General features: G+C 68.4%; 57 protein-coding genes, 1 tRNA gene and 1 riboswitch (1 of these 59 only partly in view). Of the genes, 26 read left to right on the forward strand and 32 right to left on the reverse strand.

Annotation, left to right across the window (positions count from 1 at the left end):
• Positions 1-275: 275 nt before the first annotated feature.
• Positions 276-1,160 (reverse strand): uracil-DNA glycosylase, encoded by an 885-nt coding sequence (locus KHC28_RS26250; RefSeq protein ID WP_214011317.1) that lies wholly within the window; start codon positions 1,158-1,160, stop codon positions 276-278.
• 89 nt (positions 1,161-1,249) lie between these two features.
• On the opposite strand from KHC28_RS26250, the gene KHC28_RS26255 reads away from it, so the two are divergent.
• Positions 1,250-2,911 (forward strand): electron transfer flavoprotein-ubiquinone oxidoreductase, encoded by a 1,662-nt coding sequence (locus tag KHC28_RS26255; RefSeq protein WP_214011318.1) that lies wholly within the window; start codon positions 1,250-1,252, stop codon positions 2,909-2,911.
• Between the two features lie 10 nt (positions 2,912-2,921).
• Entirely contained in the window at positions 2,922-4,001 is a 1,080-nt protein-coding gene (locus KHC28_RS27625) for a hypothetical protein (protein WP_246565193.1), read from the forward strand.
• A 5-nt stretch (positions 4,002-4,006) separates the two neighbouring features.
• Here KHC28_RS27625 and KHC28_RS26265 read toward each other — a convergent pair whose 3' ends face one another.
• On the reverse strand, positions 4,007-4,471 hold the full coding sequence (locus KHC28_RS26265; RefSeq protein WP_230361865.1) for a DUF6790 family protein: 465 nt from the start codon (positions 4,469-4,471) through the stop codon (positions 4,007-4,009).
• Between the two features lie 136 nt (positions 4,472-4,607).
• Between KHC28_RS26265 and phnC the strand changes: the two genes are divergently transcribed.
• The 5 genes from phnC to KHC28_RS26290 all read left to right on the forward strand — a co-directional run bounded on the left by phnC (position 4,608) and on the right by KHC28_RS26290 (position 9,891).
• On the forward strand, positions 4,608-5,444 hold the full coding sequence (gene phnC, locus KHC28_RS26270) for a phosphonate ABC transporter ATP-binding protein (RefSeq protein ID WP_214011319.1): 837 nt from the start codon (positions 4,608-4,610) through the stop codon (positions 5,442-5,444).
• A gap of 14 nt (positions 5,445-5,458) precedes the next feature.
• Complete coding sequence (gene phnD / locus KHC28_RS26275; protein WP_214011320.1) at positions 5,459-6,460, forward strand: phosphonate ABC transporter substrate-binding protein; 1,002 nt, start codon at positions 5,459-5,461, stop codon at positions 6,458-6,460.
• A gap of 96 nt (positions 6,461-6,556) precedes the next feature.
• Positions 6,557-7,378, forward strand: a complete 822-nt coding sequence (gene phnE, locus KHC28_RS26280; protein ID WP_214011321.1) for a phosphonate ABC transporter, permease protein PhnE — start codon at positions 6,557-6,559, stop codon at positions 7,376-7,378.
• A 258-nt stretch (positions 7,379-7,636) separates the two neighbouring features.
• Positions 7,637-7,843 carry a hypothetical protein gene (locus tag KHC28_RS26285; RefSeq protein ID WP_214011322.1) on the forward strand — a complete coding sequence of 69 codons (207 nt, stop codon included), beginning with the start codon at positions 7,637-7,639 and terminating at the stop codon, positions 7,841-7,843.
• Positions 7,844-8,142: 299 nt separating this feature from the next.
• A complete protein-coding gene (locus KHC28_RS26290; RefSeq protein ID WP_214011323.1) occupies positions 8,143-9,891 on the forward strand; it encodes an ABC transporter ATP-binding protein/permease in 1,749 nt (582 codons plus the stop codon).
• A gap of 19 nt (positions 9,892-9,910) precedes the next feature.
• Here KHC28_RS26290 and clcA read toward each other — a convergent pair whose 3' ends face one another.
• The 6 genes from clcA to KHC28_RS26320 form a co-directional block, all read right to left on the reverse strand.
• Positions 9,911-11,335: a H(+)/Cl(-) exchange transporter ClcA gene (gene clcA, locus KHC28_RS26295; protein WP_214011324.1), complete on the reverse strand. Its 1,425-nt coding sequence runs from the start codon at positions 11,333-11,335 to the stop codon at positions 9,911-9,913.
• Between the two features lie 176 nt (positions 11,336-11,511).
• Positions 11,512-12,462, reverse strand: coding sequence for an ABC transporter substrate-binding protein (locus tag KHC28_RS26300; protein ID WP_214011325.1), 951 nt, complete (start codon positions 12,460-12,462; stop codon positions 11,512-11,514).
• An 84-nt stretch (positions 12,463-12,546) separates the two neighbouring features.
• Positions 12,547-12,664, reverse strand: a riboswitch (TPP riboswitch).
• Positions 12,665-12,747: 83 nt separating this feature from the next.
• A complete protein-coding gene (locus KHC28_RS26305) occupies positions 12,748-13,377 on the reverse strand; it encodes a COG3904 family protein (RefSeq protein WP_214011326.1) in 630 nt (209 codons plus the stop codon).
• Between the two features lie 106 nt (positions 13,378-13,483).
• The gene (locus KHC28_RS26310) at positions 13,484-14,680 is read right to left on the reverse strand and encodes a winged helix-turn-helix domain-containing protein (RefSeq protein ID WP_214011327.1); all 1,197 of its coding nucleotides are present in this window, start codon (positions 14,678-14,680) and stop codon (positions 13,484-13,486) included.
• Positions 14,677-15,579 carry a sensor domain-containing diguanylate cyclase gene (locus KHC28_RS26315; protein WP_214011328.1) on the reverse strand — a complete coding sequence of 301 codons (903 nt, stop codon included), beginning with the start codon at positions 15,577-15,579 and terminating at the stop codon, positions 14,677-14,679. The genes KHC28_RS26310 and KHC28_RS26315 overlap by 4 nt, the downstream gene beginning before the upstream one ends.
• Before the next feature lie 84 nt (positions 15,580-15,663).
• Complete coding sequence (locus tag KHC28_RS26320) at positions 15,664-16,422, reverse strand: ABC transporter permease (RefSeq protein WP_214011329.1); 759 nt, start codon at positions 16,420-16,422, stop codon at positions 15,664-15,666.
• Between the two features lie 222 nt (positions 16,423-16,644).
• On the opposite strand from KHC28_RS26320, the gene KHC28_RS26325 reads away from it, so the two are divergent.
• Together KHC28_RS26325 and KHC28_RS26330 are read left to right on the forward strand one after the other, a co-directional pair.
• Positions 16,645-17,478 carry a universal stress protein gene (locus tag KHC28_RS26325; protein WP_214011330.1) on the forward strand — a complete coding sequence of 278 codons (834 nt, stop codon included), beginning with the start codon at positions 16,645-16,647 and terminating at the stop codon, positions 17,476-17,478.
• A gap of 639 nt (positions 17,479-18,117) precedes the next feature.
• Complete coding sequence (locus KHC28_RS26330) at positions 18,118-18,825, forward strand: hypothetical protein (RefSeq protein ID WP_214011331.1); 708 nt, start codon at positions 18,118-18,120, stop codon at positions 18,823-18,825.
• Positions 18,826-18,909: 84 nt separating this feature from the next.
• Here KHC28_RS26330 and KHC28_RS26335 read toward each other — a convergent pair whose 3' ends face one another.
• Positions 18,910-19,197, reverse strand: coding sequence for a hypothetical protein (locus KHC28_RS26335; protein WP_214011332.1), 288 nt, complete (start codon positions 19,195-19,197; stop codon positions 18,910-18,912).
• Between the two features lie 179 nt (positions 19,198-19,376).
• Here KHC28_RS26335 and KHC28_RS26340 point away from each other — a divergent pair, with 179 nt between their 5' ends.
• Positions 19,377-19,904, forward strand: a complete 528-nt coding sequence (locus tag KHC28_RS26340) for an MgtC/SapB family protein (RefSeq protein WP_312893345.1) — start codon at positions 19,377-19,379, stop codon at positions 19,902-19,904.
• 91 nt (positions 19,905-19,995) lie between these two features.
• Here KHC28_RS26340 and KHC28_RS26345 read toward each other — a convergent pair.
• Positions 19,996-20,072, reverse strand: a tRNA-His gene (locus tag KHC28_RS26345).
• Positions 20,073-20,245: 173 nt separating this feature from the next.
• On the opposite strand from KHC28_RS26345, the gene KHC28_RS26350 reads away from it, so the two are divergent.
• Together KHC28_RS26350 and KHC28_RS26355 are read left to right on the forward strand one after the other, a co-directional pair.
• The gene (locus KHC28_RS26350; RefSeq protein WP_214011333.1) at positions 20,246-20,449 is read left to right on the forward strand and encodes a DUF4089 domain-containing protein; all 204 of its coding nucleotides are present in this window, start codon (positions 20,246-20,248) and stop codon (positions 20,447-20,449) included.
• 8 nt (positions 20,450-20,457) lie between these two features.
• Positions 20,458-21,876, forward strand: coding sequence for an AtzE family amidohydrolase (locus tag KHC28_RS26355; protein WP_214011334.1), 1,419 nt, complete (start codon positions 20,458-20,460; stop codon positions 21,874-21,876).
• 32 nt (positions 21,877-21,908) lie between these two features.
• Here the strand turns inward: KHC28_RS26355 and KHC28_RS26360 are convergent, their stop codons facing one another.
• Both KHC28_RS26360 and KHC28_RS26365 read right to left on the reverse strand, forming a co-directional pair.
• Positions 21,909-22,748, reverse strand: coding sequence for a TIGR02186 family protein (locus tag KHC28_RS26360; RefSeq protein ID WP_312893346.1), 840 nt, complete (start codon positions 22,746-22,748; stop codon positions 21,909-21,911).
• A complete protein-coding gene (locus KHC28_RS26365; RefSeq protein WP_214011335.1) occupies positions 22,745-23,671 on the reverse strand; it encodes a sulfite exporter TauE/SafE family protein in 927 nt (308 codons plus the stop codon). Before KHC28_RS26365 ends, KHC28_RS26360 begins: the two co-directional genes overlap by 4 nt.
• Positions 23,672-23,986: 315 nt before the next feature.
• Between KHC28_RS26365 and KHC28_RS26370 the strand changes: the two genes are divergently transcribed.
• Positions 23,987-25,276 carry a PQQ-dependent sugar dehydrogenase gene (locus KHC28_RS26370; protein ID WP_214011336.1) on the forward strand — a complete coding sequence of 430 codons (1,290 nt, stop codon included), beginning with the start codon at positions 23,987-23,989 and terminating at the stop codon, positions 25,274-25,276.
• A gap of 128 nt (positions 25,277-25,404) precedes the next feature.
• Positions 25,405-25,734 carry a c-type cytochrome gene (locus tag KHC28_RS26375; protein WP_376772801.1) on the forward strand — a complete coding sequence of 110 codons (330 nt, stop codon included), beginning with the start codon at positions 25,405-25,407 and terminating at the stop codon, positions 25,732-25,734.
• Here KHC28_RS26375 and KHC28_RS26380 read toward each other — a convergent pair.
• The 3 genes from KHC28_RS26380 to meaB all read right to left on the reverse strand — a co-directional run bounded on the left by KHC28_RS26380 (position 25,712) and on the right by meaB (position 27,843).
• Positions 25,712-26,347 carry a pyroglutamyl-peptidase I gene (locus KHC28_RS26380; protein ID WP_246565195.1) on the reverse strand — a complete coding sequence of 212 codons (636 nt, stop codon included), beginning with the start codon at positions 26,345-26,347 and terminating at the stop codon, positions 25,712-25,714. The genes KHC28_RS26375 and KHC28_RS26380 overlap by 23 nt on opposite strands.
• Entirely contained in the window at positions 26,344-26,736 is a 393-nt protein-coding gene (locus KHC28_RS26385; RefSeq protein WP_214011338.1) for a response regulator, read from the reverse strand. The genes KHC28_RS26380 and KHC28_RS26385 overlap by 4 nt, the downstream gene beginning before the upstream one ends.
• 105 nt (positions 26,737-26,841) lie before the next feature.
• Positions 26,842-27,843, reverse strand: coding sequence for a methylmalonyl Co-A mutase-associated GTPase MeaB (gene meaB / locus KHC28_RS26390; RefSeq protein ID WP_214011339.1), 1,002 nt, complete (start codon positions 27,841-27,843; stop codon positions 26,842-26,844).
• Between the two features lie 93 nt (positions 27,844-27,936).
• On the opposite strand from meaB, the gene KHC28_RS26395 reads away from it, so the two are divergent.
• Positions 27,937-28,140 carry a CsbD family protein gene (locus KHC28_RS26395; RefSeq protein WP_214011340.1) on the forward strand — a complete coding sequence of 68 codons (204 nt, stop codon included), beginning with the start codon at positions 27,937-27,939 and terminating at the stop codon, positions 28,138-28,140.
• 93 nt (positions 28,141-28,233) lie between these two features.
• Here the strand turns inward: KHC28_RS26395 and KHC28_RS26400 are convergent, their stop codons facing one another.
• The 3 genes from KHC28_RS26400 to KHC28_RS26410 all read right to left on the reverse strand — a co-directional run bounded on the left by KHC28_RS26400 (position 28,234) and on the right by KHC28_RS26410 (position 32,294).
• Entirely contained in the window at positions 28,234-29,094 is an 861-nt protein-coding gene (locus KHC28_RS26400; RefSeq protein ID WP_214011341.1) for a branched-chain amino acid aminotransferase, read from the reverse strand.
• A gap of 137 nt (positions 29,095-29,231) precedes the next feature.
• Positions 29,232-30,614 (reverse strand): dipeptidase, encoded by a 1,383-nt coding sequence (locus KHC28_RS26405; protein WP_214011342.1) that lies wholly within the window; start codon positions 30,612-30,614, stop codon positions 29,232-29,234.
• 42 nt (positions 30,615-30,656) lie between these two features.
• Complete coding sequence (locus KHC28_RS26410; protein ID WP_214011343.1) at positions 30,657-32,294, reverse strand: helicase HerA-like domain-containing protein; 1,638 nt, start codon at positions 32,292-32,294, stop codon at positions 30,657-30,659.
• A gap of 152 nt (positions 32,295-32,446) precedes the next feature.
• Here KHC28_RS26410 and folP point away from each other — a divergent pair, with 152 nt between their 5' ends.
• Both folP and folK read left to right on the forward strand, forming a co-directional pair.
• Positions 32,447-33,325: a dihydropteroate synthase gene (gene folP, locus KHC28_RS26415; protein WP_214011344.1), complete on the forward strand. Its 879-nt coding sequence runs from the start codon at positions 32,447-32,449 to the stop codon at positions 33,323-33,325.
• Positions 33,315-33,848 (forward strand): 2-amino-4-hydroxy-6-hydroxymethyldihydropteridine diphosphokinase, encoded by a 534-nt coding sequence (folK, locus tag KHC28_RS26420; RefSeq protein ID WP_214011345.1) that lies wholly within the window; start codon positions 33,315-33,317, stop codon positions 33,846-33,848. The genes folP and folK overlap by 11 nt, the downstream gene beginning before the upstream one ends.
• Before the next feature lie 67 nt (positions 33,849-33,915).
• Here folK and KHC28_RS26425 read toward each other — a convergent pair whose 3' ends face one another.
• Positions 33,916-34,308 carry a hypothetical protein gene (locus tag KHC28_RS26425; RefSeq protein ID WP_214011346.1) on the reverse strand — a complete coding sequence of 131 codons (393 nt, stop codon included), beginning with the start codon at positions 34,306-34,308 and terminating at the stop codon, positions 33,916-33,918.
• A 172-nt stretch (positions 34,309-34,480) separates the two neighbouring features.
• Between KHC28_RS26425 and KHC28_RS26430 the strand changes: the two genes are divergently transcribed.
• Positions 34,481-35,467, forward strand: coding sequence for a zinc transporter ZntB (locus KHC28_RS26430; protein WP_214011347.1), 987 nt, complete (start codon positions 34,481-34,483; stop codon positions 35,465-35,467).
• A gap of 63 nt (positions 35,468-35,530) precedes the next feature.
• On the forward strand, positions 35,531-35,887 hold the full coding sequence (locus KHC28_RS26435) for a hypothetical protein (protein WP_214011348.1): 357 nt from the start codon (positions 35,531-35,533) through the stop codon (positions 35,885-35,887).
• A 110-nt stretch (positions 35,888-35,997) separates the two neighbouring features.
• Here the strand turns inward: KHC28_RS26435 and KHC28_RS26440 are convergent, their stop codons facing one another.
• Positions 35,998-36,594, reverse strand: a complete 597-nt coding sequence (locus KHC28_RS26440; protein ID WP_214011349.1) for a superoxide dismutase — start codon at positions 36,592-36,594, stop codon at positions 35,998-36,000.
• 324 nt (positions 36,595-36,918) lie between these two features.
• Here KHC28_RS26440 and KHC28_RS26445 point away from each other — a divergent pair, with 324 nt between their 5' ends.
• On the forward strand, positions 36,919-38,001 hold the full coding sequence (locus KHC28_RS26445; RefSeq protein ID WP_214011350.1) for a hypothetical protein: 1,083 nt from the start codon (positions 36,919-36,921) through the stop codon (positions 37,999-38,001).
• Between the two features lie 93 nt (positions 38,002-38,094).
• Here KHC28_RS26445 and KHC28_RS26450 read toward each other — a convergent pair whose 3' ends face one another.
• On the reverse strand, positions 38,095-40,239 hold the full coding sequence (locus KHC28_RS26450) for a S9 family peptidase (protein WP_376772802.1): 2,145 nt from the start codon (positions 40,237-40,239) through the stop codon (positions 38,095-38,097).
• A complete protein-coding gene (msrB, locus tag KHC28_RS26455) occupies positions 40,229-40,681 on the reverse strand; it encodes a peptide-methionine (R)-S-oxide reductase MsrB (protein ID WP_214011351.1) in 453 nt (150 codons plus the stop codon). The genes KHC28_RS26450 and msrB overlap by 11 nt, the downstream gene beginning before the upstream one ends.
• A gap of 440 nt (positions 40,682-41,121) precedes the next feature.
• Between msrB and KHC28_RS26460 the strand changes: the two genes are divergently transcribed.
• Positions 41,122-41,541, forward strand: a complete 420-nt coding sequence (locus tag KHC28_RS26460; RefSeq protein ID WP_214011352.1) for a Ros/MucR family transcriptional regulator — start codon at positions 41,122-41,124, stop codon at positions 41,539-41,541.
• 196 nt (positions 41,542-41,737) lie between these two features.
• Here KHC28_RS26460 and KHC28_RS26465 read toward each other — a convergent pair whose 3' ends face one another.
• A complete protein-coding gene (locus KHC28_RS26465; RefSeq protein ID WP_214011353.1) occupies positions 41,738-42,160 on the reverse strand; it encodes a hypothetical protein in 423 nt (140 codons plus the stop codon).
• Positions 42,161-42,338: 178 nt separating this feature from the next.
• Between KHC28_RS26465 and KHC28_RS26470 the strand changes: the two genes are divergently transcribed.
• Together KHC28_RS26470 and KHC28_RS26475 are read left to right on the forward strand one after the other, a co-directional pair.
• On the forward strand, positions 42,339-42,689 hold the full coding sequence (locus KHC28_RS26470) for a helix-turn-helix domain-containing protein (RefSeq protein ID WP_214011354.1): 351 nt from the start codon (positions 42,339-42,341) through the stop codon (positions 42,687-42,689).
• Complete coding sequence (locus tag KHC28_RS26475) at positions 42,679-43,266, forward strand: DUF6456 domain-containing protein (RefSeq protein ID WP_214011355.1); 588 nt, start codon at positions 42,679-42,681, stop codon at positions 43,264-43,266. Before KHC28_RS26470 ends, KHC28_RS26475 begins: the two co-directional genes overlap by 11 nt.
• Here KHC28_RS26475 and KHC28_RS26480 read toward each other — a convergent pair.
• Positions 43,252-43,674: a SufE family protein gene (locus tag KHC28_RS26480; RefSeq protein ID WP_214011515.1), complete on the reverse strand. Its 423-nt coding sequence runs from the start codon at positions 43,672-43,674 to the stop codon at positions 43,252-43,254. The two genes, KHC28_RS26475 and KHC28_RS26480, sit on opposite strands and share 15 nt — an antisense overlap.
• A 77-nt stretch (positions 43,675-43,751) precedes the next feature.
• The gene (locus KHC28_RS26485) at positions 43,752-44,264 is read right to left on the reverse strand and encodes a DUF5330 domain-containing protein (RefSeq protein WP_214011356.1); all 513 of its coding nucleotides are present in this window, start codon (positions 44,262-44,264) and stop codon (positions 43,752-43,754) included.
• A gap of 234 nt (positions 44,265-44,498) precedes the next feature.
• On the opposite strand from KHC28_RS26485, the gene KHC28_RS26490 reads away from it, so the two are divergent.
• Both KHC28_RS26490 and KHC28_RS26495 read left to right on the forward strand, forming a co-directional pair.
• Positions 44,499-45,173, forward strand: a complete 675-nt coding sequence (locus tag KHC28_RS26490) for a peptidoglycan-binding domain-containing protein (protein ID WP_214011357.1) — start codon at positions 44,499-44,501, stop codon at positions 45,171-45,173.
• Positions 45,174-45,182: 9 nt separating this feature from the next.
• Complete coding sequence (locus tag KHC28_RS26495) at positions 45,183-45,518, forward strand: DUF1491 family protein (RefSeq protein WP_214011358.1); 336 nt, start codon at positions 45,183-45,185, stop codon at positions 45,516-45,518.
• Positions 45,519-45,537: 19 nt separating this feature from the next.
• Here the strand turns inward: KHC28_RS26495 and KHC28_RS26500 are convergent, their stop codons facing one another.
• The 4 genes from KHC28_RS26500 to KHC28_RS26515 all read right to left on the reverse strand — a co-directional run bounded on the left by KHC28_RS26500 (position 45,538) and on the right by KHC28_RS26515 (position 50,249).
• Complete coding sequence (locus KHC28_RS26500) at positions 45,538-46,575, reverse strand: DUF2336 domain-containing protein (protein WP_214011359.1); 1,038 nt, start codon at positions 46,573-46,575, stop codon at positions 45,538-45,540.
• Between the two features lie 323 nt (positions 46,576-46,898).
• Positions 46,899-47,453: a DUF1254 domain-containing protein gene (locus KHC28_RS26505; protein ID WP_214011360.1), complete on the reverse strand. Its 555-nt coding sequence runs from the start codon at positions 47,451-47,453 to the stop codon at positions 46,899-46,901.
• Positions 47,450-48,025, reverse strand: a complete 576-nt coding sequence (locus KHC28_RS26510; protein ID WP_214011361.1) for a DUF1214 domain-containing protein — start codon at positions 48,023-48,025, stop codon at positions 47,450-47,452. The genes KHC28_RS26505 and KHC28_RS26510 overlap by 4 nt, the downstream gene beginning before the upstream one ends.
• A 70-nt stretch (positions 48,026-48,095) precedes the next feature.
• Positions 48,096-50,249, reverse strand: a complete 2,154-nt coding sequence (locus KHC28_RS26515; protein ID WP_246565273.1) for a transglycosylase domain-containing protein — start codon at positions 50,247-50,249, stop codon at positions 48,096-48,098.
• A 279-nt stretch (positions 50,250-50,528) separates the two neighbouring features.
• Here KHC28_RS26515 and KHC28_RS26520 point away from each other — a divergent pair, with 279 nt between their 5' ends.
• The gene (locus KHC28_RS26520; RefSeq protein ID WP_214011362.1) at positions 50,529-51,152 is read left to right on the forward strand and encodes a YcgN family cysteine cluster protein; all 624 of its coding nucleotides are present in this window, start codon (positions 50,529-50,531) and stop codon (positions 51,150-51,152) included.
• Here KHC28_RS26520 and KHC28_RS26525 read toward each other — a convergent pair.
• From KHC28_RS26525 to KHC28_RS26535, 3 genes are all read right to left on the reverse strand, one after another.
• A complete protein-coding gene (locus KHC28_RS26525; RefSeq protein ID WP_214011363.1) occupies positions 51,144-51,725 on the reverse strand; it encodes a LysE family translocator in 582 nt (193 codons plus the stop codon). The genes KHC28_RS26520 and KHC28_RS26525 overlap by 9 nt on opposite strands.
• A 372-nt stretch (positions 51,726-52,097) precedes the next feature.
• Positions 52,098-53,234 (reverse strand): alpha-hydroxy acid oxidase, encoded by a 1,137-nt coding sequence (locus tag KHC28_RS26530; protein WP_214011364.1) that lies wholly within the window; start codon positions 53,232-53,234, stop codon positions 52,098-52,100.
• 61 nt (positions 53,235-53,295) lie between these two features.
• Positions 53,296-54,420 carry the 3' portion of an L-lactate permease gene (locus tag KHC28_RS26535; protein WP_214011365.1) on the reverse strand. The gene runs 558 nt beyond the window's last position, so only the last 1,125 of its 1,683 coding nucleotides appear in the window; its start codon lies beyond the right edge, outside the window — the gene reads right to left on this strand; it ends in the stop codon at positions 53,296-53,298.

Here is a 54,420-nt window from a genome sequence, read left to right on the forward strand (position 1 = left end):
GGGAAACACTACGCGGTTGCCGTGCAGAATGGAACTGGTCTTAAGTCCGTGACGCCGACGCGGCGATGACATGGATCAGGCGATCGGGCGTGGCGCGGCAGCCGGACCCCGTTCTTCGGGAAGGCCTCGTCTCAACCCTTTCCCTCGACGTCGGACGGTAACGCGCTCCGCCAGCGGTATGGATGCGGTCCGCCAAGCGGATCGGGGAGGGACGTGGTCGGGACTGAAGTCCCTCGCGCGGTCCTTCCACGGCGGGGACGTGGAGTGGCGCCGCGTCAGCCGGCGGATGGCGGCTCGGCGAGCTTGCGCTCGATGGCCAGCAGGTCGCGCCAGACCATGCGCTTGCCGAGCGGCGTGCGCAAAAGATAGGCCGGATGGAAGGTGGCGAGCGCCTGTATGCGCCGCGTGCCGGTGTCGTATTCCATCCAGCGGCCGCGCGCCTTGGTGATGCCGTCCTTGATGCCGAGCAGAGTCTGCGCCGAGGGGCCGCCGAGGCAGACCAGCACGTCGGGGTTGGCGAGCTCGATCTGCCGGCGGATGAAGGGCAGGCAGATGGCGGTTTCCTGCGGCGTCGGCGTGCGGTTGCCGGGCGGGCGCCACGGCACGACATTGGCGATGTAGGCCTGCGTGCGGTCGATGCCGATGGCGGCGAGCATGCGGTCGAGCAGCTTGCCGGAGCGGCCGACGAAGGGCTTGCCCTCGATGTCCTCGTCGCGGCCGGGCGCTTCGCCCACCAGCATCAGCCGCGCCTGCGGGTTGCCGTCGGCGAAGACGAGACGGGTGGCGGTGAGCTTCAGCGGGCAGCCGTCGAAGCGCTCCAGCAGGCCGCGCAGCGCGTCGAGGTCAGGTGCGGAGGCGGCGGCCTCGCGGGCATCGGCGGCGGCCCGGTCCGGCGGGGGCGGCGCGGCGGCGAGCGGCGGCAGGGCCGGGGCGCGCGCGGCCTCCCGCCTCGCGGACGGCGCGCCGGGCTCGGCGGAAGAAGAAGCAGCGGCCGGCCGGATGGCCGTGCGCGCGGTGCTGCGTTCGGCGGCGCTCTCGGCGAATCGGTCGACCGGGGCGTCGCCGATGCCGGCATCGACCCCGGCCTCGGCGTAGAAGGCCATGAGATCGGCAAGCGCGGCGCGCGGATCGACGTCGCGCGGATCGGGGGAAAGGTCCATATCCCATTCTATCGCGTCGCGGCGGTGATTGTCAGGCCGGCGCAAGCATGGAAGAAGTCCAGACAATAGATTGCGTGCCGGAGAGTGACATGAATGCCGCCGAGCTGCCCGAACGCGAGGGCATGGATTACGACGTGGTGGTGGTCGGCGGCGGGCCGGCGGGCCTCGCCGCGGCGATCCGCCTGAAGCAGCTCGACGAGAACCTGTCCGTGGTCGTCGTCGAGAAGGGTTCGGAGGTCGGCGCACACATCCTGTCCGGCGCGGTGATCGACCCCGTCGGCCTCGACCGGCTCTTCCCGGACTGGCGCGAGGAGGCCGACGCGCCGCTGAAGACGCCCGTTACCGAGGACCGCTTCTATTTGCTCGGCCCCGCCGGATCGCTGCGGCTGCCCAACGGGCTTATGCCGCCTTTGATGAACAATCACGGCAATTATGTCGGCTCGCTCGGCAATGTCTGCCGGTGGCTGGCCGGCAAGGCCGAGGCGCTCGGCGTCGAGATCTATCCCGGCTTCGCCGCCGCCGAACTGCTGTTCGACGAGAACGGCGCCGTGACCGGCATTGCGACCGGCGACATGGGCATCGGCCGCGACGGCGAGCCCGGCCCGAACTTCGCGCGCGGCATGGAGCTGCGCGGCAAGTACACGCTGTTCGCCGAGGGCGCGCGCGGCTCGCTCTCCAAGCAGCTCATCGCCCGCTTCAAGCTCGACGAGGGCCGCGAGCCGCCGAAATTCGGCCTCGGGCTGAAGGAGCTGTGGCAGCTCGATCCGGCCAAGCACAAGCCGGGGCTGGTGCAGCACTCCTTCGGCTGGCCGCTCGACGGCTCCACCGGCGGCGGCTCCTTCCTCTATCACCTGGAGGATGGGCAGGCGGTGGTCGGCTTCGTCGTCCACCTCAACTACACCAACCCGTATCTGTCGCCCTTCGAGGAATTCCAGCGCTTCAAGACTCACCCGTTGATCCGCGAGCAGCTGGAGGGCGGCAAGCGGCTCTCCTATGGCGCGCGGGCGATCACCGAGGGCGGCTACCAGTCGGTGCCGCGCACCGTGTTCCCCGGCGGGGTGCTGATCGGCTGCGCCGCCGGCTTCGTCAACGTGCCGCGCATCAAGGGCAGCCACAATGCCGTGCTCTCCGGCATCCTCGCCGCCGAGGAGGCCGCAGCCGCGCTCGCCGCCGGCCGGGCGCAGGACGTGCTGGAGGGCTACGAGACCGGCTGGCGCGCCGGCGAGATCGGCGCCGACCTGTGGAAGGTGCGCAACGTCAAGCCGCTATGGTCGAAGTTCGGCACCTATGTCGGCATCGGGCTGGGCGGGCTCGACATGTGGGCGAACACGCTCTTGAAGTGGTCGCCCTTCGGCACGCTCGGCCACGGCAAGCCGGATTCCGACACGCTGAAGCCGGCCAAGGATTCGAAGAAGATCGCCTATCCCAAGCCGGACGGCGTGGTGTCGTTCGACCGGCTGTCCTCGGTGTTTCTGTCCAACACCAACCATGAGGAGGACCAGCCGGTTCATCTCAAGGTGAAGGACATGGCGCTGCAGAAATCCTCCGAGCACGACGTCTATGCCGGACCGTCCAACCGCTACTGCCCGGCGGGCGTGTATGAATGGGTGGAGAAGGACGGCGCCGACGTCTTCGTGATCAACGCGCAGAACTGCGTCCACTGCAAGACCTGCGACATCAAGGATCCCAACCGCAACATCACCTGGGTGACGCCGGAAGGCGGCGGCGGGCCGAACTATCCCAATATGTGAGGACGACGGCATGCGCGGAAGCGTGACGGTGGCGCTGCGGGCGCTGGCCGCGATGGTGGCGATCTCGATGGCGATGCCGGCCGCGATGTCGGCGGCTTGGGCGGCCGGGCTGCCGGACTACGCGCCGTTCCGCGAGGGGCTGTTCCTGCGCTATCTCGACGCCGAGCCGGGCGGCCAGATCGACCGGGTGCCGCGTATCGGGCTGTCCTTCCCCGGCAGCGAGCGGCGGCTGTCGGCCGATCTCGATTCCGGCTCCACCGGCATCGTGGTGGCCGCGGCCTATATTCCCGGCTTCGACCAGCTGCCGAGCCAGGGGCCGGGACAGCTGACCTACACGTCGTCCGGCCGGCAGATGATCGGCCAATGGGTGGTGGTGCCGGTGACGCTGTCCGGCAAGGAGGGCGCCTCCGTCACCACCGAGCCGATGCCGGTGCTGGCGGTGACCGAGCTGCGCTGCCTCGACTATGCCCGCGACTGCACGCCCCGGCAGATGCCCGAGCATATCGCCATGGTCGGGGTGGGCTTTGCCCGCGAGGCCGACCGGCAGAGCCAGAGCACGCCGGACAAGAACCCGCTGCTGCGGGTGACCGGCGGGGAGGGCGTCGAAAACGGAGGCGCTCGCCGGCGCGGCTACATCCTCTCGCCGGAGGGCGTGCATGTCGGGCTGACCGGCGGCAATACGCGCGGCGATTTCCGCGCGCTCAAGCTCGACCGCCAGGACGACGGATCGGACTGGAAGGCGACGCCGGCCTGCATCGCGCTCAACGGCGCGACGCCAGCGGCCTGCGGCACGATGCTGGTCGATACCGGCGTCTCGGCGATGTTCATGACGGTGTCGCCGGCGCAGGCGGCGGGCGCCGAGGGCACGCTGCCGGCGGGAACCGAGGTGGCGATCCGCGCCGGCACGGCGCAGGACGGCTTCGAACTCTACCGCTTCACGGTGGGCGGCGACTCACCGCTGGCGCCGGAGGCGATCCATCTGCGGGTGTCGCCGGAGCGGGTGTTCGTCAACACCAGCTTCCACCTGCTCAACGGCTATGACGTGCTCTACGACGCCGATGGCGGCTATGTTGGGTTCCGCCGGCGGTAGGGCGGCTAGAACTGCGCGATGATGAAGGCGGCGAACAGGATGAAGGCGGCGACGAGGTCGCTGGCCATCGCCATGTTCTCGCGGAAGTTCCGCTCCGGCCGGCGCATGTGATTGAGCCCGGCGAGGCCGAGGAAGGCGCCGCCGATGAAGGCGACCGGGAACACCCAGCTGGTGATCAGCAGCGACAAGAGCCCCGCCGCGCCCATGGCGAGATTGGCGCAGCCGAGCTCCTGCACCAGCACATGCGCGCGCACATCGTCGACGCCGAGGATGGAACTGGCGGTGAAGCCGGGCTTCACCAGCTGGGCGATGCCCGCCAGCAGCAGGCGTACGCCGACCGCCCAGAACACGAACCATTTCGACGCGATGGCGAAGAAGCCGATCAGCGTGCCGTTGCCGGCGAGCTCCGAGGCGATGGAGACGACGGGCAGGATGACCATCGTGAGCAGAAGCGTGGCATAATAGATCATCGGTGAGGCCCGGCGAGTGGAATGACGTTGCGAAAGATCGTGACGGAATGTCACGGAACTGTAACTACATATTCATGCCGACGTCACCCGCCGCCGATACGCCCTCCTCGACCCTGATGGCCGACGAGGACAATCGATGGCGGCAGCGCTGGAACTCGACCGTGTAAGCAAGACGTGGGGCGCGATGCGTGCCGTCGACAATGTCTCGCTGCGCATCGAGCCGGGCGAGCGGGTGGCGCTGATCGGCGCTTCCGGCTCCGGCAAGTCGACCCTGATCCGCATCGCCTCCGGCCTCGCCTTGGCCGACGCGACCAGCGGCGCGGTGCGCTCCTTCGGCGTCGGCGTGCAGGACAAGGGCAAGCTTTCCTCCGAGGTGCGGCGCGCCCGCCGGCAGATCGGCCTCGTCTTCCAGCAATTCGCGCTGGTCGGCCGGATGACGGTGATGAGCAATGTGCTGGTCGGCGTGCTCGGCCGCATCAGCGGGCTGCGTGGCACGCTCGGCCTGTTCAACACCGACGAGAAGCGTACCGCGCTCGCCGCGCTGGCCGAGGTCGGCATCGCCCAGCATGCCGCCAAGAAGGCGCGCGAACTCTCCGGCGGCCAGCAGCAGCGTGTCGCCATCGCCCGCGCGCTGGTGCAGGGCGCCAAGCTGGTGCTCGCCGACGAGCCGATCGCCTCGCTCGACCCGAAATCCGCCAAGCGGGTGATGGATACGCTGGTGACCATGAGCCGCGACCACGGCATCGCGCTGGTCGTGTCGCTGCATCAGGTCGACTACGCCACCGCCTATTTCGACCGGGTGGTCGCCATGAATGCCGGCCGCGTCGTGTTCGACGGCCCGGCCTCGCGCATCACCGCTGCTTTTCTTACCGAGCTCTACGGCGCCAGCGCCGAGGAACTGATCCTGCCGAGCCAGTTCGCGGTGTCCGCCGCCGAGCCGCTCGCGCCCGTCTCTTCAGAACCCGTATCCTGACAGGAGCGAACACCATGAAGCGCATTCTCGCCGCCGGCCTCGTGCTGGCCGGCCTCACCGCCCCGCTGGCGGCGCAGGAAGTCAAGGAGCTGAACTTCGGCTTCATCTCCACCGAGTCCTCCGCCAACCTCGCCAAGAGCTTCGAGCCGCTCCTGAAGGACATGGAGAAGGCGATCGGCGTGCCGGTGAAGCCGTTCTTCGTCGGCGACTATGCCGGCGTGATCGAGGGCATGCGCTTCAAGAAGGTCGACGTGGCGTGGTACGGCAACAAGTCGGCCATGGAAGCGGTGGACCGCGCCAATGGCGAGGTCTTCGTGAAGACCGCCAAGCCGGACGGTTCCTCGGGCTACTACTCGCTGATCGTCACCAATGTCGATCGCAGCGACATCAACGGCCTCAAAGACATCCTCGACTGCTCCAAGGGCTACAATTTCGGCAATGGCGACCCGAACTCCACCTCGGGCTTCCTGGTGCCGGGCTACTATGTGTTCGCGCTGAACAATGTCGACCCGCAGAAGTGCTACAAGCGCGTCGTGACCGGCAACCATGAGGGCAATCTGCTCGCGGTCGCCAACAAGCAGGTCGACTTCGCCACCAACAACACCGAGAACATGACCCGCCTTCAGCAGACCCGCCCGGCGGAAGCTGCGAAGATCAAGGAAGTGTGGCGCTCGCCGATGATCGCCGGCGACCCGATCGTGTGGCGCAAGGACCTGCCGGCCGACCTGAAGGCCAAGATCTACACCTTCTTCATGACCTATGGCCGCAACGGCACCCCGGAAGAGATCGAGCACGCCCGCGCGGTGCTGGCCAAGACCTCCGATGGCTGGGGCCCGTTCCTCGCCTCCTCCGACGCGCAGCTGATCCCGATCCGCCAGCTCGAGCTGTTCAAGGCCAAGGTGAAGGCCCAGAACAACGACAAGCTGTCGGCTGACGAGAAGGCCGCCGAGGTGAAGAAGATCGACGCCCAGCTCGCCGAGCTCGACGCGCAGCAGAAGAAGCTGCCCGCCATGTGACGTGTTGCCGGAGGCCGGGCCCCGCCCGGCTTCCACCGAGGCTGCGCCGCCGTCTCCGGTCCGCCGGGGACGGCGTTCGATTGAGAGGGACACCCCATGCTCGCCGCCGACACCGCCCATCGCTCCGCCCTTGCCGCGCTGCCGGCCCCGCCGGTGACGCCGCTCGCCACCAAGCTGACCCGCCTCGTCCTCGCCGCCGCCGCGGTGGTGGTGCTGGTGTTCTGCTGGTACGAAGCGGAAATGAACCCGGCGCAGCTGGTCGCCGACGCCGGCAACATGGCGACGCTGGGTTCCGAGTTCCTGCGCCCGGACTTCACCGACTGGGACGTCTATTTCAACTCGATGGTCGAGACGCTCGCCATCGCGGTGTGGGGCACCCTGCTGGCGGTGATCGTCGGCATTCCCTTCGGCATATTGTGCGCCGACAATGTGGTGCCGCGCTGGGTCGCCTTCCCGGTGCGCCGGGTGATGGACGCCTGCCGCGCCATCAACGAGCTGGTCTTCGCGCTGATCTTCATCGCCGCCGTCGGCCTCGGCCCGTTCGCCGGCGTGCTGGCGCTGTTCGTCCACACCACCGGCGTGGTCGCCAAGCTGTTCTCCGAGGCGGTCGAGGCGATAGACCCGGCGCCGGTCGAGGGCATTCGCGGCACCGGCGGCAGCTGGCTACAGGAAGTGATCTATGGCGTGCTGCCGCAGGTGCTGCCGCTGTGGATCTCCTATGCGCTCTACCGCTTCGAATCCAATGTGCGCTCGGCAACCGTGCTCGGCATCGTCGGCGGCGGCGGCATCGGCATGGTGTTCAACGAGACCATGCGCGGCTTCCTCTACTCGCAGGCCGCGGCGATCCTGATCATCGTGATCGTCACCGTCTCGCTGCTCGACGTGATCAGCCAGAACATCCGCAAGCGCTTCATCTGAGGAACGCGGTTCATCTGAGGAAAAACGGCGCCGGTGCCTCCGCCCGAAAACGGCGGCAAATCCGGCGCCCGGCGCCTGACGCAGCGGCTTTCAGGACCGGCGGCTCATGTGACGGGATACCGTCCGGTTCCCTGCATTTTTGCCCGATCAGACATGCGTGAAGTTCCCTTACGATCTGATCGTAAGCGACATAAATCCTTCTCCGAAAGCACGCCAATGTCGCTCGCGCGACATGTCGCAACTAGGAGAAGAGCCCAAATGAATCGCATTTTCGTCGTCGCCGCCGTGATCGCCAGCATCGGCGTGGCCGGCATCACCGCCGCCTCCGCCTCCGGCCGCAGCAAGGAAGAGCGCAAGGCGTGGTGGGATACGTTCCATCAGGTCACGAAGTCCCCGGAGGGCACGGCGCAGCCGGCCCAGGCGCCCGCCTCCAAGGCCCCGAAAGCCGCCAAGCCGGCGCAGTGATACGCGCGCAGTGACACGCGGCGTTCCGCAATCGCGGTAACGACCATCAGGGCGGCACCCGGAAGGGCGCCGCCCTTGTCGTATGTGCGCCCCGTATTCACGTATCGTATTCGCGCCGGCGCCGGGTTCTGTTCGTGACCCAGCGTCAGGCGGCCTGAACAAACTTTAATGTCTCCGCCATCCTCCCGCCGGGATTGCTTCCACTAGTCTTGCCGCATGACTTGCGGCATTCGCTGCGGCATATCCTGTTTCGCGCGGCGCCGGTGGCGTTGCCCGTTCCCACCGGCCGGAGACATAAAGTGCGTGCGATATTGAGCCTCCTCTCCGACGTCTGGCGGCTGTCGACCCCCTATTTTCGCGGCGAGGACAAATGGCGGGGCGGCATCCTGCTCGCCGCCGTGGTGGCGCTGGAGGTCGGCTGGGTCTACGGCACCGTGCTGCTCAACCAGTGGAACAACGCGTTCTACAACGCGATCCAGGAGAAGGATTATCCCGCCTTCGTCCACCAGTTCTGGCTGTTCGGCCTCTATGCCGCGGTGCTGATCGTCATCGCCGTCTACCAGATCTATCTCCGGCAATGGCTGGAGATCCGCTGGCGCACCTGGATGACCGAGAAGTACCTCTCGGCCTGGCTCGACCACCAGACGCATTACCGGCTGCGGCTCAAGGGCGACACGGCCGACAACCCCGACCAGCGTATCGCCGAGGACATCCGCTCCTATATCGCCACCACCATCAGCCTGTTCATCGGCATCCTCAACGCGGTGATGACGCTGGCCTCCTTCGCGGTGATCCTGTGGGGCCTGTCCGGCGACTTCCACCTGCCGCTGTTCGGCTATGAGATCGACATTCCCGGCTATCTGGTCTGGGCGGCGTTCGCCTATGCGGCGTTCGGCACCTGGCTCACCCACCTCATCGGCCGGGTGCTGGTGCTGCTGAACTTCAACCAGCAGCGCTTCGAGGCCGACTACCGCGTCGACCTGGTGCGCGTGCGCGAGAATGGCGAGCAGATCGCGCTGATGGAAGGCGAGAAGGTGGAGCGGGCGCGCCTGCTGGAGCGCTTCTCGCATGTCGTGCACAATTACTGGGGCCTGATGATCGCCCAGAAGCGGCTGACCTGGTTCACCGCCGGCTATGGCCAGCTGTCGAACGTGTTCCCCTTCCTCGTGGTGGCGCCGGCCTATTTCTCCGGCGCGATCCAGCTTGGCCAGCTGATGCAGACCGCCTCCGCCTTCGGCCAGGTGCAGGGCTCGTTCTCCTTCTTCATCAACGCCTATTCGACGCTGGCCGAATGGAAGGCGGTCGTCGACCGTCTGATCGGCTTCGAGGACCACATCGCCCAGGCCCGCGCCGAGACCGCCGCCGTCGCCTATTTGCGCCGGCCGGCCACCGGCGGCGCCATGCTCGCCCTCGATGACATGGAGGTGCGCCTCCCGGACGGACGGGCGCTGCTGACCGCCGGCGGCGTTACTATCGGCCGTGGCGAGAGCGTGCTGCTGACCGGGCCGTCCGGCACCGGCAAGTCGACGCTGCTGCGCGCCATTGCCGGCATCTGGCCCTATGGCTCGGGCACGGTGTCGGTGGCGCCGGAGGCGCGGCTGCTGGTGCTGCCGCAGCGGCCCTATCTGCCGGTCGGCACGCTGCGCGGTGCGCTCGCCTATCCCGATCCGCTCGCCGAGCATGACGACACCGCGCTGCGCGACGTGCTGGAAGCGGTCGGGCTCTCGGCCTTTGCCGGCCGGCTCGACGAGCGGGCGCTGTGGCCTTCGGTGATGTCGGGCGGCGAACAGCAGCGGCTCGCCGTCGCCCGCGCGCTGCTGATCAAGCCGGACGTGCTGCTGCTCGACGAGGCGACCTCGGCGCTCGACGAAGCCGGCGAGGCGGCGCTCTATCACGTGCTGCGTCAGCGGCTGCCGGGGGTGGCGATCCTGTCCATCGGCCACCGTTCCAGCCTGCATGCGCTGCATGGCCGCCATCTCGAGCTCGAGCCGACCGCCGACGGCCCGGCCCGGCTCGAAAGCGTGGGGCAATTGGTGGCGGCGGGCTGAGGAGCCGCCGCTTTCCCGCTCAGGTCTCCGGCTTGGCGGCCGGCGCGTCGGCGGCGGCGATCTCGGGTGCCGGCAGATTAGCGGCGGGCAGGGTGGCGGCTGCCATGCCGGTGAGGTCGCTGCGCGGCCGGCGCAGCCGGAATCGCCGCCGCGGGACCGGCTGGCCCTCGGCCTCGATGGCCAGCGTGCGTTCCAGCAGGATCTCGTAGATCGGCCGGCCGCCGAGCCGCTGCGCCACCATGTTGGAGACGATGGTGGTGAGCATGACCGGCACCAGGATGCCATAGGCGCCGGTGAGCTCCATCACCAGCACCATGCCGACCAGCGGCGCGCCGATGGTGGCGGCGAACAGCCCGCCCATGGCGGCGATGGCGAGCGCGACATGGGTGTTCTCGGGCAGAGCCACCAAGGTCTCCAGTCCGGCGCCGAAGGTGAGGCCGATGGTGGTGGCCAGCGCCAGGATCGGCGCGAAGATGCCGCCGGCGACGCCGGTGGAATAGCTCGCCATGGTCATGACGAAGCGGATGAGCACGATGACCGCCAGCACCGCGAGCGGGCGGTTCTCCGTCGCCAGCTGCACCGCGAGCACCTCGCCGCCCTGCGTCGCCTCCGGCAGCAGGAACATCAGCGGCCCGACGATCAGGCCGATGAGCAGCGGGAACAGGTAGAACGAGCTGGCGAGGCCCAGGCTGCGTACATGGTCCAGCGCCCAGACCAGCGTGCGGTTGAAGCCGACGCCGACCGCACCCAGCAGCAGGCCGAGTGCCAGGAACGCCGGCAGCATGCCGTGCGGCAGCGCCGAAGCCGGCAACAGCATATAGGGCACGTTGCCGGTCAGCTGCTCGGTGACGATGGCGCTGGCGAGCGAGGCGAGGATGACGCCGACATAGGTGCGGGCGCTGTAGGGAAACTGCCGCCGCGTCTCCTCGATGACGAACAGCACCGCGGCGAGCGGCGCGTTGAAGGCGGCGGCGAGGCCGGCAGCGCCACCGGCGGCGAGCAGGCCGCGCATGTCCTCGGAAGACATCTTCGTCACATCGGCCGCCGCCTTGGCGATGGAGGCGCCGATATGGATGGTCGGCCCCTCGCGGCCGAGCACCATGCCGGAGGACAGCGACAGCAGGCCGGCGACGAACTTCACCGGCAGCACGCGCTTCCAGCGCACCTGGCGCAGGCCCTCCATCGCGCCCTCGATCTCCGGCACGCCGGAGCCGCCGGCCTCCGGCGCGAAGCGGCGCACCAGGAACAGCGAGGCCACCGCCATGGCGGCTGCGACGAGGGCGGCTGCGACGTAGAGCGCCGTGCCGGACAGGCCGAGCGTGTCGCGCAGCAGGGCGGGCCAGGCCGCGGTGAGTTCCTCGACGCCGAGATGGAAGGCGACGCCGGCGAGGCCGACCGCCACGCCGACGACGATCGCTACCGCGTGATAACCGCCATTGCCCATCTCGTCTCCCCTGCCCCCGCGCTGTCGGCCCCTCGGCACGGGTAGCATCGCGAGGCAACGGCCGAAAGAACCAAATCGGCGGATTTACGGGTTCGGCAAGGCACTTGCGGCGCAGACCGACGCTGCCGCGCGCTGTTCTTGCGCGCGCGGCAGGACGGAGCGCGCAGCCACCCGCCTCAGGGCAGGGCGGGCGCGTAGGTGGCGACCGGCTCCACCGTGTCGATCAGCCCGTGCTCCTTCATGAAGGTGCCGAAGCGGGCATAGCGGCCGGCATCGAGCGCCGCCGGCGCATGGGCGAAGCGGCGCAGCGTGTCGGTCCAGGCGGTGCGGTTGAGCTCGTCGTCGAGCTTCGGGTTGGCCTTGACGAACACGCCCCAGGCCTCGTCCGGGTGGTTGAGCACATAGATGGTGGCGTCCTCCACCGCAGCGAGGAAGCGCTTGAGGCGCGGATCGGCGACGAGATCCTTGCGGGTGACGTAGATCAGCTCGTCGAACACCGGCACGCCGTGTTCCTCGGGGAAGAAGGCGACGCCCTCCTTGCCTTCGAGCTTGATCTGGGTGAGCTCGAAATTGCGATAGGCGCCGATCACCGCGTCGACCTTGCCGGAGACGAGGGCGGGGGACAGGGCGAAATTGACGTTCACCATGGTGACGTCGGAGGGCTTCAGCCCGGCATCGGCGAGCATGGTGCCGAGCAGCGCGTCCTCGAAGCCGGCCACCGAGAAGCCGACCGTCTTGCCCTTCAGATCGGCGAGCGACTTCACCGGGCCGTCCTTCAGCGCCACCAGCGCGGTCAGTGGGGTGGAGACCAGCGTGCCGAAGCGCACCAGCGGCAGGCCTTCCTTGACCGACAGATAGAGGTTCGGCTGGTAGCTGACCGCGACTTCCGCCTGGCCGGCGGCGACGAGGCGCGGCGGGGCGGAGGGGTCGGCCGGCGCGACGAGCTCGACATCGAGGCCGTGGGCCGCGAAGAACCCCTTCTCCTTGGCGATGATCAGCGGCGCGTGGTCCGGGTTCACGTACCAGTCGAGCAGCACGGTGAGCTTGTCGGCCGCCGCTGCGGGGGCGGCGGCGAGCGACACGGCGATGGCGGACGCGGCCAGCAGTCCGGCAAAGGTCTTGAACATATGGATCTCCTCCCGTTTCGGAGATCCGGCGCATGAGCTTTCGGGGGAAATCCGGCGCAGGATTCCCCGCCGGTGACGGAGATGACCTCGCCGTGGTTCCGTCCCTTCGCCGGCATGACCCGGATCAGGTTCTAAGGGTCTGGCGGACGCCATCTCAGCCCCTTCGACCCAACGGGCCGGCGGGACACCCCTCGGACGGAACGGAGCCTAGCAGAGCTGGTATGCCACGGCAATCGGTTAGCCGGCAGCAGCCCTCGGCGGTTTCCGGCTCGGAAAAGGACCGCTTCAACAGAGGAAGCGCTTGAGCTCATTGCTCCAGAGCTTGATGCCCAGCCGGCAGATTTCAAGCTGCGAGAGCCAATACATCTGGTCACTGGGCGTGGCGAACGCCGCCACAAGCAGATCCAGCGGCGCATCGATTTCCTGCCCGTAGGCCAGCAGATCGGCCACCGTATGTTGCGTTTCATTTTCATTGCGCAAAGGCTGGCCGGGTGTCGAGAAGGCGTGGAAGCCAAGTTGGCTGTTGTCCGAACTCGATCGCCACGGCTTTCCCTTCTCGTCGTGGCCGCCAAGGAACGCAAATGCGCAGGCGCTGGCGCAGATGCTTCCTCCCTCGACGATGGTCTTGATGCGATTGTCCTTGAAATACCTTCCCAGTCTCAGCCCTTCGTAGAGCGAGCCGCCGGGACTGCTCAGATAGATGGCGCTGATCGGCCGGCGAGGCTGAGCGGCGAGAAAGACCTGGAGCCGGGTTGTGTCGCCGTTCTGTATGGAGCCCTCCGCCCGTATGGCGGTGAGGCGCGGCGAGGTGTTGGCATGCGTGCTGAACTCCAGCGCTTCGGCATGGTTCGTGTCCGCCTGGGTGCTGACCAGCAGCGCAGACCACAAGGTCCAAACAAGCGCGGCCTTTCCCATCCCGTCTCCCCGGCATCGCTATCATTCGGCCTCAGGCTACCGTGGCACAGCAGGGTAATGAAGCGAAGCCGTATGAGATACGCGGATGGACGAAGCGGGAGGCCGTTCAGGGCTTCTCCCGCCAGCCGTCGAGATAGCGCACGCTCTCGACCCCGGCGAAGCGCGCCATGCGGGCGAGTTCGCCGTCGAGCCGCTCCAGCCGGCCGGCGGAGGCGCGCACGCCCGGTTCCAGCCAGAGCTTCTTCACGTCGAGCGTGCCGGCCTTGCGGTCGGCCTTCATGTCGATGCGACCGATCATCCGGTCGCTTTCCATCAGCGGGAAGACGTAATAGCCGTACACACGCTTTTCCGCCGGCACGAACACCTCGATGCGGTAGGAGAAGCCGAACAGCCGCTCGGCGCGGTTGCGGTCGCGCAGCAGCGGGTCGAACGGGCTGAGCACCCTGAGCCGTGCCGGCGGTTCCGGCAGCGCCTCGAACGCCGGGCCGCTGCCGGCGAAGGCGAAGGACGCGCGGGGCCTTCCGCCATCCGCCGTGACGAGGCTGACCTCTTCCAGCCGCTCGCGGTTGACCGCCACCCAGGCACGGGCCTCCTCCGGCGAGACGAGGTCCCAGAAGGCGGCGATCTCGCCATGGGTGGCGAAGCCGAGCCGTTCCAGCGCCGAGGCGCAGGCCCACTCGACGAAATCCTCGCGCGTCACCTCGCTGCCATAGTGGCGGGCGGGGATGACGCGCTCCGACAGGTCGTAGACCTTCTGGAAGCCGTCGCGGCCGGCAATGGCGAGGCGGCCGGTGCGCCAGAGATATTCCAGCGCCGTCTTGGCTGGGTGCCAGTTCCACCAGCCGCCGGGCGTGCGCTCCTCCGCCTCGAAATGCCGGGCCATCAGCGGCCCCTCGGTGGTGATGCGCGCCAGCACGTGGTCGACCGACTGCTCGAAGCCGTTCTCGTGCCAGCTTCGCCAGCGCTCGGCGAGGTTTTCCCGCGCATGGGCGAAGCGGTGCTTCCAGTAGCCGTAGAACGCCGAGGGGATGATGGCGGCGTCGTGCGTCCAGTGCTCGAACAGCTCGCCGTCGCGTTCCGCCAGTGCGGTGAGGTGCTCGCGCCGATAGGTCTGGGCGCGGGCGAACAGAATGTGGTGATGCGCCCGCTCTACCGTGGCGATGCTGTCCACCTGCACAAAGCCGAGCTCGTGGACGAGTTCCAGCAGCCCGGCCTTGCCGAGCGCGCGGCCGGGGGGGCGGGACAGGCCCTGCTTGGCGAGGAAGATGCGCCGCGCGTCGTGGTTGGACAGGTTGAGGCTCATGCGCCGTCGATCCATCCCAGATCGACGGCGATGGTCCGCCCGGTCGCCTTGGCAGCGTACATCAGCGTGTCGGCCTGACGCAGCAGCGCATCGGCGTCGATGGCCGTCATACACATGGCGACCCCGATGGCGGCGCCGATGGCGAGCTGGCGATCATCCACCGGCATCGGCGTGCAGATGGTCTCGGCGAAGGCGTGCAGATCGTCGGCGGTCGGCGCGTGGTCGCGGGGGAAAGTGGAGAGCAGAACGAACTCGTCGCCGCCGATCCGCGCCGCGAAGCGCTGCGGATCGACAAAGCCGCGCAGGCGTTCCGCCACATGCCGCAGCACCCGGTCGCCGACCAGATGGCCGTGGCGGTCATTGACCGACTTGAAGCCGTTCAGATCGATATAGGCGAGGGCGACGCCCTGGTCGACGTGCCACTGCGCCAGGAGGTTGCGCAGCCGGTGGTCGAAGGCGGCGCGGTTGGGCAGCCCGGTCACCACATCGGTATAGGCCGCTTCCAGGATGCCGCGCTCGAACGCCTTGCGCTCGGAATTGTCGATGATGATCTCGATGTCGAGCGTCTGGCCGTTGATGGTGCGGCGCTGCGTCGAGATCAGCGTGGGGATGATGCGGCCGGAGGAATGCCGCAGATCGACCTCCTCCAGCTGGTACAGGCCGGACGTTTCCAGTTCGTGCAGGCGGCGCAGCCGGTTCGGGTCGTCGAGATTGCGGACGGTATCCAGATACATTGGCTGGTCGGCGATCTCCTCCCAGCTGCGGCCGATGAGATTGAGATAGGCCGGATTGGCCATGATGTATCGGGAGACGTATTCGGCCGTCGAAATGCAGATGGCGACGGGCGAGAGTTCGAACACGTCCACCAGTGCTTCGTAGACGACTTGGCGTGGAATCATGGATCCTCACAGGACCGGCGGAACGCCAGCCTCGCCCATTCGCCCCCACCCGTCCACTGCCTGCGTCGATCTACCCGCTACCCGCTACTCGCGTGCCGAGGCGGTTTCCGGCGCCCAGGGCACCAGCCGGGCGAGGGCGCGGTCGACCAGCGCGAACAGGATCAGCGCCACCGCCATGAGGATGGCGAGCGCCGCGAACACCATGTCGGTCTGCATGCGGGCGTTGGAATAGATCATGAGATAGCCGAGCCCGGCCGAGGCGCCGACCCATTCGCCGACCACCGCGCCGATCGGGGCGACGGCGGTGGCGACGCGCAGGCCGGAGGCGAGCGCCGGCAGCGCGGCGGGCACGCGGATGAAGCGCAGCAGAGCGAGGTCGCCGGCGCCGTACAGGCGGCCGAGATCCACCAGCCCCCGGTCGGCGCGCGCCAGCCCGTCGTGAAACGCCGAGGCGACCGGGAAGAAGATGATCAGGCTGGCCATCACGATCTTCGAGGCGAGGCCGAAGCCGAACCAGATGACCAGCAGCGGCGCGATGGCGAACACCGGCAGCGCCTGCGCCACCAGCAGCACCGGCCGCATGGCGCGCCGCACCGCCGGCGAGGTCGCCATGGCGAGCGCGCAGGCGATGCCCAGCGCGGCGCCGCAGGCAAGGCCGAGTAGCATCTCGCCGAGCGTGATCAGCGCATTGTCGAACAGCACGCCGCGATTGAGCCACAGCGCGAGGCCGATGCGCGAGGGGGCCGGCAGGATATAGGCCGGCACGCCGGCGAGCCGCACCGCGATCTCCCAGAGACCCAGCAGCAGGGCGGCGATCAGGCAGGCGCGCGCGAGGCCGGCCATGCGGGGTTCTCCATTCGAGGGCGCGCTCTCGGCGAGGCCCGTACGAAGTCGGGCTCGCCGGGCGCGAAGGCGTCGGCCCGTCCTCATAGCGCGTCCGGTTCCCCCGGCGCGAGAGCCGCCGCGGTCAAAATACCCGGACGCGCCGAATGGGCTTGACGCCGGTCAAGGCGGGGCCACCTTGTGGGAGGTAACAATGATCAAGTCATGTAAGTGGAGGAAGGCATGATCAAGGACATTCTCGTCAGCCTCAGCGTCGGCGAGGGGGTGGATGCCACCAAGGACTACGCGGTATCGGCGGCGGCGGCTCTCGGGGCGCATCTCACGGCGGTGGCGGTGAGCTACGACATCGACATTCCGCCGGTCTACACCGAAGCCTTCTCCACCGATTTCCTCGAGGCGCAGCGCGCCGAAGGCCAGCGCCTCGCCAAGCTGGCGGTGGATCGCTTCGGGGAGGCGGCGCGCGCGGTCGGCATCACCGCCGAGGTGCGCAACATCGACGGCACGCCGGGCGGCGCCGCCGAGCAGATCGGCTCGATGGCGCGGTTGTTCGACGTCACCATCGTCGGCCAGTCCGATCCGGACCGGATGGGCCCCGAGGAAGTGATCGCCGAGGCGGTGCTGTTCGAATCCGGGCGCTCGGTGCTGCTGGTGCCGACCAAGCAGTCGAAGCCCTTCGCCGCCCGCCGCATCCTGGTGGCGTGGGACGGCGGCCGGGCCTCCGCCCGTGCGGTGTCCGAGGCGCGGTCGCTGGTCGAGAAGGCGGATTTCGTCGAGGTGGTGGTGGTCGACACCGGCAAGTCCAAGCCGGGCCGCCTGCCGGGCGCTGATCTGGCCGAGCATCTGGCGCGCCACGACAAGAATGTCGAGCTGCGTCGTCTGGTGCCGGCGAGCGACGAGGGCATCGTCGACGTGCTCCTGAAGGAGATCGCCGAGCGCGAGATCGACCTGGTGGTGATGGGCGGCTACGGCCACTCGCGGCTGCGCGAATTCGTGCTGGGCGGCGTCACCCGCGACATGCTGGAGCGCATGACCGTTCCGCTGTTGCTCGCGCACTGAGCGAAGGTTCGTTACACCTCGGATGACAAAAGGGCGGCGCTTGCGCCGCCCTTTTTTGCTGATCGCCGCGTAATGCGGCGTGTGTCGCCGCCGGCGAGGGCGGTCGATGTCCGGCTGCGAATCATGGCGACGGAGCGATCCGTGCCGAGCGGCCCAGCCCGCCATGCCAACCGGCACGACCACCCAGCAGCTTGGCTGACCCACCCGAGCTCGCGGCCTCAACCGAGGCCGTCGAGGGCTCGGCCCCTTGTCATCGGTCAGGTTTCCGCCGTGCTGCGAGACCTCGGCACGCCGGCGCCGAACCCCGCCTGCCATGCGGCTTATCGAGTGGGATGACGCTGCTGTTCAGCTATCATGTCGTAGGGTCTTACAACGATAGTCTATGTTCTATCGTTCGGATTCCCTAAATGCGACCGATACGTTCGATCGATAGGTCGATGATATTGCGTTGATTGAACAGTCATGAGACCTTTCCCAAGGCGATGGCATCGACCGCAAATGCGTGTGGTGCCTGCTTCATCCTTAAAACGCTTACAATATTGTACTAACGTCATAAGGCTGAGGGATTAGTTTATGTTTATGTTTTGTGGGTCGTCGAGCACCCGTCAGTTTAAATTTGACGTTCACGGAAATTTTTCGGTGAATGTATTTTCAGCCTCCTCGATGAAGGGGCTGTCGAATCCGAAGTCCGTTATTGGCCATGGCGAAGTTGTTCGTAATTTGGCTCTGATACCTATACCTAAGGTTCTTCTTCTCCATTTTGGAGAAGTCGACGTAGAGTTTGGTTACTATAGAAAGTTTTGTGAACGGATGGAGATAGACGAAGATAATTTCTTCGGAGAAATAATAAATTCATTTAACAAATTTATTGAAGAAATAATCGACAAAAGCCAAAATACAAGAAGCGTCAGCAGCATTTGCGTTTTGATGCCGCAGCCATGTCCGTTACGTGATGAGACGTTCTGTCGTGTGACGTCGCAATTTGCGGATGTTTCTGTCGAGAAAATGCAAGAAATTGCCGATTATATCGACATTCGTCATGCTGCTCGTAACAAGAGATGCGTAAGCTTTAACAATTTACTTGAAGCAAATTTGATAAAAGATAGAAAAATAAAATGCTTCCGGGTCGACAAAGATATGCTCGACAAAAATTATGAATATAGGTCGGAGTATTTGCCTAAGTCGACCAGTGAGCATCATGCTGAACCCCGCACAACATTCCCGTTGTGGCAGGAAAAGCTCCAGAATGAAGTGAAGCCTTACCGCGTGCTCGTGAAGCGGCGGGCCAAAAGGCTCGATGCGCTGGCCGCTTCGGCACCCCCGGTCGCACACGCCATGGCGATGTGACGTCAGTCCAGCTTCAGGCGCGGTGGCGTAACGGCGGCGTCGGACCGGCTTAGCGCCGATCCGACGCCGCCGCGCCCAATGCCGTCAGCGCGTGTGGATGATGCGCTCGCGGCAGCGATAGCCGATGAAGCATTGCGGGTTGTCCGAGGTCTGCAACCAGACGGGGGTGGTGACCTGCTGGATGTCGCAGTAGCGCTGGTTGGCGACATAGCGGTCAAATACGTTCGGGCCGGTGCCGATGACGATCGCCCCGTGCTGGCGGACGAGGCCGCTGGTCGCCGTGCAGGTCATGTTCAGCGAATTCGGCATCGCTTGCGCGAACGCCGACGGCGCCATGAGAAGGAACGGCAGGGACAGAAAAACAGTGCGCATGGCCTAGCCTCGCTCGAATGTCCGATCACGCCGCGATTATCGCCGCTCACGCCGCCGATTATCGCCGCACTCGTTTCGTAACGTAATCAATAGCGCGTGCGTGGTCTTGCCGGCGGGCACGTATATCGTCGGGATCGTCGCTGCGCGGGGTCGGCGGGGCGCGGGACGGGAGAGGCCAGGTGGATCTGCTGCGGCCAACCGATATCGAGGCGTTGCTGCGGCTGCTGGTGGCGGTCGCCTGCGGCATGCTCATCGGCCTCAATCGCGATCTACGTGGCAAGCCGACCGGTATGCGCACGCTCGGGCTGGTCTGCATGGGGGCGGCGCTGATCTCTCTGACCGCGATGCAGGTCGACGGGATCGCCGGCCACCCGGACGCCACCAGCCGCGTGGTGCAGGGCATCATTCAGGGCGTGCTGACCGGCATCGGCTTTCTCGGTGCCGGCGTGGTGCTGCGCGACAGTCGCGAGCGCGAGGTTCATGGATTAACGACGGCTGCCACCGTGTGGGTGACGGCGGCGCTGGGCGTCGCCTGCGCACTCGCCAGCTGGCATCTCATCGTGCTGGGGCTCGCGGTGACGCTTATCCTGCTGGCGCTGATCCGGCCGCTGGAGCGGCTATTCGAGCCGCGCGCCGGCGAATCGCCGAAGGCTGACGCCGCATCCCTCGCTGATCGGCCAGCTCGTGAGGACGCGGGCGACGGCTGATGCCGCGCGTCCGTGCGCGGACCACGGCCGGTGGGCCGAGGCGCAGATGCGCACTCAGGCGCTTTCGCGGGGCAGCTTGTTCAGGGCTTGGTGGTACAGGTGGGTGGGCTCGAACCACCGACCTCCGGTTCCACAGACCGGCGCTCTAACCAACTGAGCTACACCTGCATGCCAGAACGGCGCGGAACCTAATCGGGCGAACGGCGCTTTGCAAGGGCGCCAAGCGCTCGCACGCAAAATCCTTGGGATAGAGGCCTGCTTTCGCCTCGCCGCACCCTGGCAGGCGTGGCACGTTTCCTGAATTGGCGAGGCGGCGCCGGACCGGCGCCAGGGAGGCAGATGTGACGGACGACCGGACGGGCAGGCGGCCCGGCGATCTCGGAGCCTATCTCGACGCGGCGCTGGCGCTGGCCGAGCTGCCGCTGGAGGCCGTGCTGCGGCCGAGGGTGCTGATGCATCTCGACATGGCGCTGGCCATGGGGCGGCTCGTCGAAGACTTCCCGCTTCCCGACGAGGCGGAACCGGCCCCGGTGTATCGTCCATGAGCGCGACCATGTCCGTGGATTCGCCTTCCACCATTGCCGAACTTGCCGCCGGGTCGGCGCTCGCCATAGCGGAGGCGGTGCGCGGAGGACGCGTTTCCGCGCGTGCCATTTGCGAGGCGGCGCTGGCGCGGATCGCCGCCGTCGATCCGAAGCTCAATGCCTTCACCCATGTCACCGCGGTGCGCGCGCTCGCTGAGGCCGATGCCATCGACACGGCGCGGGCGGCGGGCGTGGCGCTCGGCCCGCTCGCCGGCGTGCCCTTCGCGGTGAAGAACCTGTTCGACCTGAAGGGCCTGCCGACGCTGGCCGGCTCGAAGATCAACGCCGACCGGCCGGCGGCGGGCCGGGACGCGACGCTGGTGGAGCGGATGGTCGCTGCCGGAGCGGTGTGCCTCGGCGCGCTCAACATGGGCGAATATGCCTATGATTTCACCGGCGAGAACCGCCATGCCGGTAATTCCCGCAATCCGCACGATCTCGGCCACATGTCCGGCGGCTCGTCCGGCGGCTCGGGCTCGGCGGTGGGCGGCAAGCTGGTGCCGCTGTCGCTGGGCTCCGACACCAACGGCTCGATCCGGGTGCCGTCCTCATTCTGCGGCATTTTCGGGCTGAAGCCGACCTATGGAAGGCTGTCGCGGGCGCGCAGCTTCCCCTTCGTGGCGAGCCTGGACCATCTCGGCCCCTTCGCCCGCACCGTCGCTGATCTCGCCGCGACCTATGACGCGCTCACCGGTGCCGATGCCGACGATCCGGCGGTGGCCGACGTGGCGGCGTTGCCGACCTTGCCGGAGCTTGAGCGCGGCGGCGAGGGGCTGCGCGTCGGCATTCTCGGCGGCTGGTTCGCCCGACAGGGAACGCCGCAGGCTTATGACGCCGTCGCCCGCGCCGCCGCCGCGCTCGGCGCCACGCGGATAGTCGAGCTGCCCGAGGTCGAGCGGGCACGGGCCAGCGCCTATGTCATCACCATGGCGGAAGGGGCGGCGCTGCACCGCGACCGGCTGCGCAACCGGCCGGCCGATTTCGACCCGGCGGTGCGCGAGCGCCTGCTCGCCGGCGCGGTACTGCCGGCTGGGATGATCGTGAAGGCGCAGAACTTCCGCCGCTGGTTCCATGACCGGGCGGTGGAGCTGTTCGCCGAGTTCGACGTGCTCATCGCCCCGGCGACGCCGGTGCCGGCGCCGCGCAGCGGCCAGGCGACCTTCGTGCTCGACGGCAAGGAGATGCTGGTGCGGCCGAATATCGGCATCTACACCCAGCCGATCTCCTTCATCGGCCTGCCGGTGGTGGCAGCGCCGATCCCCGGTGGCGGACCGTTGCCGATCAGCGTGCAGCTCATCGCCGCGCCTTGGCGCGAGGAAGCCGCGCTGCGGGCGGCGCGGGCGCTGGAGGCGGCAGGCGTGGCCTATGCGCCGGAGCCGGTGGTCTAGCGCTGGCGAGGGGCGTTTAGTCCTGGCGGCGCTCAGTCGCGGCGGAACGCCAGATTGGCGACGAAGCCGACGGCGAGCGCGCCGAGCATGGTCGCGAGACCGTAGAAGAAGGGATGCTGCTGCGCGGCGGTGGCGACGGATTGCTCGAAGTCCACCTTGGCGACTTCGAGAGGCAGCATGCCGCGGGCAATGAGCTCGCGGTCCTGGAACAGCTTCACCTGCACGTCATAGGTGCCGATCGGGGCGGTGCCGGGAATCGGGATCACCGCGCGGAAGACGTGCGGGGCGATGAACTCCACCGCCTCGGTGCGCTCGAAATAGAGCCCCTGCGACTGCTTCACCCTCAGGAAGGCCTGCCGGAACGGGTCGCCCGGCACCACGTCCGCATAGTCCGTGCCGACGCGCTGGATCAGGCGGTTGTTGACGAAGCCGGCCTGCTCCTGCCGCAGCGTGTCGGCATCCGCCATCTCGGCCGGTGGCCGGTTGCTGAGAACCGCGAGATAGCTCGGCGCGGCGAGGAAGGAGCGGCTCTCGACATTGGTCCACAGGCCGAAGCGCCGCGCCTTCTTCCAGGTGACGAAGCTCTGGTTCGGCCCACGTACAGTCACCACCACATCCGGCGGCGGAGCGACGCCGTGCTGGTCGGGCGTGACGCCGAACAGCACGATACTGTCGCCGGAAAAGCTGGAGGTGATCGTCACCCGCGCCTTGGACAGCGACAGGACGAGCCCCTGCGGTTCCGGTGCCGGCTGCGCTTGCACCGGCGGGGCAGCGACGAGGCCGAGCGCGGCGATACCGAGCATGGCCGGGACGAGCCTCGCTGGGCAGGCCGCCGCCGCGACGAGCCGGGCGAGGGCGGCGGCGCGGCTCACCGGTCCGTCTCGTCAATGGTGACGGCATAGAGATCGGCCGGCTGGCGGATCTGGTCGGCCGCCACCCGCAGTCCGACGCCGAGCACCAGCAGGCCGAGCAGCAGGCGCAGATTCTCCGCCTTCATCGCCTGGCCGGCGCGGGCACCGAATTGGGCGCCGATGGTGCCGCCGACCATCAGCACCAGGCCGAGCACCGCATCGACCGTCTGGTTGAGCACCGCATGCAGGACGATCGCCGCCGCCATGGTGACGAGGGTGAGCATCAGCGAGGTGGCGACCGAGGTGAGCGTCGGCACGCGCAGTAGATAGATGAGTGCCGGCACCAGCAGGAAGCCGCCGCCAATGCCCATCAGCGCGCCGAGAAAGCCGATCGAGAAACCGATGGCGAGCACGGGAATGATCGAGACATAGATGCGCGACTGGCGGAAGCGCATCTTGAACGGCATGCGCAGGAACCAGGGATGCGCGCCCGGGCGGCGTATCCGGGCCGGTTCGCCGCGCCAGTTGCGCAGGAGTGCGCGCAGGCTCTCGATCACCATCAGCGTGCCGACCGCGCCGAGCAGCGCGATGTAGGACAGGGCGATGAACAGGTCGAGCTGCCCGAAGCGACGCAGCAGCATGAAGGCCAGCACGCCCATCAGCGTGCCGGTGAGGCCGCCGGCCAGCAGCACAAGGCCGAGCTGCACGTCCACCAGCCGTCGTCGCAGATAGTTGAGCGTGCCGGAAAAGGACGAGGCGGCCATGTGGGTCGACACGCTCGCCACCGCCACCGCCGGCGCGACGCCGAGGAAGATGAGCAGCGGCGTCATGAGGAATCCGCCGCCCACCCCGAACATGCCGGAGATGAAGCCCACCGCGATGCCCAGGGCGAGCAGGGTGAAGATGTTCACCGGCAATTCGGCGATCGGCAGGTAGATGGTCACGCGCGTCGGATCTCGGTCAGAGCGATAGGCGTGCGTCCCGCTTAGCAGATTTCCGCTAACAGGTGATGAGCGGAGCCGGGCGATGGCGGCCGTGTAGCCCGCGTGTGCACCCGCTCCCCGTTCGATGGAAGGGAAGTCAAGATTAATGGTTGCATCTATATTTGATGTTTTTCAGTATTATACCGCAGCGCAGCGATGTATAAATTATTATAGAATATTTTCTACGTAAAATGTGCTTCCATTTCGCCGGATCATAGTAATACTCCCTTGCGGAACGGGCCCGGACGAGGCCCGGATGCCTGGGAGGATACTTGCATGACGACCAAGGAAACGGGCCGGCGCCTGCGCGCGCTGCTGGGCTCGACGGTAATGGCTGGCGCTTTGCTGGTGGGTGTGGGGCAGGGCGCGGCAAGCGCGCAGGCCACCGACAATCTGGAGAAGCTGTCGAATTTCCAGTCCACAGGCACGGCGGAACTGCCGGTAGTGCCGCAGGACGGGCCGCGCGTCGCGGCCTTCAACAAGACGCTGGCCGGCATCAAGCTGCCGGATGGCTTCAAGATCAAGCTCTACGCCATCGTGCCGGATGCGCGCGAGATGGCGGTCGGGCCGTCGGCCGGCGTGGTGTTCGTCGGTACCCGCAAGTCGCGGGTCTGGGCGGTGACCGATCGCGACAAGGACCGCGTCGCCGACGAGGTGAAACCCTTCGCGCCCTCCATCCAGATGAAGCTGCCGCACGGCGTGTGCTTCTCCAAGGACGGCTTCCTGTACATCGTCGAGCAGAACCGCGTGCTGCTGTTCCCGGCCGCCGAGTTCTTCTACGAGGGGCCGGACGTCGCCGCCTTCGTGGTGGTCAAGCAGGGCGACCTCATCCCGAAGGAGGAGGAATCCTACAACCACACCGCCCGCGTCTGCCGCATCGGGCCGGACGACAAGCTTTACATAACGCTTGGCCAGCCCTTCAACGTGTTCGCGCCGGAGAAATACGACCTCTACAAGAAGGTCGGCATCGGCGGCATCGTGAAGATGGACCGTGACGGCAAGAACCGCGACGTCTACGCCTGGGGCATCCGCAATTCGGTCGGGATGGACTTCAACCCCAAGGACAAGACCCTCTGGTTCACCGACAACCAGGTCGACGGCATGGGCGACGACATCCCGCCCGGCGAGCTCAACCGCGCCGAGAAGGCCGGGCAGACCTTCGGCTTCCCCTATTATGGCGGCGGCTCGGTGCGCACGGTCGAGTACAAGGACAAGGAGCCGCCGGCGGATTCGGTGAAGCCGCAGGTGGAGATGGCGGCGCATGCCGCCGATCTCGGCATGACCTTCTACTCCGGCAACCAGTTCCCGGCGAAGTATCGCGGCGGCGTGTTCTCGGTGCAGCACGGCTCCTGGAACCGGACCGTGCCGGTGGGCGCGCGGGTGATGTTCACCGAGGTGAAGGAAGACGGCACCGCCGGCAAGAGCGAGCCGTTCGCCGAGGGTTGGCTGACGGCCAACGGCGAATATCTCGGTCGCCCGGCCTCGGTGGCGCAACTCAATGACGGCTCGCTGCTGGTCTCGGACGACACGTCGGGTGCGATCTACCGCATCTCCTACGGCGAGTGACGGCACGGTGCCCCGGACCGCGGCGGACGCCGCCGCGGTCCTTCCCCGACAAGCGTGGAAAGCTATTCATGATGCGGATGTGGAGACCGCTGCCGCGCGCGGCGGCCTGTCTCTTTTCTCGACCCTTGGTGCGAAGATTGCCTGGCGCGCTGGCTATTGCCGGCGTGGTGTTCGCCGGAGCACCGGCTTCCGCCGGCGATGCCGCCGCCGGCCGGGCCAAGGCCAGCCAGCAATGTGCCGTCTGCCACGGCGCCAACGGCATGTCGCAGCACCCGGAGGCGCCCAATCTCGCCGGCCAGGTCGAGATGTACCTCGCCAAGGCGCTGGAGGAATTCCGCTCTGGCAAGCGGGTCAACGAGATGATGACGGTCGTGACCAAGGAGCTGTCCGACGACGACATCGCCAATTTCGCCGCCTGGTACGCCTCGATCGAGATCAGCGTGCAGCTGCCGCCCTGAGCCGGTGCTGGGCGACCAGCGCTACCATCAGGTTACCGAGGCCGCGCAGCAGGCGGGCACGGTCGAGCGGGCCGCCCGTGCGTGGGCGGGGGATGTGAACGAACACCGCGAGGGGCATACGCGCGTCCCGCCGCGCCCAGCCATAGGCGCTCCAGCTGAGGGCATTGCACACATAGCCGCCGGCATCGCGCGAGAGCCGGGCCGGCACGCCGGCCGCAGCCAGCGCGTGCAGCAGCGGCACGGGGACGGCGCTGCAATGGCGGGTGGCGGGGGCTCCTGCCTCGAAGCGGGGAGCGGGCGGATGGCGCCGCGCCGCGTCGGGAAACAGCCGCGTGCGGTTGCGGCCCAACAGCTCGACCGACACCGTCCGTCGGCGGGCGGCGAGGCCGATCATCAGCACGATGTCGGGTGCGAGGGCGTCAAGGACCGGCGGGAAGGCCGCGGTTTCCTCCCACAGCGTCGGCAGGACGCGCAGGCTGCGCCGCGTGCCGGCGAGTGCGGGCCGCCGCAGCCTCACGAGGTCGCGCGCCAGCCCGGCGGCCGGATTGGCCGGCGCGCCGGGAAACGGTCCGAAGCCGGTGACGAGAATATGCGGCGTTTCGGCAGCGCTCATCCGCGCCCGTCGCGGGAAGCGACGGCCAAAGCGAGCGCGTCCTCCAACTGGGCGAGCTGGAACGGCTTGGACAGCAGCGGCAGGCTGCGCCATGGCTCGCTGATCGCCTCGTCATCATAGCCAGTGGAAAATACTACCGGAATACCCTGGTCGCTGGCCGCCTGCGCCACATCGTAGCTGGCGATGCCGCCGAGATTGAGATCAAGCAGGGCGACATCGATGTCGCGATGGCGCGCGGCGACGAAATCGAGCGCGTCGGGCAGGCGGCGGGCGCTGCCGATCACCACCGCGCCGAGTTCCTCGATCATGGCCTCGATCATCAGGGCGACCAACGGCTCGTCCTCGACGACGAAAACACCTCGTCCGGCGAGCCGGTTGTCGTTTTCCATCTTGCTTCCCATCGCCCCGTCATCGCGCCCGGAGCACCGCCACCTAATCTTAGTGGCCAGCATTCCCGGCGACTGTGCAGAAGTGAGCCGAGCATTCCGCCTTTTTCAGGTCGGCTCAAGCCCGAGTCGCGCGGCGATGCGTGCCGCGCCGCTGCCGGGAGCGAGCCGGCCGGCCGCCACCTCGGCGGAGATCGCCGGCACCTCGTCCCGCAGCGCCACGTCGGTGCGGATGCGCTCGCGAATGCGCTCGTCGAGCAACGTCCACATCCAGCGGACCTGCTGGGCGCTGCGCCGTGCCGTGAAGGCGCCGGCCTGCCGTGACCGCTCGCCATGCAGCTCGACCTGCTGCCACAATGCCTCCAGCCCCTCGCCGGTGAGGCCGGAGCAGGCGAGCACCGGCGTGGACCAGTGCGGCTCGCGCACGCCGAGCACCTGCAGCGCGGCGCGGTACTCGGCGGCGGCGGCGCGGGCACGGTTGAGGCCGTCGCCATCCGCCTTGTTGACCGCCACGATGTCGGCGAGTTCGAGGATGCCCTTCTTCAGGCCCTGCAACTCGTCGCCGGCGCCGGGAAGCATCAGCACCAGGAAGGTATCCGTCATGTCGGCGACGGCGGTCTCGGACTGGCCGACGCCGACCGTCTCCACTAGCACCACATCATAGCCGGCGGCCTCGCACAGCAGCAGCGTCTCGCGGGTGCGGGCGGCGACGCCGCCGAGCGTGCCCGCCGAGGGCGAGGGGCGCACGAAGGCGTGCTCGTCGACCGACAGCCGCGCCATCCGGGTCTTGTCGCCGAGGATGGAGCCGCCGGTACGGGTCGAGGACGGATCGACGGCGAGCACCGCCACGCGATGACCCTTGCCGATCAGCAATGAGCCGAGCGAATCGATGGTGGTCGACTTGCCGACGCCGGGCACGCCGGTGATGCCGACACGCCGGGCGGTGCCGGTAAACGGCAGCAGGGCCTGCAGCAACGGCTCGGCGAGGGCGCGATGGACGGGGTTGCGCGATTCGACCAGCGTGATGGCGCGGGCCAGCATCGCCCGGCGCCCGGCGCGCACGCCGTCGACGAGTTCGTCGAGCGAGGGGAGGGCGGGCGCGTGGATCAAAATCGGGTCCCGGACGTTGTCGGGGCAATGCTAGCAGCCGCGACCGAGCCTGACGAGGCACGGCAAGCCAATGTTTCAATGGAGATAAACGCCATGAATTGGGACCGTATCGAAGGCAATTGGAAGCAGGTCAAGGGCCAGGTGCGCCAGCAATGGGGCAAGCTGACCGACGACGACCTCGACCGCCTGCACGGCAAGCGCGAGGAACTGGAAGGCGTATTGCAGGAGCGCTACGGCATCGCCAAGGACGAGGCGAAGCGTCAGGTCGACGAGTGGAGCGGTCGCTACAAGATGTGACCGAACGCGCCGGGTACGGCGTCATTCGCAACAGGCGGCGGCCGGGCATCGTCCCGGCCGTTTCGATTGATGGGCCGAGCCGGTCGACCGGCCTCAGCTATGGGCGAAGTCCCAATAGAGCTGGCGGGCGTGGCGGAACACCGGACCCGGCTGGAGTTCGCGATCCTCGATGCGGGTGATCGGCGAGACCTTGGAATAGTTGCCGGTGGTGAACAGCTCGTCGGCCGCCTTGAAGTCGTCCCAGCGCAGCGACGCCTCGACCACCTCGATGCCGGCCTGCCGCATCAGCCCCATGGTGCGGGTGCGGGTGATGCCGGCGAGGAAGGTGCCGTTGGCGGCGGGGGTCAGCGCGACGCCGTCCTTCACCATGAAGATGTTGGCGGTGGCCAGCTCGGCCACGTTGCCGAGCATGTCGCACAGCGCCGCATTGTCGAAGCCGCGGCGGTGGCATTCGACCAGCGCCCGGGCGTTGTTGGGATAGAGCGCGCCGGCCTTGGCATCGGTCACGGCGCATTCCACCGTCGGCCGACGGAACGGCGACAGGGTGATGGAGGTTCCGCGCTCCGCCGCCGGCATCGGCGCCTCATAGAGGCTGAGGCACCAGCGGGTGGAATCCGCATCGGCATCGACGGTGCGTGCGCCGGGGAACTCGGCCCAGTACATCGGCCGGATATACAGCGCTGCGTCCGGGGCGAAGCGCTGGAGCCCCTCGGCGGTGAGCTCCATCCAGCGCTCGACCGAGACGACCGGCTTCAGCCCCATAGCGAGCGCCGAGCGGTTGATGCGAGCGCAATGCAGGTCGAGGTCGGGCGTCACGCCCTCGAAGGCGCGGGCGCCGTCGAATACCGAGGTGCCGAGCCAGGCGGCATGGGTGCGTACGCCCATGATCGGCACGTTGCCCTCGTGCCAGGCACCGTCCAGGAAGGTCCAGGTCTGCGACCACTCGCCGATCATTTCATGCACTCCCAAGCGTCAGTCGAACACGTGTCAGTCGAACATCCGTCGAGGCCGCGCCATAGCGAAAGATCGAGGCGGCGGGCGCCGCTTTTCCTCGTCCTTTCGGCGCAACCGATCCTTCCGGCGAGGGACGCTCAGCTCGCCAGAGCGGCGAGGATGCGCACCCAGGAGCGGATGCCCTTGTGGAACGAGGCGAGGTCGTATTTCTCGTTCGGCGAATGGATGCGGTCGTCATCGAGCGCGAAGCCGATCATCAGCGCGTCCTGCCCCAGCGTCTTCTTGAAATGGCCGACGATCGGGATCGAGCCGCCGGCGCCGATGACCACGGCGGGCTTGCCCCATTCGTCCTTGAGCGCGGCGGTCGCCTTGGCGAGGTTCGGATTGTCGTGCGAGACGGCGACGGCGGGCGAGCCTTCGCCGCTGAGGAACGCCACCGAGCAGTCGGCCGGCAGCTGGGCGCGCACGAAGGCGCGCACCGCGTCGCGGACGTGGATAGGATCCTGGCCGGCGACAAGGCGGCAGGAGATCTTGGCGGTGGCGATCGAGGGGATCACCGTCTTCGAGCCCTCGCCGATATAGCCGCCCCACATGCCGTTGACCTCGAAGGTCGGGCGCGAGGTGGTCATCTCGACGAGCGAACGGCCCTTCTCGCCGATCGGCTGCGACAGGCCGATCGGGCCGAGGAAGCTCTCGGACGTCATGCCGAGCGAATTCCACTGCGCCTTCACCTCGTCCGGCGGCTCGACGACGCCGTCATAGAAGCCGGGAATCGCGATGTGGCCATCCGGTCCGTGCACGGCGGCGATGATCGTCGACAGCACATGCAGCGGGTTGGCCGCGGCACCGCCGTAATAGCCGGAATGCAGGTCGCGATTGGCGCAGGTGACGACGATCTCGTCATGCATCAGCCCGCGCAGCGAGATGGTGATGGCCGGGGTTTTCGCATCCCACATGCTGGTGTCGCAGACGAGGGCGACATCGGCCTTCAGCTCTTCCTTATGGCTTTCGAGGAAGGGCGGCAGGTTGCCGGAGCCGTTCTCTTCCTCGCCCTCCACCATGATGGTGACGTCGACGGGCAGGGTGCCGGTGACCTTGAGATAGGCGCGGCAGGCCTCGACGAAGGTCATCACCTGACCCTTGTCGTCCGAGGAGCCGCGGGCGACGATCCGCTTCACCCCGTTCGGCCCCTCGACGATCTTCGGCTCGAAGGGCGGGTTCTCCCACAGGTTCAGCGGGTCGACCGGCTGCACGTCGTAGTGGCCGTAGAACAGCACGCGCCGCGCGGCGCCGAGGCTCGATTTTCCGGTGACGATGGGATGGCCGGGCGTATCGTTCAGCCGGGTCGCGAGGCCGAGGCCTACGAGGTCGTCGGCGAGCCACTGGCCGGCCTTGCGGCAGTCCGGCGCATAGCTGCGGTCGGTCGAGATCGAGGGGATGGCCAGGAAGGCGAACAGGCGTTCGAGGCTGGCATCGAGATCGGCATCCACGGCGGCGAGGACGCGGTCGAGATCGGACATGGCAAGGGTCTCGGACTGGAAGGAAGGCGAAGGGGCTGCGGCCTATTTGCGGCCGCCGCTCCCGGAGAAATCGTCGAAGATCTGCGAGAAGTCGTCGCCGGCGCTCGCCTTGCTCGATGAACTGCGTGCCGGCGTCGAGGAGACGGCGCGGGTGGAGCGCGAGCGCCCGCCGAGCACGTTGCGCAGGATGGCCTTGGTGACCTGGTTGGTCACCTCGCGAGCAACCTGCCGGGTGACCTGCTCGCCGACGCTCATGCGCCCGCGCGGCGAGCGCGAGCCGAACAGGCCGCCGAGCACGTCGTCGAGCCAGCCACCGCCGGACGCGGCGCCGGCTTCGGTGGGCGCGGGCGCGTTGGGAGCAGGCTTGCCGGCTCCGGCGTCAACTTCCGTCTCCTCGGTGCGCTTCGCCAGCTTTTCGAAAGCGGATTCGCGATCGAGCGGCTCGTCGTAGACGCCGCGCAGCGGGCTGCGGGCAATGATGGCGGCGCGCTCCTCCGGCGTCACCGTTCCGACCCGGCCGGCCGGCGGGCAGATCAGCGTGCGCTCCACGATGGCGGGCGTACCATTGCCTTCCAGCATCGACACCAGCGCCTCGCCCTTGCCGAGCTCGGTAATCACCTGGGCGGTGTTCAGGGCGGGATTGGGCCGGAAGGTGTCGGCCGCGGCCTTCACCGCCTTCTGGTCGCGGGGAGTGAAGGCGCGCAGCGCGTGCTGCACCCGGTTGCCGAGCTGGGCGAGCACGGTTTCCGGCACGTCGAGCGGATTTTGCGTGACGAAATAGACTCCGACGCCCTTGGAGCGGATCAGCCGCACCACCTGCTCGATCTTCTGCAGCAGCGCGCGGGGCGCCTCGTCGAACACCAGATGCGCCTCGTCGAAGAAGAACACCAGCTTGGGCTTGTCGGGGTCGCCGACCTCCGGCAGTTGCTCGAACAGTTCCGACAGCAGCCAGAGCAGGAAGGAGGCGTAGAGCTGCGGCGAACCCATCAGCTTGTCGGCGGCGAGGATGTTGATGGTGCCATAGCCGGAGCGGCGCTCGACCTGCATCAGGTCGGTGATCTTCAGCGCCGGCTCGCCGAAGAACTTGTCGGCGCCCTGGTTTTCCAGCACCAGCAGGGCGCGCTGGATGGCGCCGACGGTGGCGGAGGAGACGTTGCCATAGGTGGTGGTGAGCTTGGCGGAATTCTCGGCCACGAAGGCGAGCATCGCCCGGAGGTCCTTGAGGTCGAGCAGCAGCAGCCCGTGCTCGTCGGCGACGCGGAAGACGACGTTGAGCACGCCTTCCTGCACGTCGTTGAGGTTCATCAGCCGCGCCAGCAGCAGCGGGCCCATCTCGGTGACGGTGGCGCGCACCGGATGGCCCTGCTCGCCGAACAGGTCCCAGAACACCACCGGGAACTCGTCGGCCACATAGTCGACGCCGATCTCGGCGCAGCGCTTGGTGATCCACTCCTGGCCGTCGCCCTTCATGGCGACGCCGGAGAGATCCCCCTTGATGTCGGCGGCGAAGACCGGGACGCCGGCACGGGAAAAGCCTTCCGCGAGGGTCTGCAGCGTCACCGTCTTGCCGGTGCCGGTGGCGCCGGTGGCGAGGCCGTGGCGGTTGGCGAGCTTCAGCGTGAGATATTCGGGCTTCTCCGAACGTCCCACCAGGATCTTGCCGTCGACATCCCCGGTCATGTTGGTCTCCTCGGGTGGATTCCGCGCCGCCTATAGAGCGCGGGGGCAGGGCGTTCGGCAAGCGGGACCTGTTCAGATTATGGGAGATGGCTACCGGCGCCTTGCTTTCGCCGGCGCGGCGCGCAATTTGAGGGGAAATGCGAGAGCCAGCCATGTCCGCCCCCTTGCCCGCCCCGCCAAACGCCTCCGAAACCTCCCTTCCGCCGCCGGGCCAGGCGGTGTTCGACGCCCGCGGCCGGCGGCTGGACTATGCCGGCCGCACGCTGGTGATGGGCATCCTCAACGTCACGCCGGACTCGTTTTCCGACGGCGGGCGCAGCGCCGCGCTGGACGATGCGGTGGCCAATGCGGCCAGACTGGTGGCCGATGGGGCCGATATCCTCGACATAGGCGGCGAATCGACCCGGCCCGGCCACACCCCGGTTCCTGCCGAGGAGGAGATGCGCCGCGTGCTGCCGGTGCTGGCCGAAATCGTCGGGCTCGGCGTGCCGGTCTCGGTCGACACCCAGAAGGCCGAGGTCGCCGAGGCCGCGCTGAAGGCGGGTGCCCACATCGTCAACGACATCTGGGGCCTGATGGGCGATCCGCAGATGGCGCGGGTCGCCGCCGCCTTCGACGCCGGCGTGGTGGTAATGCACAACCGGGCCGAGGTCGATCCCTCCGTCGACATCGTCGCCGACATGCTGGCCTTCTTCGACAAGGCGCTGGAGCGGGCGGCGCGGGCCGGCATCCGTTCCGACCGCATCAGCCTCGATCCCGGCATCGGCTTCGGCAAGACGTTCGAGCAGAACCTCTCGGCGCTGGCGCATCTCGGCGACTTCGCCAAGCTGGGTTTCCCGCTGCTGCTCGGTACCTCGCGCAAATCGCTGATCGGCAAGGTGGTGGTGGCGACGCCGTCCGAGCGGCTGCCGGGTACCATCGCCTCCAACGTGATCGGCATCATGGCCGGCTGCGCGATCATCCGCGTGCACGACGTCGCCGCGCATGTGCAGGCCGCCCGCGTGACGGAGGCGATCAAAGGTGCCGCCTGAATTCTTCATCCGCCGGCCGCGTCCGGTCGAAAAGCACGTCGCCTATCTCTGCCTCGGCTCCAATCTGGGCGACCGGGCGAAGACCATGGCGAAGGCAGTGGGGCTGATCGCCCGCACCGGCGGCGTCAGCATCCTGTCGCGCTCCTCGCTCTACGAGACGCCGCCCTGGGGGCCGGTGCCGCAGGGGCCCTATCTCAACCTGGTGGTCGCCATCGAGACTGAGCTGTCGGCGCGCGAGCTGCTGCACATGCTGCTGGGCGTCGAGCACGCCTTCGGGCGCGACCGCACCCGCGAGGTGCGTTTCGGGCCGCGCACCATCGACATCGACATCCTGATCTATGGCGACGAGAAGATCGACGAGCCGGATCTGGAGATCCCGCATCCGCGCATGATGGAGCGCGCCTTTGCCCTCCTGCCGCTGGCCGAGATCGCCCCGGAACTCGCCGTCGGCGGCGTGCGCATCCGCGACGCGCTGGCCGGGCTCGATACGTCCGGCATCGTGCGGGTCGCCGATGCGGCCTGACGTCGAAAGGGCGACGGATCGCTCCGTCGCCCTTTCGTTCCGTCAGGACCTGTCGCAGCTACGCAACTCAGCGGCAGACCTCGACGTCGCGGTAATAGGCGCGACCCCAATTGTTGTAGAAGGTCCGGGTCTCCGTCCAGCAGCGCGGACGGTAGGGCCGGTAGCCGTAGCCGCCGCCATATCCGGGGCCGGGGCCGTAGGCATAGGCCGGGCCGGGGGCATAGGCCCGGGGCGGCGGCGGGGGCGGGGCATAGTAGCCGCCGCCATAACCGCCACCATAAGCGTTGCTGGCCGCGCCGGCGACCAGGCCGCCGACGATGAGGCCGCCGACCACGCCGGCCGCGACGGCGGCGCCGTTATTGTGGTCGCGGGCCTGCGACGGGGTGGGGAGAGCGCTGGCCAGAGCGACGCCCGCGAGGGCGACCGCGGCGATCTTGGTGCTGTGAGCGAAGCGGCTCATGACGACCTCTGCATCTCAGTGTCGGCCGGGGATCGGCCTGTCGATGGAGAGGACACTAGTGCTTCTCGCCCTAACTCAATCTGAACCCGTTGTTGCAAAAGGTTCATCGAACTGAACGCAATCCTTCGGGCTCGTTCATCTAGCGTTCATCCCGCGAGCGGGGAGGTGGCCGGTGCCGGACTACGATAGCGAGGGTTTCATCGCGGCCTGGGCCTTTGATGGCACAGGCGGGGCGCGCAAGGTCGGCTGGGCCGAGCTGCGCGGCGGCTGCACGGTCGGCGAGCGCGGCTTCATCTGGATTCATCTCCAGCTGTTGGACCGCCGCCAGCAGCCCTGGCTGGAGGCCGATGCCGGCATCGAGCCGGGCATCGCCGATTCGCTGACCGCCGAGGAGACGCGCCCGCGCTGCGTGCTGTTCGATTCCGGCGCCTTCCTCAATCTGCGCGGCATCAACTTCAAGCCCTATTCGCTGCCGGACGAGATGCACTCGATCCGCTTCTGGGTGGAGCCGAAGCGCATCATCTCGGTGCGCACCTACCCGCTCTCCGCGCTGGCCGATTTCGAGGACGCGCTGCATCGCGGGCGGGCGCCGCGCACGCCGGGCGAGTTCATCGCCGACCTGTCGCTGCGCCTCGTCGACCGCATGGACACGGTGATCACGGCGCTGGCCGAGCAGGCCGACGAGCTGGAGGAGAATGTCTGGAGCGCCACCCTCACCAATCTCAGCCAGCGCGTCTCGGAGCTGCGGCGCGTCGCCATCATCCTGCGGCGCTACATCGCCCCGCAGCGCGAGGCGCTGAACCATTTCTCGCTGGAGGACGCCGAATGGATGACGGCGCGCGACCGCAACCGGCTGCGCGAGGCCGGCGACCGGGTGACGCGCTTCGCCGAAGAGCTGGATTCGGTGCGCGACCGCGCGGCGGTGATCTATGACCAGATGGTGGAACGTCGCGCCGAGCAGATGAACCGCTCCATGCAGATCCTGGCGGCGGTGACGGTGATCTTCGCGCCGCTCACCCTGATCACCGGCCTGATGGGGATGAATGTCGGCGGCATTCCCGGCTCCGACGACCCGGTGGGATTCTGGGCCGTCACCTCGCTCGCCGGCATTGCCGGCGTGGCGATGGTCGGGCTGTTCCGCTGGGTGCGGTGGCTCTGAGGCTGCCGCAGCGTTACAATGGCGGCGCGGCGCGGGGCGCCGGGTTCAAGCGCGAGGCGCGAGATGAACAAGCTGTCGATGATGGCCGTCGCCGCCGGGCTCAGCGTCGCGGCCGTGGCGGTGCCGGATGGCGGCGCCGTGGCCTATGAGTTCACCGGCGCCTTTCCCGGCGGCAACTGTGCCGTCATGGCGCAGAGCATCCCGGCCTCGAAGCTCTGGTACGGCCATTTCACCGGCCAGCGCCAGTGGGGCACCTTCGAGGAGAGGATCCAGACCCGCACCGTGGAGGGCTGCTTCAAGAGCCGGGGCGAATGCGACAACTGGCTGTATCAGTGGCGGTCGACCTACCAGTACAATTTCTGGAACGACTACTGCGTGATCAGCAACCAGCCGAGGCCGCGCCGGCCCTATGCCGGCTGAAGTCGCGCGGGGCCCGGAGGACGGGCAACGGACGCCTGCACATGAAAAAGGCGCCGGCCCGGTGGGGCCGACGCCTTGCAAGGCTTCAGGCTGGAAGCCTTCCGGCCGGATCAGACGGCCTTGGAATACAGCTCGGCGACGTAGTCCCAGTTCACCAGGTTCTCGACGAACGCCTTGAGGTAGTCGGGGCGACGGTTGCGGTAGTCGATGTAGTAGGAGTGCTCCCACACGTCGACGCCGAGGATCGGGGTGGCGCCGGAGACCAGCGGGCTCTCGCCGTTCGCGGTCTTGGCGACGATCAGCTTGCCGTCCTTCACCGCCAGCCACGCCCAGCCGGAGCCGAACTGGGTGACGCCGGCCTGGATGAAGTCTTCCTTGAACTTCTCCACCGAGCCGAGATCCTCGACGATCTTCTTCTCGAGCTCGCCGGGAATGGCGCCGCCGCCATTGGGCTTCAGCCAGTTCCAGAAGTGCAGGTGGTTGTAGTGCTGGCCGGCATTGTTGAACAGGCCGGGATTCTTGCCGTAGGAGCCCTTGACGATCTCCTCGAGCGACTTGCCCTCGAACTCGGTGCCCTTCAGCAGGTTGTTGCCGTTGTTCACATAGGCGAGGTGGTGCTTGTCGTGGTGGTACTCCAGCGTCTCGCGCGACATGTAGGGCGCAAGGGCATCATAGGAATAAGGCAGATCAGGAAGCGTGAAGGACATCGACTCTGTCTCCGCAATGTAAATCTGGCTCCCGCCGCGGCAGCAGGCGCCGGGCGGCTTCCTCCCAAAGGTGCGTGCGCACCGAAAAGAGATCGACGGTGACTAGATAGGGCGGTCCGTCGCCGGCGACAACCGAAAGCCATGGCGAGTCCGCATTTCCTTGGGAAGAATTTCCGGCAGGCGGACAGGCCGCTTCGCCACCGGCCGGCGGTGCGACGAAGCAAAGCATCTTGGTAAATGTGGCGAGCTTTCGTAAAAGCCGTCCGCGACGTAAATTAGAATGCGTGGAGGGCTGGTCGCGAATCAGCTCGGCGGAGTTTTTCTATGGGTGCAATCATCATCGGCATCGGTCTGGTTATCGGCGCGGCCGGCGTCGTGCTCGGACTGATCGGCGCGCAATCCCTGGCACAACCTTCCGGGACCGCGCTCGTCATCGTCGGCACCCTCGGCTTTGTCGGTGGATTGCTGCTGGCGGCCCTCGGTCTCGTCCACCGCGCCCTGATCGACATCGGCCACAAGCTCGACGGCGTCGTGCATGTCGAGGCCGACGAGTATTACGACATGGAGCCGCGCGAGCACGTCCGGCCGGCGGCGCTCCATGAGGAGCCGCACGAGGAGTTGGCCCGCGCCGCCCCGGTGACGCCGCCGCCCTTCGTGCCCGCCAAGACGAAACTGCCGGAGCCGGAACCGGTGGAGCTGGCGCCCGAGCCGCCCGTCGCGCCGCCGGCCCCGCTGCCGGTACCGGCAGCCAAGGAGAGCTCCGGCGGCCTGCCGTCCTGGTTCCGCCGCAAGCGCGCGCCCGAGCCGGCTCCGGCCGAGCCCGAGCCCGAGCCCGTTCTGGCGGCCGAGCCCGACTTCTCCAAGCTGGCGACCGAGAGTTCGGAACTGCCGGCCTTCGAACTGTCGGACCTGCTCGAGCCGGAACCCGTGCCGGGCGAGGCCAAACCTTTCGAGAGCAAGCCTTTCGAGAGCAAGCCTTTCGACACGAAGCCGGCGCCGGCTGCCGCGCCGGTGGTGTCCAAGCCCGTCGTGCCGGAGCCGAAGGTGGAGGCCAAGCCGCCCGCGCCTCCGGCGCCCGAGCCCAAGAACGTCGAAGCCAAGAGCGTCGAGCCCACGAGCGTGGAGCCCAAGCCGGTGGCGCCGAGGCCGCCCGAGCCGGCTCGCCCCGAAGCTTCCCGCGCCGATGCCGACGAGGGACCGGGCGCGCCGCCGGCCTTCCTGCAGCATGGCTCCGACCTCGTCGACGAGGCGCCGGGGATTACCGTGCTGAAGGCCGGCGTCATCGGTGGCATGGCCTACAAGCTGTTCTCGGACGGCTCGATCGAGGCCGAGCTGCCGGACGGCACGCTGCGCTTCGCCTCGCTGCAGGATCTGCGCGACCACGTGTCCGGCGCCGGGCAGGGCTGAGCCGAGCCGGAGGTCGAGCTTCGCCGGAGGCTGGCCTGCGCAAGAGGATGAGTTGACGGGGCGCCGCGACGAGGGTCGCGGCGCCCTTTTTCGTCAGCTTGCGGCGTCCGCCACGACCTCCGCCACGGTGTCCGCCACTCGAGCGGCGGCGAGCGCGAAGGCATAGACCAGCGCGGTCTCCTCCAGCCGGTCGAAGCGGCCGGCGGCGCCGCCATGGCCGGCATCCATGTTGGTCTTCAAGAGCAGCGGCGCGTCATTGGTGCGGGTGGCGCGCAGCTTCGCCACCCATTTTGCCGGCTCCCAATAGGTCACGCGCGGGTCGGTGAGCCCGGCCAGCGCCAGGATCGCCGGATAGCCGGTCGCCGCGACATTGTCATAGGGCGAGTAGGCGCGGATGAAGCGGAAGGCTTCCGCATCGGTGATCGGGTTGCCCCATTCCGGCCATTCCGGTGGGGTGAGCGGCAGCGTGTCGTCGAGCATGGTGTTGAGCACGTCGACGAACGGCACCTCGGCCACGATGCCGGCGAACCGATCCGGGCGCAGATTGGCCACCGCCCCCATCAGCATGCCGCCGGCCGAGCCGCCATGGGCGACGATGCGGTCGGGCGCGGCGATGCCGGCCGAAACGAGATGGTCGGCCACCGCGATGAAATCGTGGAAGGTGTTGGTCTTGTTGCGCAGCTTGCCGTCGAGGTACCAGCGCCAGCCCTTCTCGGTGCCGCCGCGAATATGCGCGATGGCGTAGACGAAGCCGCGATCGACCAGCGACAGCCGCGAGGTGGAGAAGCCGGCGGGGATCGAGATGCCATAGGCGCCGTAGCCATACAGCAGGCAGGGGGCGCTGCCGTCGAGCGGCGTGTCGCGCGAGAACAGCAGCGACACCGGCACGAGGGCGCCGTCCTTAGCCTCCACCATCAGCCGCCGGGTGACGTAGCGGGCGGGATCGTGGCCGGAGGGCACTTCCTGCCGCTTGCGCAGCACCCGCTCGCGCGAGGCGACGTCGTAGTCCCAGACCTCGGCCGGGGTGGTCATCGACGAATAGGTGAAGCGGATCAGCGTCTTGTCGAAGCCGTGCCCGGGATCGACGCCGAGCGAGTAGGCCTCCTCCTCGAAGGCGACCGCATGCTCGGCACCATCGGCCAGCGCATGGACGATCAGGCGCGGCAGGCCGTCCTCGCGCTCCAGCCAGACGAGATGGCCGCGCAGAACGCCATGCGACAGGATCAGCCGGCCCGATTTGTGCGGCACCAGATCGCGCCAATTGGCCCGGCCGGGCGCCGCCACCGGGGCGGTGACGATCTTGAAGTCCTCGGCGCCGTCCGCATTGGTGAGCAGCACCAGCGTCTCGACGCCGCCGAGATCCGGGTGGTGCTCGACGCCGTAGCGGATGCCGGCCCGGCGCGGCTCGACGAGGCGGGGCGCGTCGAGCGGCCGGGCGAGGTCGAGCAGCGACACTTCGCTGGTGTCGTGGTCGCCGCAGGAGATCAGCCCGAAGCGCTCCGACTGGGTGCGGCCGAGCGAGACGAAGAAGCCCTTGTCCGGCTCCTCATAGACCAGCACGTCGGTCGACGGGTCCGCGCCGAGCGCATGGCGATAGACGAAGCTCGGGCGATGCTCGGCGTCGCGGCGGATGTAGAAGACATGGCGCCCGTCCGCGCTCCACAAAACGTCGCCGGTGGTCTCCTCGACGGTGTCCGGCAGCTCGGCGCCGGTCGCGACGTCGCGGATGTGCAGCGTGTAATATTCCGAGCCGGCGGTGTCCGCCGTCCAGGCGATCAGGCGATGGTCGGGCGAGGGCTGGATGTCGCCGAAGCTGAAATAGGCCGGCTCGGCGCCCAGCGCGTCGCCGTCGAGCAGCAACTGCTCGTCGCCGCCGCTGACCGGGATGCGGCAATAGAGCGGATGCTGCCCGCCCTCGCGGAAGCGGCTGTAGTAGGCGAAGGGGCCGTCGGGCGAGGGCACGGAGGAATCGTCCTCCTTGATGCGCCCGCGCATCTCCTTCACCAGCGTCCGGCACAGATTCGCCTGCGGCGCGAACCAGGCGTCGGCCGACCGGTTCTCCGCGTCCAGATGGGCGCGAATGTCGGGCGCCAGCAGCGAGGGATCGCGCATGACGTCGCGCCAGTTCTCGGCGCGCAGCCACGCATAGGCATCGGTGAGCGTCTCGCCGTGGAACTGGCGGATGAGGGGAGCGTGGCGGGGAGAGTTCACGGCCTCCGCCGGACGATCAGCGCTCACCGGCGCCCTCGCTCGCCGCCGAATCGGCGACCGCGTCGGCGCGGAAGGTGAGGGCGACGCCGTTCATGCAGAAGCGCATGCCGGTCGGGCGCGGCCCATCGGGGAAGACGTGGCCGAGATGCGCGTCGCAGGTGGCGCAGCGAATCTCGATGCGGTGCATGCCGTGCGAGTGATCATGCACGGCGCTGACCGCGTCCTTCGAGACCGGCTGGAAGAAGCTCGGCCAGCCGGTGCCCGATTCGAACTTGGCGGAGGAGTGAAACAGCGGCTCGCCGCAGCACACGCAGCTATAGGTGCCGGCTTCCTTCTGCGACAGATGCGGGCCGGAGAAGGCACATTCGGTGCCGTGGCCACGGGTGACGCGGAACTGCTCGGGCGTGAGCAAGGCACGCCATTCAGCCTCCGTCTTTACAACCTTGGGGCGGGGGGCGGTGTCGGCCATGGTGTTTTTCCTGCTGAACGCCCCCAGAGATAGGCGCCGACAGCGGTGTCTTCAAGCCGCGCGGGCGGCGCGTAGGGGGCGCGCGAGACGCGCTCGACCGGGGCGCGGCGATAAAGCGGGGCTCCCTTACCGGAATTTCATCAAAACTCCGCGCTCAATGCGATATATCGCTCTGACGCGGTGCGCCGGGCGCAGCTGGTGGTGAACACATTCAGTTGAGGGCGCGGTGTTGTGGCGCGATAAATGGCGACAACACATGCCGCAGGCGACTAAAGTTCAAATCAAATTCGAAAGTTCTTGATGTCGGCTAAAGACAACCTTATTTAAAGGTTAGAAACGCATATGGCTGCTGGTGGGCGTATGGGTTCGTCCTTCGGCCGATGTCACGGTGGATGATGGTCGGTGAATGTTCTGCCGACCTGTCGAAAAAAGAACGACTCATGAGCGAAAATACTGATATCGAGAAATATATCGAACTCGCCGCTGACATTGTCTCCGCCTATGTGAGCAACAATGCGGTGATGTCGAACGACCTGCCGATGCTGATCGGCGAGGTGCACGCGGCGCTGCAGTCGCTCGGCAAGGTGGCCGAGGAACCGGCGGCCGAGCCGTTGAAGCCGGCCGTGTCGGTGAAGCGGTCGATCGCGCCGGACTATCTGATCTGTCTCGAGGACGGCAAGAAGTTCAAGTCGCTGAAGCGCCACCTGCGCACCCAGTACGGGATGACGCCGGAGCAGTATCGCGAGAAGTGGGGCCTGCCGGCCGACTACCCGATGGTGGCGCCGAACTATGCTGCCGCGCGCTCGGAACTCGCCAAGCAGATGGGGCTGGGCCAGCAGCGCCGCCGCGGCGCCGCCTGAGGGCGGCCGCCATCCCGGAGCTGCGCGCCGGGACTATCTATCGAGCAAGGCCGTCACGTTGTCGTGGCGGCCTTTTTCATGCGCGGCGGGGGGATCGTCCCTTTGCGAGGGCCCCCGTCTTCTTGTGGCGGGCGATCCGGCATTCGATCCTGTCCGGTCGGGACGCCTGCGGCTCGCCTTGCGTCGTAGAGCGGCGTCATCCGCCGTCGCGCGCCCGATGGCCGCGTGGGCTGCGCTGGCTTGCGGGGATGGATGAGGCCGCGCTGCCCGTCTCGGCGCTGGTGGCCGCCGGTGCTTTCCGGTCGACGTGCCGGCGGAGGTCGGTGATCCGGCTACCTGCCGCCGGGGGCGCGCCGAGCCGTGTCCCAATCTTCCTGATGTCCGCCGCCATCTCCGCTTCCAGCCGCCGCAGGGCGGCATGGCGGGTGGCGTCGTAGCCCTGGCCGCTGTGGGCGGCGCGTCGCTCGGCGCGCAACAGGCGCGCGAGGCGGGCGCGCCGCTCGGCGAGGTCCCGGCCGAGAAACGGCCGGAGCGCCGCGACCCTGGCGGCGATCGCCTCGCCCGGTTCCTGGCTGCGCTGCGCGCGCAGCGATGCGCGTCGGGGTTGTGAAGGTCGCATGGGAGATCTCCGTGAGGACGCCGCCAGTGTGACGCCCCGTGGAGAGGGGTGGATAGAATCGCTACTTGAGCACTCGTTACGGTGCGGCGTTTGAACCAGGGGCGCCATAGGTTGCGCGGCTTGTTGAATGCATCTTTTGAGTGTAGGTTTAAATTCCTGCAATCAAGAGTATGTTCCCATGATCCCGCTTCCTGCTCCCCTTTCAAGCGCCGGTCCGATGGGCCGCGCCAGCCTGCTGGCGGCCCATCTGGCGGCCGAAAGCACCGGCCTATCGCTGCACGACGTGCTGCAGGCGCGCCGGGGAAAGCGCGCCAGCGCCTCGACCCGCGCCCTCGCCATGTATCTCGCCCATGTCGGGCTGGGCGAGACGATGGGGCGGGTGGCGCGCGACTTCCGGCGCCACCGTTCCACCGTCTCCCACGCCTGCCGCCGGATCGAGGAGACGCGCGAGGACGGCCGCCGCGACGCCTGGATCGAGGGGTTGGAACGGCGCCTGCGCCGCGTGGCGGAGAGCGGTCATGGCGGGTGAGGGCGCGACCGGGCGGTGCATCGAGCGGCTGGAAATCGTTATTGAAGGCCAACGCCACTGGGTGGAGGTCGATCTCACCGAGAGCCCGCTCGCCTGGCTGGCGCGGCGGCGCGGCCGCGAGGGGCGCGGCTTCATCGATGCGGTGCAGCTGATGGCGGGAGAGCGGCTGCGGGCCGATTTCACCCGCGCGCAGATGATGCCGCGCACCACCGCCGACTGGAGCGGGATCGGCCGCGGGCCGGCGCGCCATGCCGCCCGCACCGGGCTCGCGGCCAGCGAGGCGGCGCTGGCCGCCAAGCAGCGGGTGGAGAGGGCGATGGAGGTCGTCGGGCCGGAATTCTCCGGCACGCTGCTCGACGTGTGCTGCTTCCTGAAGGGGATCGAGCGGGTGGAGCAGGAGCGGGGCTGGCCGGCGCGTTCCGGCAAGGTGGTGCTGGGCCTCGGCCTCGACCGGCTGGCCCGTCACTACGGCCTGTCGCGGGAGATCACCGGGCCGGCCCGGGCGCCGATCCGCAGCTGGAGCGCGCCGGCGGCCGAGGCGGCGACCGGGACGGGGCGGTCGTCAGACGGTGGCTAGCGCCCCGCGCGCGTCGGCGCGGATGCGCTCCACCATGGAGCGCAGGCCGTTCGAGCGCTGCGGGGTGAGGTGCTCGCGCAGGCCGATCCGGTCGAACACGGCGGCGGGATCGATGCCGAGTATGTCGCGGGCCGACTTATCGGAATACAGCACCAGCAGGATGGCGATGAGGCCGCGCACGATATGCGCGTCGGAATCGCCGACAAAGGTGAGGCGGGGGCCGTCGGCTCCCGCCGACAGGTCGCTGACCAGCCACACCTGGCTGGCGCAGCCCTGCACCTTGGTCGCGTCCGAGCGCTCGGCTTCCGGAAAGGGCGGCAGCTTGCGGCCGAGCTCGATCAGGTAGCGGTAGCGGTCGTCCCAGCTGTCGAGCAGCTCGAAATCGTCGATGATGTCGTCGATCGTCATGGCCATGTCGCCGCGTCGTCGCGGCGTCCTTTGACCCGCATATAGGGGTGCGACTAGCCCGAGCGCAATAAGTCCCGTCAGCTCGGACGACGCGGCGGGGTGGGAACCGCCGGGCTCGCGGTGGCGGGCGCGGTGGCGGGCGCCGCCACGGGCGGGCCGAAGATGGTGGCGTTCTCGGCCTCGACGCCGCCATTCGCCGGCGCCTGCCAGGCCGGGCTCAGGTCGTGCGCGGTGAGGGTGTCGCCCGGGGCGTTGGCATTGGCGCGCTCGGCGACCTTGCGCTTCTGCTCGGTGATCTGCTCGCCGATATAGTTCAGCAGCAGCCGCGCCCCGGCCTCGGCGCGGGTGCCGAGCGTGGTGGCGATCTCGCTGCCGATGGCGCAGGCCTGCGGCTGGCGATCGCAGAAGCCGCGCGCATCCGACATCGCCGAACCGGCGGCGGACAGCGCCTGCAGGGGATCGACCGGCGCGGCGCCGGAGGCGGCGGACGGGCCGGGGGCATGGGGCTGCGACAGCTGCAATCCCGGAATGGACGGCAGCAGGATCAGCACGAGCGTCAACCAGAACGCGACACGCAGAAGGAAGAACATCGCCCCGTCTCTCGTTTGCCGATGGGCGCGGACGGCGTTCCTCGTACGCCCTTTTCTCGCCCATCTTCCCCAAGCATAACGCGCAGACGTTGCACAACCGGTGTCGCGATCCGGCAAAATCGTTAGATTGCGTAAAGCTGCGGTTAAGCACGCGGGCGGCATCATGGCCGCTCAGGCGCTGGAATCAGCGTCGTGGAAGGCCGGCCGGCTGGGTCGGTGGCTGGGGAGTCCGGGATGCCGCGATCTTATGCGAGCGACCTTCTCGTGGATGGAATCGATCTCGGCGCGCAGCGCGCCCTGGTCGTGTCCGAACGTCCGAGGCATCGGCGCTCGGACCTGTTCATGGTGGTCGTGGCCGCTGCCGCCAGCGCGGCGGTGATCGCCAATGCCTTCGTGCTGCAGGACGGCCGGCGCGAGAGCAGCGGGACCCCGGTGCCGCCTCCGGCCGCGGCCGCGCCCCGCCCGGCGACCCCCGCCCCGGCAGCCGCCGCCAAGCCCGTCGCCCGCACCACCGACGCCGCAGCAGCGCCGGCCGCGACCTCCGCCCCGGCGCCTGCGGCTGTCGCCACGCCCCTGCCGCCGGTCAAGCCGCCGGTGCCCAAGCCGGTCGCCAAGGTCGAGACCCCCGCGCCTGCCGCTCAGGCGAGCGCGCCCGCTGCCGCGCCGGCCGCTGCCGCCGCGCCGGTGCGTCCGCCGGCCGAGGTGGCGGTGTCCGCCCGCATGATCGAGGTGCAGAAGGCGCTGGCCCGTCTCGGCTACGGGCCGATCCGCATCGACGGGCGCGCCAGCGACGCGACCGAGAAGGCGATCAAGGATTTCGAGCGCGACCGTCGCCTGCCGGTGACCGGCCAGCTTTCCGACCGGCTGGTGAAGGAACTCAACGCCGTCGCCGGCTTCTCGATCCAGTAGGTTCGTGCGATGCGCCTCAAAAGCGCCATCTGGGTTTCCGCCCTCATCCGCCGCGCCAACGGGGCGGGGGCCTTCGCCGCCGTGCGCCGTCGTGGCGCCGAGGAGGCGGGGGCGGTGTTCGTCAAGGTCGCGAGCCTGGACGGCAAGGCGGCGCTGTACGGGCCCGCTCCCCCCTCCCTCGACGACGAGGACCGCCCGGAGCGTCGCTTCGTCGTGCTGGTGCAGGCCGACCGGCCGGAAGCGGAGGCGGAGGAGCGGATGGGCAAGGAGATCCGCTTCGATCCGGATCTGTGGTTCGTCGAGCTCGAGGATCGCGAGGGGCGCAGCTTCCTCGACCTCGCCTGAGCGCCGGCTACCCGCCCCTTCAGACCCCCTGGCGGCGCGGCTCGCTGGCCGTGTCGAGGGCCGGGGAAGTCGCGGGGCGCGGCACGGCGAAATCGCGCATCGACGGTGCGGCGCCGGCGGGGCGCGGGGCGCCGGAACGGCGGACGCCGCGCCAGATCGCCACCATGTGCTGGGCACTGGCCGAGGGCAGGGCATCGAACAGATCGGCGAGGCGCGCCATGTCGCTCGACGAGCGCCCGACGCCGGGGTGCAGCCGGAACAGGATGCGCGACAGCACGGCGAGGCTGAGGCCGAGCGCCCGCGCCGCGATGGCGAGCGCTTGACCGGCCTCGTCCGCGACGATGCGCGCGGCCGCCTCGGGCGGCACCGCCAGCGCCCGCTCCAGCAGCAAAGCGAGCGCGGCACGGTCCTCGCGCTTGGCGGCGGCGAGCAGGCTCTCGGTGAAGGCCTCGCCCTGGCCCCCGACCCGCTCGGCCAGCGGCAGCGGCGGCAAAGTGAGCAGGCGGTGCAGCATGGCGGTGCGTTCCTCCGGCGCGGAGCCGAAGAAGTCCGGCGCGGCCGGCGAGGGGCGCTGATGCGGCTCGCGCGTGTCGTGGCGGGCGTCGTGGCGCGCATCGTGGCGCGCATCGTGGACGGTCGAGGCGAGCCGCTTGGCGAGCTCCGGGGAGACGTCGCGGCGAGCGGCGATGGCCTGCAGCCGCGCCGGCTCGGCAGTGCCCGCGAGATCGATCAGCGCGGCCTCGTCCAGTACCGGCGACAGGCGCAGCAGCGGCGCGGCGGTGTCGATGGGCCCGGCGGCCAGGCGGCGCACCAGTTCCAAGGGGAGATCGGTGCGCCGCGCGAGGCGCTCGGCGGCCTGCCGCGCGAGCGCCGGCGCGACTCCCTCCATCAGCCGGGGCAGCAGCACGCCGAGCCGGCGGGCGGCATCGGCATCCCCGACGCCCTGCTCGATCACGCGGTCGACCAGCAGCGCCAGCAAAGCCGGGCGCGTGTCGGCGTCGCGACGACGGGCGTCCTCTAGGGTGGCCTTGAAGGCGGGGCCGACGGTGGAGGGCATGAAGGGCGACAGGTTCGAGCGATGAGGGAGGGTACGCCGGGACCGGCCGAACTAAATTGCGCCATGAACGTTAGCAGCGCGTTAACCACGCCGGAACTAGCTTCCGCTTGTCCGGTTTGGCTGAAGATCGGAGGACGCAGAATGGGTTCGGTCGTACCGTTTCCTGCCTCCCGCAAGCTGCGCGGGCGCCGCGACCGGCGCCGGGAGGCAACTGTGCCTGTGTCGGCGAAAGTGGTGATCCTGCCGGTTATCCGCATCACGCGGGCGCCGCCGCCAGTATCCGCCGCGACCGCCGCGACATCCGCTCCCCCGAAGGCGTGAGCCTATTCGCTCGCGGGCGTCGGGGTGCATGTGGCGGAAGCGATGGCTGCCTGCACCTCCTCGCGGGCACCGCGCTCGCGCGCCAGCCCGCGGATGACCACGATGCCTTTCTGCGTCGGCGATTCCACCACCAGCCGGTCCGCCACGGTCACTTCCTCGTCCTCCGGCATCGCCGCCTTCTGGCGGGCATTCATCAGATCGAGCTCGATGATCGTGCGGCCGGCGGAACGGTCGTTGATGGCGTAGAAGGGTAGCCCCCGCCGCGTGTAGAAGGAGATCGAGGTGTAGTCCTCGGTGGTCGGGGTCCGCACCTTCAGCGGTGCCACGGTGAGATCGTAGAGGCACACGGCGGTCACGAAGGCCGGGTCGGAGGCGGGAAGCGCCTCGGCGAGCAGGCGCCGGTTCTCGACCAGCGTCACGGCGTTGACCTGTCCGACCTCCGACAGCCTTGCATAGGCGTCGCGCTCGGCGAGATAGGGCATCAGCAGCACCCCGACCAGATGCACCAGTACCCCCAGCACCAGACCGGCGAGGATGGGAATCACGAGGCGTTTCACGGGCAGCGCTCCGTGACCAGGGCCGGCATGTCGGGGGCGTCGCTGGTGCGGCTGGCGAGGCCGACCGGCGCATCATAGAGGCGCAGCGTCAGGGTGAGGCGGTCGCGAGCGCCGGTCGGCAGCCAGTTGCCGGCGCGCGCGCGCGGGCCGAGAACCACATCGGCGGTGCCGTCACGCTTCCATACCACTTCCGTCGAGGTGAAACCGTGTCGGTCGGCGGCGTTGTCGATCAGGTTGCCGTCGCGGTCGGTGAGGGTGAGCGTCCAGAAGCGCGCCTGCGGCACCGTGCCGGACAGGCGGATGTCGCAGCGCCCGTCGAGCGGGGCGCCCCTGTCGTCGGTCACGGCAACGAAGGCGAGGCCGTCGGCCAGTTCCAGCGGCAATTCGCCGGCGCGCGCCGCCGCCGCCCGCGCATAGGGGTCGGCAGTCTCGGTTCCCGCCTTGGGCCAGGCTTTCCAGGCGCCGGCGCGTACCACGCCGGGCCCGTTGCCGTTCGCCGTCGCGAACCAGGTGAGGCCGAGGCCCACCACGGCGCCGATGACGAGGGTCAGGATGAAGAACAGTGGACGCACGGTCGGGAGAGATCCGGTCAGGGGTGCGGTGTCAGGCCGGTGTCAGGCATGCGCCTGCCGGCGGCGGGGGTCAATTGGGCTCGACCGTCGGGCGGGCCTCCGCCCCGGCGAACTGGTCGCTGGCCGGCAGCGCCGCCGTCGGCCGGCGCGACGCCTCGGCGGCGGCGCGCATGCGTTCCGACAGCGCCATCAGCCGGGTGGCGGTGGCGGGGGAGAGCGTCACAGGGCGCTGGAAGCCGTCAATGTCGAGCGGGGTCGCCTCGGCCACCGCGCCGTCCAGCTTCGGCGCCGGCTGGTTGCCGAGGCCGGGCGTCGGCTTCAGCTCGATGCCCTGATGCGCGAAGGCCATCACCTTCTGCCAGGTCATCGCCGGCAGCGAACCGCCGGTCATCTTGCGAGTGGGGGTGAAGTCGTCATTGCCGAACCAGATGGCGCCGGCATAGTTGCCGGTGAAGCCGACGAACCAGGCGTCGCGATAGGCGTTGGTGGTGCCGGTCTTGCCGGAGACCTTGGTGCCGGGGATCATCGCCCGCCGGCCGGTGCCGTTCTCCACCACGCTGTTCAGCATCGGGTTGATCATCGCGATGATGTTCTCCGGGATCACGCGGTGCGGCTTCGGGCCGTTGCGGTCGAAGCTCCACACCGGTTCGCCGGCGGGGGTGCGCATCTCCAGGATCGCGTGCGGGGCCACCGACATGCCGTTATTGGCGAAGACGGCGTAGCCGGTGGCCTGGTCGATCACCGTGACCTCGGCGGCGCCGAGCGGCAGGGCGCGGGTGATCTTCAACTCGCTCCTCACGCCCATGGCATGGGCGAGATCGACGATGCGCCCGCGCCCGATCGCCTCGGCGAGCTTCACCGCCACGGTGTTCAGTGAGCGGGTGAGCGCCTGGATCAGCGGCAGGCGGCCGGCATAGGAGCGGCCGTAATTCTGCGGGCACCAGTTGCCGATGCAGATCGGCCCGTCCACCACCATGGTCTGCGGGGTGTATTTCCCGGTCATCAGCGCGGCGGTGTAGACATAGGGTTTGAAGGACGAGCCGGGCTGGCGCAGCGCGTCGGTGGCGCGGTTGAACTGGCTCTCGCCATAGTCGCGGCCGCCGACCATGGCGCGTACCGCGCCGTTCGGCTCCAGCACCACCATGGCGGACTGGCTGGCGCCGTAATCCTTGCCGAACTCCTTCAGGCTGTCGCGGATCGCGGTGTCGGCCGCCTTCTGGATGTTGGGGTCGAGCGCGGTGCGCACCACGAAGGAGCGCTCGGCGTAGTTCCGCGGCAGCGTCTCGACGATGGTCTTCACCTGGTCGAAGGCATAGTCGAGATAATAGTCCGGCGTGTCTTCCTGCTTGCGGTTGATCGGGGTCGCCGGGTTGCGGCGGGCGCCGAACACCTGGCCCTCGGTCATGAAGCCGGCATCGACGAGGTTGTCGAGCACCACGCTGGCCCGGCCGCGCGCGGCGGGCAGGTTGACGTGGGGGGCGAACTTCGACGGCGCCTTGAACAGGCCGGCGAGCATCGCCGCCTCGGCAAGCGTCACCTCGCGCGCGGACTTGCCGAAATAGTACTGCGCCGCCGCGTCGACGCCGAAGGCGCCGCCGCCCATATAGGCGCGGTCGAGATAGAGCTTGAGGATCTGGTTCTTGGTGAGGTGGAACTCCAGCCACAGCGCCAGGAAGGCTTCCTTGATCTTGCGCTCCAGCGTGCGCTCGTTCGACAGGAAGAGGTTCTTGGCCAGCTGCTGGGTCAGCGAGGAGCCGCCCTGCACCACGCCGCCGGCGCGGGCGTTCGACAGCACGGCGCGGAAGGTGCCGGGGATGTCGATGCCGAAATGCTCGTAGAAGCGCCGGTCCTCGGTGGCGAGCACCGCCTTGATCAGGTGATCGGGGAACTCTTCCAGCGGCACGGTGTCGTTGTGGCGGATGCCGCGCTCGCCGATGGTGTTGCCATAGCGGTCGAGGAAGGTGACCGAGAGCTCGGAGCGCTTCAGCCAGTCGTCCGAGGTTTCGTGGAAGGCGGGGATGGCGAGCGCCAGCATCAGCACCGCGCCGACCGCGCCCCAGGTCATGCCCTCCGAGGCGATCTCCACGCCCCAGCGTGCCGGACCGCGCAGATTGAAGCGCTCGGTGAAGGCGACGTAGGAATCCCACGCGGCGCGCAGCCGGACGCCGCCGCTATAGATCGTCGAATCGATCCAGGAATCGATAATGAGCAGCAGGTTGCGCAGACGGCGCGTGCGGCGCGGCTGCCCCTCGCCGGGGGAGGAGCCGTCCGGTCCCGCGCCGTCCGGTCCCGAGCTTGCCACCGGGGCGTCGTCCTTCTTCGAGCCGTCGTCCAAGCCGCGCTCTCCGCGAGGTACTCTACATGCCCGCCCTTATAGCCGAGACACCGATGGCACACCACTTGAGGGTGCGGGTCTCGCCTTGGCCGGACATGGAAGCTATCTAAGGTTTGATTGCCAAGCCGTGAAGCGCGCCGCCACCCGCCGCGTTCGCCGAGAGGTCCGATGACTGCCGACACCACCCGCACCCCGGATGCCCGTACCCCGGAGGCTCTCGCTCCCGAGGCCGCTCCGCCGGAGACGCCGTTCTGGAAGCGCACGCCGCTGGAAGCGATGAGCGCCGCCGAATGGGAGAGCCTGTGCGACGGCTGCGGGCGCTGCTGCCTCGTCAAGCTGCAGGACGAGGACACCGAGGCGATCGCCTATACCGACATAGGCTGCCAGCTGCTCGACGATTTCGGCTGCCACTGCCGCGACTACCCGAACCGTCAGGCGCAGGTGCCGGATTGCGTGCGGCTGACCCCGGAAGTGGTGCGCACGCTGGAATGGCTGCCGCCGTCCTGCGGCTACCGGCTGATCGCCGAGGGGCGCGACCTCTATTGGTGGCACCACCTCGTCTCCGGCGACCGCGACACCGTGCATGCTGCCGGCGTTTCCGTGCGTGGCCGGGTGGCGGCGCTGGAGGACGACCTGCCGCTGGAGGACTTCGTCGACCACATGGTGCGCTGGCCGCTGCGCCTGCCCAAGGGGGCGGCGAGCCGGCAGCGCAAGGGGGAAGCGAGCCAGCAGGGCAAGGAAGCCGCGAGCCGGCGGGGCAAGGGAGAAGCTGGCCGGTCGCGCTCAGCGTAGCAGCGGCGACACCAGCAGCAGCGCCGCGAAGCCGGCGACCGCAGCGGCGCCGATACGCGGGACGACATGTCCGCGCCCTGTCGCGGCGGCGGCACGGCCGGCGAGGATGCCGAAGCCGATCCAGCCCAACGCCACCAGCGCGCAGAGCCCGGCGAAGCCGGTGAGATAGGGCCATACCCGCTCCGTCCCGAACGGCACCACGCCGAGCGCGAACAGGATCGCCTTGGGATTGAGCAGCGTGGTCACGAACACCCGCAGCGGCGTGACGACGCGAGCGACCTCGGCCGGCGCGCCGCCGGCCCGGTGCCACAGCGCCCAGGCGGTGGTGAGCAGATAGAGGCCGACGGCGATCCTGAGGCTCATGCCGAGGGCCGGCGAGGCGGCCACGGCCGGGCCGAGGGCGAGGCCGATGGTGCAGATCGCGATGAGGTAGCCGGCGATTTCCGCCGGCATCAGCGGCAGCGCCCGGCGCCATCCGCCGGCGGCACCGGCGGTGGCGAGCAGCGTGTTGGTGGGACCGGGGGTGGCGAGGATCGCCAGCACGGCAAGGGCGAACAGGACGGGATCGGTCATGCCGGTCTTGATAGCGGAGGTGCCGGGGGACCGGTATCGGGGGCTCTGCTTAGGCTCGTATTCCCTGGCCGGCGGCGTCCCGGACGACCAACGCGCCAATCCGGGTTGGCGTGGCCGGTATCAGCTGGTCCGGGATAAGGAGAGAGATGACGGGGCGATCCCGCCTCCGCGGCTCCGCCTCCGGCCGGGATGACGACGAGCGGTTTTCCGCAGCGGAGCCCTTTCTTTCCCCTCCGATTGGGGAGAGGGTCCCCGCCTAGCGGGCTGGTGAGGAACACCATGGGGAAGCGTCGAAGACCCCTCACCTCCATCCCTCTCCCCGACGGGGAGAGGGGGAAGGAAGTGGTCAACGCTCCAGCGTGATCCGAACGATCAGAGAGCCAGCACGCTCTTGTCGACCTTGTTGATGTCCTTGGTGCCGGTGAGCGCCATGGAGACGTCGAGTTCCTTGCGGATGATCTCGATCGCCTTGGCGACGCCGGCCTGGCCGCCGGCGGCCAGCGACCACAGGAACGACTTGCCCATCATGCAGCCCTTGGCGCCCAGCGCCACGGCCTTGAGCACGTCCTGACCGGACTGGATGCCGCCGTCGAACCAAATCTCGCTCTTGCCGCCGCCAATGGCGTCGACGATCTTCGGCAGCGCCGAGATGGAAGACACCGCGCCGTCGAGCTGGCGGCCGCCATGGTTGGACACCACGATGGCGTCGGCGCCGGTCTGAGCGGCGATCTTGGCGTCCTCGACGTCGAGCACGCCCTTGAGGATCAGCTTGCCCGGCCAGATGGAGCGCACCCACTCGACGTCCTTCCACGACAGCGAGGGGTCGAACTGGCCGGCGATCCACTGCGACAGCGTGGTGAGGCTGTCGCTCTCCTTGCGCACCGCAAGGTTGCCGAAGGAATGGCGCTTGCCCATCAGCACGCTCATCGCCCAGGCCGGCTTGGTGGCGATGTCGAGCGCGTTGGCGACGGTCAGCTTGGGCGGCACCGCGAGGCCGTTCTTGATGTCCATGTGGCGCTGGCCCTGGATCTGCAGATCCAGCGTGAGGACCAGCGCCGAGCACTTCGCCGCCTTGGCGCGCTCGATCAGCGACTCGGAAAACTTGCGGTCGCGCATCACATAGAGCTGGAACCAGAACGGCTTGTTCACCGCCGCCGCCACGTCCTCGATCGAGCAGATCGACATGGTGGACAGGGTGAAGGGAATGCCGGCGGCGTGGGCGGCGCGGCAGCCATGGATCTCGCCGTCGCCGTGGAACAGGCCGGTGAGCCCGGTTGGGGCGATGGCGAGCGGGAGCGCCACCTCCTCGCCGATCATCGTCGTCTTGGTCGAGCGCTCGGAGACGTCGATCATCACCCGCTGGCGCAGCGCGATGGCGTCGAGGTCGGCCTTGTTGGCCTTCAGGGTGGTCTCGTCATAGGAGCCGCGGTCGGCGTAGTGGAAGATCGCGCGCGGCACCTTCTTCATGGCGATGGCGCGAAGATCCTTGATGTTCGTTACGGGGGCCATTGGCCGGGGCTCCTATACTTTCAAAGAATGAGGGGAGGCTCTACGCCTCCCCCGCGTGGCGTCAATTGTGAATGACGAGGGCCGTGAACGGCCACAGATGCGCCTGGGCGCTGACGAGCAGACCCACCAGCACCGCAAGCGCGATGGAGTGGAAGAACACGTAGCGCAGGATGGTGCCTTCCGAATTCTGCCATCCGGTGGCGGTGGAGGCGACGACGATCGACTGCGCGTCGATCATCTTGCCCATCACGCCGCCCGAGGAGTTCGCCGCCGCCATCAGCACCGGCGACAGGCCGAGCTGCTGCGAGGTGATCTTCTGCAGGCCGCCGAACAGCACGTTCGACGCGGTGTCCGACCCGGTCAGCGCGACGCCCAGCCAGCCGAGCAGCGTGCCGAACAGCGGGTAGAACGGCCCGGTGGCGGCGAAGGCAAGGCCCAGCGTGGCGTCGAGGCCGGAATAGCGGGTCAGGAAGCCCAGCGCCAGCATGATGGCGATGGTGGCCAGCGAGTAGCGCACCTTCCACAGCGTGCGGCCATAGATCTTCGCCAACCCCAGCGGCGAGAAGCCCATGGCGAGGCCGGCGACGATGGCGGACAGGAAGATGCCGGTGCCGGTCATCGACAGGATGTTGAAGTTGAACACCGCGGGTTCGGCATGCGCGGCGGCGACCACCGGCGGGGTCTTGAAGACGAGATTGTGCAGGCCGGTCATCTCGAACTTCTGGATGAAGAAGCCGTCGAGCGCCGCCTTCACCTGCGGGATGCCCCAGGCGAACACGAACACGGTGAGGATGCCCCAGGGCAGCCAGGCGAGCACCAGCGCCTTGGTCGAGGGCCGGGCGGTGGTGAAGTCGGTGGCGCCCTTGGTGGTCGAGCCTTCCGAGCCGTCGCCGTTCTCGCGGCCCTTCAGCGCCGTCGAGGTCCAGATCTTCTTCGGCTGCCAGACGCGCAGGAAGGCGACGAGGCAGAGCATGGAGACGATGGCGGCCACAACGTCCACTAGCCAGGGGCCGTGATAGTTCGACACCAGGAACTGCGGGACGGCGAAGGAGATGCCGCAGACCAGGATGGCCGGCCAGATCTCCAGCATGCCGCGCCAGCCGGCGAACGCCCAGATCAGCCAGAACGGCACGATCAGCGAGAAGAAGGGCAACTGGCGGCCGATCATCGCCGACAGGTCCATCAA

Origin of the sequence: Ancylobacter sonchi (assembly GCF_018390695.1) — a bacterium.
Classification (GTDB): Bacteria; Pseudomonadota; Alphaproteobacteria; order Rhizobiales; family Xanthobacteraceae; genus Ancylobacter; species Ancylobacter sonchi.

Bases quoted from the DNA above. Each gene is read 5' to 3' on its own strand.
- KHC28_RS26250 (WP_214011317.1), bottom strand. From the start codon at position 1,160: ATGGACCTTTCCCCCGATCCGCGCGACGTCGATCCGCGCGCCGCGCTT.
- KHC28_RS26255 (WP_214011318.1), top strand. From the start codon at position 1,250: ATGAATGCCGCCGAGCTGCCCGAACGCGAGGGCATGGATTACGACGTG.
- KHC28_RS27625 (WP_246565193.1), top strand. From the start codon at position 2,922: ATGCGCGGAAGCGTGACGGTGGCGCTGCGGGCGCTGGCCGCGATGGTG.
- KHC28_RS26265 (WP_230361865.1), bottom strand. From the start codon at position 4,471: ATGATCTATTATGCCACGCTTCTGCTCACGATGGTCATCCTGCCCGTC.
- phnC (WP_214011319.1), top strand. From the start codon at position 4,608: ATGGCGGCAGCGCTGGAACTCGACCGTGTAAGCAAGACGTGGGGCGCG.
- phnD (WP_214011320.1), top strand. From the start codon at position 5,459: ATGAAGCGCATTCTCGCCGCCGGCCTCGTGCTGGCCGGCCTCACCGCC.
- phnE (WP_214011321.1), top strand. From the start codon at position 6,557: ATGCTCGCCGCCGACACCGCCCATCGCTCCGCCCTTGCCGCGCTGCCG.
- KHC28_RS26285 (WP_214011322.1), top strand. From the start codon at position 7,637: ATGAATCGCATTTTCGTCGTCGCCGCCGTGATCGCCAGCATCGGCGTG.
- clcA (WP_214011324.1), bottom strand. From the start codon at position 11,335: ATGGGCAATGGCGGTTATCACGCGGTAGCGATCGTCGTCGGCGTGGCG.
- KHC28_RS26300 (WP_214011325.1), bottom strand. From the start codon at position 12,462: ATGTTCAAGACCTTTGCCGGACTGCTGGCCGCGTCCGCCATCGCCGTG.
- KHC28_RS26305 (WP_214011326.1), bottom strand. From the start codon at position 13,377: ATGGGAAAGGCCGCGCTTGTTTGGACCTTGTGGTCTGCGCTGCTGGTC.
- KHC28_RS26310 (WP_214011327.1), bottom strand. From the start codon at position 14,680: ATGAGCCTCAACCTGTCCAACCACGACGCGCGGCGCATCTTCCTCGCC.
- KHC28_RS26315 (WP_214011328.1), bottom strand. From the start codon at position 15,579: ATGATTCCACGCCAAGTCGTCTACGAAGCACTGGTGGACGTGTTCGAA.
- KHC28_RS26320 (WP_214011329.1), bottom strand. From the start codon at position 16,422: ATGGCCGGCCTCGCGCGCGCCTGCCTGATCGCCGCCCTGCTGCTGGGT.
- KHC28_RS26325 (WP_214011330.1), top strand. From the start codon at position 16,645: ATGATCAAGGACATTCTCGTCAGCCTCAGCGTCGGCGAGGGGGTGGAT.
- KHC28_RS26335 (WP_214011332.1), bottom strand. From the start codon at position 19,197: ATGCGCACTGTTTTTCTGTCCCTGCCGTTCCTTCTCATGGCGCCGTCG.
- KHC28_RS26355 (WP_214011334.1), top strand. From the start codon at position 20,458: ATGTCCGTGGATTCGCCTTCCACCATTGCCGAACTTGCCGCCGGGTCG.
- KHC28_RS26370 (WP_214011336.1), top strand. From the start codon at position 23,987: ATGACGACCAAGGAAACGGGCCGGCGCCTGCGCGCGCTGCTGGGCTCG.
- KHC28_RS26380 (WP_246565195.1), bottom strand. From the start codon at position 26,347: ATGAGCGCTGCCGAAACGCCGCATATTCTCGTCACCGGCTTCGGACCG.
- KHC28_RS26385 (WP_214011338.1), bottom strand. From the start codon at position 26,736: ATGGAAAACGACAACCGGCTCGCCGGACGAGGTGTTTTCGTCGTCGAG.
- KHC28_RS26395 (WP_214011340.1), top strand. From the start codon at position 27,937: ATGAATTGGGACCGTATCGAAGGCAATTGGAAGCAGGTCAAGGGCCAG.
- KHC28_RS26400 (WP_214011341.1), bottom strand. From the start codon at position 29,094: ATGATCGGCGAGTGGTCGCAGACCTGGACCTTCCTGGACGGTGCCTGG.
- KHC28_RS26405 (WP_214011342.1), bottom strand. From the start codon at position 30,614: ATGTCCGATCTCGACCGCGTCCTCGCCGCCGTGGATGCCGATCTCGAT.
- KHC28_RS26410 (WP_214011343.1), bottom strand. From the start codon at position 32,294: ATGACCGGGGATGTCGACGGCAAGATCCTGGTGGGACGTTCGGAGAAG.
- folP (WP_214011344.1), top strand. From the start codon at position 32,447: ATGTCCGCCCCCTTGCCCGCCCCGCCAAACGCCTCCGAAACCTCCCTT.
- KHC28_RS26425 (WP_214011346.1), bottom strand. From the start codon at position 34,308: ATGAGCCGCTTCGCTCACAGCACCAAGATCGCCGCGGTCGCCCTCGCG.
- KHC28_RS26435 (WP_214011348.1), top strand. From the start codon at position 35,531: ATGAACAAGCTGTCGATGATGGCCGTCGCCGCCGGGCTCAGCGTCGCG.
- KHC28_RS26440 (WP_214011349.1), bottom strand. From the start codon at position 36,594: ATGTCCTTCACGCTTCCTGATCTGCCTTATTCCTATGATGCCCTTGCG.
- KHC28_RS26445 (WP_214011350.1), top strand. From the start codon at position 36,919: ATGGGTGCAATCATCATCGGCATCGGTCTGGTTATCGGCGCGGCCGGC.
- msrB (WP_214011351.1), bottom strand. From the start codon at position 40,681: ATGGCCGACACCGCCCCCCGCCCCAAGGTTGTAAAGACGGAGGCTGAA.
- KHC28_RS26460 (WP_214011352.1), top strand. From the start codon at position 41,122: ATGAGCGAAAATACTGATATCGAGAAATATATCGAACTCGCCGCTGAC.
- KHC28_RS26465 (WP_214011353.1), bottom strand. From the start codon at position 42,160: ATGCGACCTTCACAACCCCGACGCGCATCGCTGCGCGCGCAGCGCAGC.
- KHC28_RS26470 (WP_214011354.1), top strand. From the start codon at position 42,339: ATGATCCCGCTTCCTGCTCCCCTTTCAAGCGCCGGTCCGATGGGCCGC.
- KHC28_RS26475 (WP_214011355.1), top strand. From the start codon at position 42,679: ATGGCGGGTGAGGGCGCGACCGGGCGGTGCATCGAGCGGCTGGAAATC.
- KHC28_RS26480 (WP_214011515.1), bottom strand. From the start codon at position 43,674: ATGACGATCGACGACATCATCGACGATTTCGAGCTGCTCGACAGCTGG.
- KHC28_RS26485 (WP_214011356.1), bottom strand. From the start codon at position 44,264: ATGTTCTTCCTTCTGCGTGTCGCGTTCTGGTTGACGCTCGTGCTGATC.
- KHC28_RS26490 (WP_214011357.1), top strand. From the start codon at position 44,499: ATGCCGCGATCTTATGCGAGCGACCTTCTCGTGGATGGAATCGATCTC.
- KHC28_RS26495 (WP_214011358.1), top strand. From the start codon at position 45,183: ATGCGCCTCAAAAGCGCCATCTGGGTTTCCGCCCTCATCCGCCGCGCC.
- KHC28_RS26500 (WP_214011359.1), bottom strand. From the start codon at position 46,575: ATGCCCTCCACCGTCGGCCCCGCCTTCAAGGCCACCCTAGAGGACGCC.
- KHC28_RS26520 (WP_214011362.1), top strand. From the start codon at position 50,529: ATGACTGCCGACACCACCCGCACCCCGGATGCCCGTACCCCGGAGGCT.
- KHC28_RS26525 (WP_214011363.1), bottom strand. From the start codon at position 51,725: ATGACCGATCCCGTCCTGTTCGCCCTTGCCGTGCTGGCGATCCTCGCC.
- KHC28_RS26530 (WP_214011364.1), bottom strand. From the start codon at position 53,234: ATGGCCCCCGTAACGAACATCAAGGATCTTCGCGCCATCGCCATGAAG.